This window comes from Marinobacter azerbaijanicus, assembly GCF_030250645.1.
GTDB classification, from domain to species: Bacteria; Pseudomonadota; Gammaproteobacteria; order Pseudomonadales; family Oleiphilaceae; genus Marinobacter; species Marinobacter azerbaijanicus.
Genome location: NZ_JASSVS010000005.1, coordinates 112,267 through 169,937 on the forward strand (window position 1 = coordinate 112,267; position 57,671 = coordinate 169,937).

Genomic DNA, 57,671 nt, shown 5'->3' on the forward strand with positions numbered 1-57,671 from the left:
CAGCTACCCGGCGTGGTACCCGGCGGCTTACCGGATCGGGTTTGATGCCGGCAAAAACGAGTACACCATCGCGCTCCACGCCCTGGAGAGGTACGACTGAGGGCCCGAAAGCGGCGTGTGGAGGGTGACGTTGCAGTCCTGCTTGCACCTTCAGATCGAACGTCGGAGATAACGCCGGTAACGGGGGCGCCAGAAGTTGCGCTCTATGGTCCGGCGGATGGTGTCGTCGTCAGAGCGCAGGACAACGACACCATCCTCCTGCGCCTGCCTGGCCACATCGAAGGCGATGTTGCGACTGATTTGCTGGATATCGCCCAGGGACGGCAAAAGTCGTTCGCCGGTTTGTTGGACGATGGGTGCCTCGTTCGCCAGGGCATTGGCCGCGGCCATCAGCATGGTATCTGTCACTCGTGTGGCGCCGGCGGCGATAACCCCCAGGCCAACGCCCGGGAAAATATAGGCGTTGTTGCATTGAGCTATGGGGTAAGTCTTGCCGTTCAGTTCTACCGGCATGAATGGGCTGCCGGTAGCTACCAGGGCGTCGCCGTTGGTCCAGGCCAGGATGTCGGCGGGTGTGGCCTCCACCCGGGAAGTGGGGTTCGACAGCGGCATCACCAGTGGCTGCGCGCAGCCGGAGTGCATTGTTCTGATCACCTCCTCGGTGAACAGGCCACGCTGGCCGGAAACGCCAATCAGCACCGTCGGTTTCGCGTGTTTCACCACATCAATCAGTTCACGGCCCGACCAGTCTTTTATCCGGGCCGGATCCTGTGCCAGCGCCCACTGGAAATCCTGCAGGCCGTCGATGTCCCTGGTGAGCAGCCCCTCGCGGTCGACCAGGTAAACCCGCTGTCGCGCTTCGTGTTCTGACAAACCCTCGTTGGTCATTGCGACGACGATCTGCTCGGCGATGCCGCAGCCGGCGGAGCCGGCGCCCAGGAAAGCGACGGTCTGGTCGCTGACCTTCTCGTTCTTGGTTTTACACGCCGCCAGCAAGGTGGCCAGGCAAACCGAGGCGGTACCCTGAATGTCGTCATTGAAGCAGCAGGCCTGGTCACGATAATGGTTCAGCAGGCGCATGGCGTTGTTCTGCGCAAAGTCCTCGAACTGCACCAGGACATTGGGCCAGCGGCGCTTCACCGCCTCAAGGAATTCCGCAACGAAGGCGTCGTATTCCTTTTGCCCGATACGCTTGTGACGCCACCCCATGTACATCGGATCATCAAGCAGGGCCTGATTGTTGGTGCCGACATCAAGCATTATTGGCAGTGTGTTGGCCGGGCTTATCCCTCCACAGACGGTGTACAGCGACAACTTTCCGATAGGGATACCCATGCCACCGATGCCCTGGTCGCCCAACCCCAGGATACGCTCACCGTCGGTGACGACGATGACTTTCACTTTCTCCTTGGTGGCGCTGCGCAGGAGGTAATCCATGTGTTCCCGGTCCGGATAGGCCACGAACAGGCCGCGATGGTTGCGGTAGATGTTGGAGAATTCCTCACACGCCTCCCCCACGGTCGGGGTGTAGATAATCGGAAGCATTTCTTCCAGGTGATTTTCCAGCAATCGGTAGAACAGGGTTTCGTTGTCGTCCTGGATTGCGCGCAACGTAATGTGCCGGTCCAGGTCGGTCTGACATAACTGGTATTGCTTGTAGGCTCGTTCCGCCTGCTCTTCGATGGTTTCCACGTTCTGCGGCAGAAGGCCTATCAGGTTGAAGTCCAGGCGCTCCCTCTGCGTAAAGGCACTGCCCTTGTTCAACAGCGGCATCTCCAGCAAGCTGGGCCCCGCATAAGGTATGTATAGCGGGCGTTTATCCATAGTGCTCATAGTCACCTCTTAAATCGTGCCATCTACAAAGGATAGCCGCTAATATCGATTTCAACCTGATATAGATCTGGAGCTGCAGCATTGTGAAAAGTTGGATTTTTCTGGGTATTGCGATTGTTGCGGAAGTGGTTGCAACCACAGGCCTGAAAGCCAGTGAAGGATTTACCCGGCTCTGGCCCAGCCTGCTGGTAATTGCAGGTTATACCGTTGCTTTCTACTTTCTGTCACACACTCTGAAAGAGATTCCCGTTGGCCTGGCTTATGCCATCTGGGCGGGGCTGGGCATCGTGCTGGTCGCGTTTATCGGTTGGGCAGTCTATGGGCAGGTACTGGATGCGGCGAGCGTGATTGGTATGGCATTGATCATTTCCGGTGTGGTGGTCATCAATGTGTTTTCCAAGGCAACGCTGCATTAGCGTCAATAAAACCGGAGGTGGTGCGGAACTTCGTCTTTTGAAAAAAATCCTGTTTGTGTCGATTTTCAACGGTGACATCCGACATACCTGTGACGACACTCAATAGTCACAGGAGACCAACAACATGATCAAGCATCCAAAAAACAGGATTTGCCTTTGGTTCGACGGCAGCGCCGAAGAGGCGGCTCACTTTTACGCGGAAACCTTTCCCGACTCCTCTGTGGGTTCGGTACTTCGCGCGCCAGGAGACTACCCGGCCGGTCAGCAGGGGGATGTGTTGACTGTGGAGTTCACTGTGCTGGGCATTCCCTGTCTCGGGCTTAATGGCGGCCCCGAGTTCAAGCACAGCGAAGCCTTTTCGTTTCAGGTTGCCACCCATAACCAGGAGGAAACCGACCGTTACTGGGACGCGATTGTTGGCAACGGCGGCGAAGAAAGCGCGTGCGGGTGGTGCAAAGACAAGTGGGGACTGTCCTGGCAGATTACGCCGGTGGCTTTGACGGAAGCGATCGCCGATCCCGATCCTGCCACGGCCAAGCGTGCGTTCGAGGCCATGATGACGATGAGAAAGATCGACATCGCAGCTATTGAGGCGGCGCGTCGAGGTGCGCCCCCTCACTGACAGGCTTGGCCTCAACTACTGAAGCCATGCCCTGTTTCTCACAGTTCACCACGGTAGAACCGGGACAGAATCTCTACTACCGCTTCCGGCTTTTCTTCCTGAAGGAAGTGTCCGCAGTCGGCAATACAGTGGGTCGTGGCCTGGGGTATCGCAGCCGCGACCCGTTTCATGGTCTTGGCTACCTCAGGCAGAATCCTGTCCTTTTCGGCGTAGATCAGGCAGGTTGGCTGTTGAATGCCTTCAAGGCTGTCTGCAATGGTTTTGAACCCGTCCACGTGAAGTCTGTGGGCGCTGCGTAACAGGGCCTTTCTTGCTCCCGCGTCGTCAGCGGTTCCCGTGTAGGGAGCCTGATAGCCGGCAAGTACCTCCCGGGTCAGCCTTTTTTTGTTTCTGACTCCGAGCCTCATGGCGAACGATATGCCGGAGGGGCTGCTAAACCACGTGCGCACACCAACTGCCATGGTCATCAACACAAACAGCTTAACCGCCCAGGAAAAGTCCGGATAGACGATTGTGTCCAGCAACACGTAACTGGCGATCATCTGCTGGTTCTGCTGTGCCCACCAGAGGGCGATGGGCCCACCCAGATCATGAACCACCAGGTGAACCTTTTGAATCCCAAGCTGGTCGACGAAGGCCTGGAGGATGCTGGCGTGATACCTGAAACTGAACGAGGCATTGGGGTCTTTGTCGGAGCCTCCGAAACCTGGCAGATCGATCGCGATCACCCGGTGGTGGGCAGAGAGTGGAACCATCATGTGGCGATAGAGATAGGACGAAGTAGGCCAGCCATGGACCAGAAGGATGACTTCATCGTCGCCCTGATTGCCAGTACGGGCTTCAAGGTAGTGAAGGTGAAATTCAGGCTTCTGCAGATAAATCCTGTGGGATGTAATGGGTTGATCCATGACGTCTGCTCTCCTGCGGGTTGTGGCAGTTTCCGTTAATTTCAAAGTTAACACCTGTTAACCTAAAGACAAAAAATTTTCTAGGTGTTGGCAATTCCTGCTAGCAACCGATCAATATCACGCCAATACAGTTTTTCCATTTCCTCTTCTGACCGGGGCAGAAGCCCGGACAAATAAAGGGAAAAGAAACCGATATAGGCACCCAGCAACAGTACGGAGATCTCACTGGGGTTATCTTTACGGAGATAACCTTCTTCCATGCACTCGCTGATCCTGGCGGTATAGAAATCGAAAGACACCTTCGACTTGGCTCTCAGGTCATCGCGATAGACGAGCGCGTCCTTGATATCCGACCTTATAAAAATGAGTTCGAAATAGCGGGGATGATCAAGCACGAAGCCCAAGGCGAGTTCCAGGGTCTTCCTGAAACGCAGTTGGGCCGTGGGCTCCTGAAGTGCGGGGGCCAGGTACCAGGTGTATGTATTGAAGCCTTTTTCCACTACCTGATGGAACAGTTCCTCTTTGTTGTTGAAGTGGCGATAGATAGCGGTCGCGCTAATGCCCGCCTTTTGAGCTATTTTGCGCATCGAAAGCCCGCGGTACCCGTCGCTGATGTACTGGTCCCTGGCACAGGCTAGAATCGTATCTTTGGTTATACTCATGTTAACGCACGTTAACCTCGGAGCAAAAAGACGTCAACCCCAATTCTGTACCTGTCCCCGGATTAACCAAAAGACGTCAACCCCAATTCTGTACCTGTCCCCGGATTAACCAGTGTTCACGGCGCCAGCTTCCTCTTCAATGCCTTGGTAACCGACAACGGCAGGCTGGGCAATGCGCGCAGCATCCACGGCAGTATCCGGCGTTTCACGCCGCTCAGTGACTCAGGAATCATCACTTCGATCAGGTGTGGCCCCGGCATGCTCAGGGCGTATTCCATGGCTTTGTTCATATCTTCCGCGGTATCAACCCTCACCGCATGCACCCCCATGCCTTGCGCCATCTCGGCAAAGTTAAGCACCGGGCCACGCAGGTCGAGCTGGGATTTGGCTTTGGCACCGGCCTGTTCCGCTCCAACCCGTTCGAGTTCTATGTTCAGCACCGAGTAGGAGGCATTGTTGAAGATGATGGTGGTCACATTGAGTTGTTCACGGGCCATGGTCCACAGGGCCTGGATGGTGTACATGGCGGTGCCATCACCGATCAGCGCCAGTACAGGCCGGTCCGGGCAGGCAACGGCAGCACCAACGGCGTTCGGCAGGCCCTGGCCTATGGCGCCACCGGTGAGGGTCAGCAGATCATGCCTCGGCGCTCCTGCGGTCATCACTGACAACATCAGGCTGGAGGTAATGCCTTCGTCCACAAGAATGGCGTTATCCGGCATCAGATGGCCCACCGCCTTGCAGACTTTTTCTGCCGTCAGCTTACCCCTCGGCCTGCCCGGGCGCTGGCTGTTCTGAAGCTTCGGTTCAGCCTGACTGGCGCCCAGGGCGTCATTGAGCTTGTTCAGGCTGCCGGTGATGTCCTGATCCGGCGCCACGAGGGTGTGCACCTTGCAGCTATCCGGCACCAGGTAACTCTGCTTGCCCGGATAGGCGAAGAAGGAAACAGGAGCCTTTGCGTCCACCAGGATGAGGTGATCAATATCGGTCAGTTGCACAGTGGCCAGTTCCGCCAGATACGCCAGGCGTTCTACCGGAGGCAGGCCGGCACCCCTTTCCATACGGGTGGGGAAGGTTTCGGCCATCAGAATAACCCCACTGTGAGCGGCAAGTTTCGCCGCCGCCAGCAGGCTGGGTTCCCGTAGCGAATGCCCACCCATCAATAGGGCGGTTTTCTTGCCGGAGCGAATCGCTGAGGCGATTGCGTCAACGGTGGCATCATCCGCCAGTGCCGGTTCCGGTGGCGCAAGGGGTGCACTGGGAACACCGCCCTCTCCCCAGGAAACGTCCGCTGGCAGAATCAGGGTCGCGACCTGACCGGGTGCTGTGCGCGCGGCCGCAATAGCCTCGGCGGCGTCCTGGCAAAGCGTTTCCGTGCTGCTGGCCGTACGGACAAAACCCGGTGAGACGTTGCGTGCCACGGTCTCGATGTCGGACTGCAACTGGGCATCATATTTGACGTGGTAGGTGGCGTGGTCACCAACGATGTTCAGCACCGGAACCTTGCCCTTGCGGGCGTTGTGCAGATTGGCCAGGCCGTTACCCAGGCCGCAACCCAGGTGGAGCAGTGTGGCGGCAGGCTTGTCGGCCATGCGGGCATAACCGTCGGCCGCGCCGGTGGCAACACCTTCAAACAGGGCGAGTACGGCACGCATCCGGGGCTCATCATCCAGGGCAGCCACAAAATGCATTTCGCTGGTGCCGGGATTGCTGAAGCAGACTTCCACGCCCGCATCCACCAGGGTTTTCATCAAAGCTTGTGCGCCGTTTGTCATTGTTGTTCTCCAGCCTTTCGGAATTCAGGGTTATTGGGTCTATCCAGTTGATCTGTGCCGATTTCGGCAATACCTGTAACACCGGTGAGGGTCATGGCCAGCCGCAATTCCTGTTGCCAGCTTGTCAGCAGTCGGGTCAGCCCGGCTTCACCGCCACCGGCCAGTGCCCAGGCCCAGGGGCGACCGATCATCACGCCCCGGGCACCCAGGGCCAGGGCGCGAAACACGTCCGTACCGCTGCGAACACCACCATCCACAAGGATTTCGGTCTGTGAGCCGACGGCTTCGACAATGTCCGGCAGTTTGCCGGCGCCAGAGGCAACGCCGTCCAGCTGGCGGCCGCCATGGTTGGACACCACGATGGCATCTGCACCTACCTGCGCCGCCTGACGGGCATCTTCCACATCCAGGATGCCCTTAAGCAGCAACTTGCCCTGCCAGTGTTTGCGTATCCATTCAATGTCTGCCCAGGTGACGGTGGGATCAAACTGGGTATCAATCCACTCTTTGAACGCGTCGAGGTTGCTTGCATCCGGTACGGCATCACTGAGGTTGCCAAAGCTGAGGGGGCCGCCGCGCACGGCAACATTCCACAACCAGCCCGGGCGCGAGAGCAGTTGCTGGATCTTCAGCAGTTTGGAGCGCGGGCCGGTGCTGGCCAGGCCATTGCGGAAGTCCCGATGCCGCATGCCCGGCAGTGGCAGGTCGACGGTAAACACCAGAGTGCGGCAACCGGCGTCCCAGGCTTTTTTCAGCAATGCTTCGACCCGGGCACGGTCGCGGATCATGTAGAGCTGGAACCAGGCCGCCTCAGTAGCGGCGGCCTGCACTTCCTCCACCGGGCAGATGCCCACGGTGGACAGAGTAAAGGGAATGCCTGCGGCGTTGGCGGCACGCACTGCTTGCACCTCCCCCCGCCTTGCCATCATGCCGGCCAACCCCAATGGCGCCAGTACCACCGGCATGGAACAGGTCTGCCCCACCAGAGTCGCTGTGGTGTCCACCTGGTCGACATTCACCAACACCCGCTGGCGCAGATGTATGTTTTCCCAGTCAGTTTCGTTGGCGCGGAGGGTCTGCTCGCTGGTCGCTCCCCCGTCGAGGTAATCGAACATAAATCCGGGCAGACGGGCGCGGGCCTTTTCACGGTAGTCTTCGGCGGTGACCGGGTAACCAAACTTCGGGGTCATGGGCGTCAGCCTCCTGCAACAATGGATCGCACCGCTGCTCGGGCCGTCATGATGCAGCCGGGCAGGAAGGTGCCTTCAAGGGAACGTTTTCCGTTGGCACCACCGCCGCCAAAGCCGGCAGCTTCTCCCACGCAGTATAGGCCCTCCACGGGAACACCCCCGGCATCAAGCACCCGGCTTTGCAGATCGGTTTGCAGTCCGCCCAGGCTTTTGCGGGTAATCAGCTGCATGCGGATGGCGATGTAGGGGCCTGCGCCGGGTTTTTGCAGGGGTGCCGGTTTGCAGGTGCGCAGGCGGTCGGGCTTCCATTCCCGGGCATGCTGGATCAGGCGGATCTGCGGGTCATTGTGAAGCTGGGTACCGGCTGTGAAATTGGCATCAAAGGCATCCACGGTGGCCTGGAGTGTGGCGGCGTCGATGTCATGGGAACAGGTCAGGGCGTTCATTTTCCCGGCCAGTTCATTCAGGCTATCCGCCACCAGGAAGTCACGGCTTTCACGCTGCATCTGTCTCACAAGCGGGTGATTCCCGAGCAACAACTCTTTCACAAACAGGGGGAATTGCTTGTCCCTGATCCGTGCATTGTGCTCGGCACCGGAAATGGCAAATTCCTTGGCGGCAATGCGCCAGTTGAGCAGGTGCCAGGTCCAGGGCTTTTCCTGCTCTGCAACACGCTGGCATAACCAATGGGTGTCGAACCCGGTCACCAGAGGCTCCGGGCCAATGCGTTCGCCCCGGTGGTTAAGCCACAGGGCGGATTTACAGGGAATGGTGGAAAGGCCATGGCCGGGAAAGTGTGGGTAAGGATGCGGGAAACCGGCGGCGTAATTCCACATCTCCCCGGCGTGGGTGATCTGGCCACCCAGACGGTCGGCAACCCAGTGATGCATCCGCCCATCCGCGTAAGGATGGGCGCCGTTAAGCATGTTGGCAGGAAGGGGGCGGTCGGTGGGCCAATTGGCGCGGCACTCATCATGACTGCCATTGATGCCACCGGTGGCCAGCACCACCGCCGATGCCGTCAGCCGTACCTCCTCGCTGTTTGCCTCGTTGATTGCCAGGGCGCCGCACAATTTGCCGCCTTCGTGGTCCAGTGCGACTATCCGGTGCTGGTGCAGAACAGTCAGCCTGCCGCCGCTGTTTTCACGTTGCAGCGCCGCCAGCAGGCAGCGCACCAGTTCCCGGGCGGTGCCCCACACCACATGATAGCGGGGCACACGGTTACCATCGCCGAAGCGGCCGCGCTCTACCCAATTGACGGCCGGCAGGAATTTGATGCCCTCATTGCGCAGCCAGTCATAAACCTCAGTGCGGGAATGCTCGACATAATAGCGCGCCCACTGCAGGGGCCAGTCGTCATCGGGAGCCAGCTCTCCGAAGGTTAGCCAGTCATGCAGGGCAACCTCGGGCGAATCCGCTATCTTCATGCGTTCCTGCAAGGGCGTACCCACCAGCATCATCCCGCCAAAGGCCCACAGCGCCAGGCCGCCCATTCGTTCAGCCGTATCCCGGTCCGCCAGGGTAACCGTCTTTCCGGCTCGCAGGGCTTCGAGTGCCGTGACGATACCTGCCAGCCCTCCCCCGACCACCAGAACATCTGAAGCAATTACTTTGGCCATGATGTGTATCCGACTTGATAGCAATGAGTTGTCACGTTCAAAGATATACCGGTACCATGGTTTACAAATTGACTTCAGAGGCCAGCAAAATTGACATTAGAGGCCACCGTTTCCATCGGCTGGGTGAATACCGTCATTGCTGCGGCGCAAAGGCTTTCCGTAGACACGGATACCCTGCTGGCGACAGCCGGTATTCCCGCCACTGCCTGTGAGCATGAACGCTGGCCCATTGATGACATTACGCGGCTCTGGCATGCGGCGGAGCGTTGCACCGGCGACTCTGGCTTTGGCCTGAAGGTGGGGGCCGAATTCACGCCGATGAGCATCAGTGGCGTGGGGTTTGCGCTGCAGTCCGCAGCCACCCTGCGGGAGGCTGTGATCATGGTTCAGCGATTCCAGCGTCTGATCTCCGATGGCGGGCGTTTCCAGGTGCTGCCGGGCAATACTGCCACCTGGCTGGTCTACCATCCGCGACAGGGTCAACTGGCATTCAGCCCTCACCAGATCGAAGCCGTACTCGCGGCGGTTGTGGGCTTCGCCAGCTGGGTAACCGGCACCCGGATGCAACCCCAACGGGTTCAGTTCAGCCAGGCCCGGCTTGGGCCGCTACAGGGATACCAGGCTGCATTTCATTGCCCGGTGGAATTCGAGCAGGCCTTCAGCGGTGTGCTGGTGGACAACACGGTACTGGATCAACCTCTGCCCCAGGCCGATGCCCAACTGGCCCAGGTGCACAAGCGCTACACAAAGGCACGCCTGGCCGCCCTTACCATGAGCAGCGCTTCCGTTCCCGAACTTCGGCGCTGGTTGTCTGCCCGATTGGGCCCGGTTCTCCCACGACGTGCCGAAGCTGCGGATGCATTGGGTATCAGCGAGCGCACTCTGGCTAGAAGGCTTATGGAACAGGGGCAGACGTTCGACGGCCTGCTGGATGAGGTGCGCTGTGAAAAGGCGCTTCAGGCGGTGGCTGATAGCGGCGCAGCCCTGCCCGAAATTGCCGAGTCATTGGGTTTTGCGGAGGTGAGTACATTCTATCGTGCTTTCCGTCGATGGACAGGCTTGCCGCCAGTGCGCTGGCGCAAGCAGCAGGGGGCAGACAATCAGGGCACAGTGACTTCCGTGTAATCACTCCGGATAACATCTAGACTGCTTGCAGCGGATCAATCTCATCGAGCAGGACAGGAGAAACGATATGGGGCCAGAGCATTTTGGTTGGGGCGGCTGGTGGCTGTTTCCCGTTGTCATGCCGATCGTAATGGTCGTTGTTCTTGGCATCCTGATTTACTTTGTGTTCGGGCGGGGCGGCCCCAGGCCACCCTGGTCGAATGACTTTGACGGCTCATCAAGCCATCACAAAGATTCTGAATCCGCCATGGAAATACTCAAGAAGCGATACGCCAGGGGAGAGATCACACGGGAGGAGTTTGAAGAGATAAAAAAGGACCTGCAAAGCTAGGCTTCCCCGACTACGACCCACCACACTGATACATAACGGGACCTTACATGTTTGAGAGCCTGGCCCTGGTGCCTGAAAATTTCTCATTGCCGGACTCCATGCTGAGACTGCTGATCAGCACCGGGCTTCTGATTCTGGCCATCATTATCCTGCGCACTCTGACTGCCCGGTTTATACGGCGAAACGTGGTGTCGTCGGAGTTACGGGGCCGGCTGCTGGTCAACTTCCGCAATGGTTTCCTGTTATTGGGAATATTGGGCCTGGCGTTGATCTGGGGTGACCAGATACGCTCCCTGGCACTGTCCATCGTCGCTATCGCTGTTGCCTTTGTGGTCGCTACCAAGGAATTGATCCTCTGTGTTTCCGGTGCCATCCTCAAAAGCGGGGCAGGCTCTTTCAACCTGGGCGATCGTATACAGGTGAAAGACTTCCGCGGTGACGTCATCGACCAGACCCTGCTGGCAACCACCATTCTGGAGGTTGGCCCAGGCAAGACAGGTCACCAACGCACCGGCCGGATGATCGTCGTGCCCAACGCATTGTTCGTTTCTGAACCGGTCATCAACGAAAGTTTTACCGACCACTGGGACTTCCATGTTTTCACCGTACCCTTCAAACGCGAGGACGACTGGCATGCTGCCCAGAAAGCCCTGCTGGAATCCGCTAATCGTCATTGCGAGCCCTATCTTGAAGCGGTCCGCAAACACATGAACAAGGTTGGCGTTTTACGAGGTCTGGAAGTGCCCTCGGTAGACCCGCGGGTGACCATCCAGGCCCCGGTGGCGAGCGAAATCCACCTCACGGTCCGGCTGCCCACCAAATCCGGACAGCGGAGTTACATCGAACAATCCATTCTGTCAGAAGTCTTTGCCGCTACGGATTTCTCCGGCAAAAATAACCGGCCCTCTGATGACGAACAGGAGGAGAGTGGCGGAAAAGACGAGTAGGAAATGCTTGAGTATCCCCGAAAATATTTACCCGCACCTGCAACTTTATGCCCTCACGGCCCGTAGCTGCTTGTAGCCCATCCGGAAAAACCGAAGGGATGGGGTAAACAGACTGCAAGGAGAAGGCAATGAGCAAGCACACAAAGATCACAGCATTTCTGACTGCCACCCTGATTTCTGCCGCTCTGACCTCGGGCGTTGCCCTCGCGGGTGACCATTCCGGAGTTGGTGTATGGGGAGACGACCAATCGGTGTCTGAAGGCACTGTGACCGCCAAAAAAGTGATGACAGAGGAAAACGGCTGGCTGGTGGTCCACCGCACTGATAAAACCATGAAACCCGGCCCGGTGGTTGGCCACGCGCCGCTCAAAAAAGGCAAGAATATGGACGTAGCCGCCATACTCACCGAAGAAGTCGCTTCCGGTGATATGCTGATGCTCATGGTCCACAGTGAAGACGGCGGCATGAAAACCGGCACCTTCGAATACACCCTGGGCGCCAAGGAAGATGGCCCTGTCCGCATGGATGGAAAGCTGGTCATGGCGACAATCACAGCCAAATAACCACACATGAAATTCGTTTGACAACCCTCCCCATCTCGTGATGTTATCACCTGTAACAATGTTACAGGTGATAACTTATGGTCAGAAACCAGACTCCTTCAAAAGTCACCTACCACCACGGTGACCTGCCCCAGCAGGCGCACCAGTTAGCCCTGAAAACCCTGCGGGAACATGGCGATGCGGCCATCAGCCTGAGGGCCCTGGCAAAGCAGATTGGCGTCAGCGCACCGGCGTTATACCGGCACTTTGTTGATCGGGAAAGCCTGCTCGCTGAGCTGGCCGTTAGCGGGTTTGAAACCCTGCAGGAACGCCTGCTGGCCGTGGACCAATCCAGCCCACGGCGGGCATTGATTGATATTGGCCTGGTGTACGTATCTTTTGCACAGGACGAACCCTACCTTTACCGGCTGATGTTTGGCGGGCGCGTATTACCCAAGGGCGATCACCCACGCCTGGATCAGGCGGGCAAGGGCGCGTTTCAGGTTCTGGAAGACACCATTGCCAGGGCCCAGAAGGTCGGTTACGTGAAGCCTGTTCCCCTGCCACTGATGACAGCTGCCGCTTGGTCCCTGGTACACGGGCTTTCGCAACTGACCATCGACGGTCACCTACCAGGACCAGAAGTGGAACCCCATCTGGCAGAGGGTGTTGTCACCCTGCTTCTGGACGGCTCTCTGGCCAATAATGAACAACCTGACAAGGACACCACATCATGAGTAGCCCCAAACCAAGCACCATTCGTGTCGGCCGTCGTTACCGTGCCAATCGCCTTGAAGGCCCCTACGACGCCATTGTGATTGGCTCAGGCATCGGCGGGCTGACCACCGCTGCCTGCATGAGCAAACTGGGCAGGAAAGTGGTGGTGTTCGAGCAGCATTACACCGCCGGCGGCTTCACCCATAGCTACGACCGTAACGGTTACGAATGGGATGTGGGCGTGCATTACATCGGCGACGTGGGTGCGGACCACACCCTGACCAAGCGCCTTTTTGATCACATCACCGACGGCCAGTTGAAGTGGGCGCCCATGGACAGCCACTTTGACCGTATATTCATCGGCGACCGCCATGTGGACCTGGTGGCCGGGCCGGACAACTTCAAAGCCGAACTGAAACAAGCCTTCCCCGGCGAAGAACAGGCCATCGACACCTACCTGGATTACCTCAAGAAAGTCGCCAAAGCCATGCCGGGGCTGGTTATCGGCAAAGTGCTGCCCGACCTGGCAGCCGGCCCCCTGCGCAAACTGGTAAACCGTGCTGCGCCCTCATTCCTGAACCGCCCGACCCGTGAAGTACTGGAAGGCCTGACCAGCAACCAGGAACTGATTGCCGTGCTTACCGGCCAGTGGGGCGACAATGGCCTGCCGCCAGCCGAGTCCAGCTTTATTATTCATGCCCTGATTGCGCGCCACTATCTCTACGGTGGCTACTATCCCGTCGGTGGCGCTTCGGAAATGGCAAAAACCATTATCCCGGTCATACAGCGCAGCGGCGGAGAGGTGTTCACTTACGCCGATGTGAAAGAAATCCTGATCGAGAAAGGCAAGGCGGTTGGCGTGCACATGGCTGACGGCGAGGAAGTCCGCGCTCCGCTGGTGATCAGCAATGCCGGCGTGTTCAATACCTTCGACAGGCTGCTTCCGCAATCCGCACCACACCGGGACTATTACCAGCAGAAACTGAAAACCGTGGAACGCTCCATGGCCAGCAACTGTCTTTATATCGGCCTGAAGGATACGGCCGAAAACCTGAAGCTGCCAAAAACCAACTACTGGATCTACCCGGGCGCCAATTACGAAAAACAGGTGAGCGACTTCATGGCGGCGCCGGATGAGACCGACATTCCGCTGACCTACATTTCTTTCCCCTCCGCCAAGGACCCGAGCTTTGCCGAGCGTTACCCCGGCAGAGCCACCATCGAGATTGTCGCCCCAGGGCCTTATGAGTGGTATGAGGAATGGGCGGATAAAACCTGGGGCAAGCGCGGCGAAGACTACGAAGCAAGAAAGGAAGCCTATGCCCAACGGCTGCTGGCCAAGTTGTACGAGAAGTTTCCGCACCTGGAAGGCAAGGTGGACTACTACGAGCTGTCCACGCCTCTTTCCACCGACTACTTCTGCCGCTACAGCAAGGGCGAGATCTACGGCCTGAACCACACGCCGAGCCGTTTCGAACAGGACTGGCTGAAGCCCAGAACCCGCATTCCCGGCCTCTACCTGACCGGCCAGGATGTGATGACCTGCGGCGTGGCCGGGGCGATGATTGGTGGGTTACTTGCTACGGTGGCGGTTAGTGGCTTCAAGGGGCTGCCGCTGGCCAGGAAAATGTTTGTGGGATAACGAATCGGGAGGCTCCATGCTCTGCTTCTGCTACGGCTCGAACATGTCACAGCGAAGGCTTCAGGCCCGGGTCCCATCGGCCCGGTTCAAGACTGTGGCAGAGCTGCCCAACCATCGATTGCGTTTCCACAAGGCCGCCATGGACGGCTCTGCCAAATGCGATGCGGAAGAGACCGGCAACCCGGAAGACCGGGTTGTTGGTGTGGTTTACGAGATTGCCGATTCACAAAAGCCTGATCTGGACAAGCATGAGGCGTTGGGATTTGGCTACGATGAGAAACAGGTGGAGCTGGCAGCTCCAGAAGGTAACCTTCAGGCCTGGATGTACTTTGCCACCCGCATCGATGACTCCCTTAAACCTTTCCACTGGTACAAGGACCACGTGCTTACCGGCGCCCGGGAAAACGGCCTTCCGGCGGATTACATTGCCCGGATTGAAGCCGTGGAATCCATCGACGACCCCAGCCCCGAACGGCACGGACGGGAGTTGGCGATTTACAGAAGCACATAAGTTGCCTGTCTACTCACACCCCCAACCGGTCCCGCAATCCGTAATACCAGGCCCCCAGCGCCGTCAGCGGCACCCTGAACGCTCTCCCGCCCGGAAATGGATAATGGGGCAGGCTGGCGAAGGCGTCGAAGCGGTCCGCCTGGCCCTGGATGGCCAGCGCCAGGGCTTTGCCCGCCACGTGGGTGAAGGTAACACCGTGGCCGGAGCAGCCCTGTGAGTAGAACACGTTATCCTGTAGCCGGCCCATTTGCGGCAGGCGGGACAGGGTAAGCAGGAAGTTGCCGGTCCAGGCATAGTCGATTTTCACGCCGGCCAGTTCCGGGAAGGTTTTCAGCATATTGGGGCGGATGAGCCGTTCAATGTTGGCCGGGTCGCGGGCACCGTAGACCACGCCCCCACCATAGATCAGGCGTTTGTCACCGGACAGGCGAAAGTAGTCCAGCAGGTAGTTGCAGTCTTCCACGCAATTGTCCTGAGGCAGCAGCCGTTCTGCGGTGGCTTCATCCAGCGGCTCGGTGGTGATTATCTGTGAGCCGCAGGGCATGGACTTGGCGCCCAGTTCCGGCACCAGGCCGCCCAGGTAGGCGTTGCCCGCCAGCACCACAAACTGTGCCCGGACCTCTCCGTCGCGGGTTTTTACGGTGGCCGGCTGGCCAGGGATAATCTGCGTGACCTCGGCGTGCTCATGGATCACCCCACCCCGGGATTCCAGCGCCGCGGCTTCGCCGAGTGCGAGGTTCAGGGGATGGACATGGCCGCCAGTATGGTCGATGGCGCCGCCAACGTAACGATCGGTGCCAACGCGTGCGCGGATGCCATCCCGATCCAGCAGTTCCAGTTTGTCATAGCCGAACTTTAGCCACAGCGCCTGTTGGGCTTCCAGATGTTTGAGCTGGCGCGGGTTCAGCGCCGCGAAGATGCCACCCTCCTTCAGATCGCAGCAGATGCGGTAATCCCGCACTCGCTGACGAATGATCTGGCTGCCCTCAAAGGCCATGTCTGCCAGCAGGCGCAGATGATCCGGTGTGGTCTGGCGCTCGATATTGTCCAGATCCCTGCTGAAGCTGTTAACGATCTGGCCACCATTGCGACCAGAGGCACCCCAGCCGACCGTTGCCGCTTCGAGCACCACCACCCGGAAACCCGCCTCAGCAAGGAACAGCGCGGTGGACAACCCCGTATACCCGGCCCCCACAACGCACACATCCGCCTGAATTTGCCCCTGCAGCGCGGGGCGTCGTGGCGCCTCATTGGCCGTGGCCGCATAGTAGGAGGGAACCGGGGGGTACTGGGTCATAATAGTGCGCCATCCAGAGTGACGGGTTGATCCGGAAGCGACTGATGACACGGCCGCCGAGGCAAGTCTATGCCAGGACCACCGATTCGTGAAGACACGTTCTTCTACCTATATCAGAAGCCGCGATTGCCCGCGAAAGTGCTGCTATGATTGGCCAATTCCCTTGCCTGAGAGGCAACCATGACTCATCCCGAACGCGCCACCACTCCCACCAATCAGGCCGGATGGCAGGCCCTGGCAGGCCAGCTCACCCATGAGGGCCGCGCCTATGTGAATGGTGCCTACCAATGGGCCAGCAATGGTGAGACCTTCGCCAGTATCAGCCCTTTGGACGGGCGCACGCTGACCAACGTGGCAAGCTGCGACTCCATTGATGCGGACCTTGCGGTTGCTGCCGCCAGAGACGCCTTCAACAGCGGTATCTGGAGCCAACTGGCGCCCGCCGGACGTAAGGCCGTTCTGATTCGTTTCGCTGAGCTGATCGAGGCCCATGGCGACGAACTGGCCCTTCTGGAAACCCTGGACATGGGCAAACCCATCAGTCACGCCCGCGCCGTGGATGTGCCGGCAAGCGCCCGCGCCATTCGATGGACTGCCGAGGCCATCGACAAGGTGTACGGCGAACTGGCCGCCACACCCCACAACCAGATCGGCATGATTTCCCGCGAGCCCATGGGCGTGATCGCCGCGATTGTGCCCTGGAACTTCCCGATGATCATGGCCGCCTGGAAGATTGCCCCGGCCCTGGCCACCGGCAACTCGGTGATTCTCAAACCATCGGAGAAATCCCCGCTCACCGCTATTCGCCTGGCCGCACTGGCGGAGGAAGCCGGCATCCCCTCCGGGGTGTTCAACGTGCTGCCCGGCTATGGACACATCGTGGGCAGGGCCCTGGCCCTGCATATGGATGTGGACTGCCTGGTGTTCACCGGCTCCACCAACGTGGCCAAGCAGCTGATGATCTATGCTGGTCAGTCCAACATGAAACGGGTGTGGCTGGAAGCCGGTGGCAAGAGCCCCAACATCGTCTTTGCAGATGCCCCGGACCTGAAAAAAGCCGCCGCCGAAGCCGCCAGCGCCATCGCCTTTAATCAGGGCGAAGTGTGCACTGCCGGCAGCCGATTGCTGGTAGAAGAAAGCATCCGTGCCGAATTCATCGAGCTGATCCGTGAGGCCCTGAAAACCTGGCGCCCGGGCCATCCGCTGGACCCGGCAACCACCTGTGGCGCAATCGTTGACCAGGCACAGCTGGATCGCATCATTGAGTACATCGGCATCGGCCAGTCTGAAGGGGCAACTCTGGTGGAAGGTGGTCAGCGAGTGATGGAAGACACCGGCGGCCTGTTCGTCCAGCCCACGGTGTTTGATGGGGTGAATAACAACATGCGCATCGCCTCGGAGGAAATCTTCGGGCCTGTGCTGTCGGTCATTGGTTTCAGGACTGCCGAGGAAGCCATCACCATTGCCAACGATTCCATCTACGGCCTCGCAGCCGCGGTATGGACATCAAACCTCAATACCGCTCACCGGGTCGCCAAGGCGCTTCGAGCCGGCAGCGTTTGGATCAACCACTACGACGGTGGTGACATGACTGCGCCCTTCGGCGGTTTCAAGCAGTCTGGCAACGGCCGGGACAAGTCCCTGCATGCCTTCGACAAGTACACCGAACTCAAGGCCACCTGGCTGGTGATTGAATAGTGGTTGTTTAAACGGTGTGCAGGTACCACAGGTATTCCAGGTCCGAAATCGTCATCTCGAACTCATTCAGTTCGTGCTCTTTACAGGCCACGAACACATCCAGGAACTGGCTGCCCAGGTACTCCGCCATCACCGCTGACTGGCCGAGCTCCCGCAGCGCATCCCGCAGGTTGTTCACCAGAGTCGCTTCATGCTGTTCATGGGCATTACCGACGGTGACAGGAGGCGGTTCAATCCGGTTGGAAATGCCGTAGTGAATGCCCGCCAGAACTGCCGACATCAGAAGATACGGGTTGGCGTCGGCCCCGGCGACGCGATGCTCGATGCGCAGGGCATCCGGATCTCCGCCCGGCAGGCGCAGTGAAGCGGTGCGGTTGTCCACGCCCCAGGTGGCCGCACTGGGCACGTAATACTCCGGACTGAACCGGCGGTAGGAATTGATGTTGGGGCAGAACAGCGCCATGGCATCGTTCATGGTGGCCACCAGCCCGCCGATTGCCCATCGCAGAATATCGTTTGGCTGCTCTGCATCGCCGGCAAACACGTTGCGCCCTTCTCCATCCACCAGGCTTACATGCAGGTGCATGCCGCTGCCAGCCTGGTTGTGGTAGGGCTTGGCCATGAAGGTGGTGTCCATTTCGTGGTCGTAGGCCATGTTCTTGATCAGGCGCTTCAAAAGCGTGGCGTGGTCACAGGCGCGCACAGCATCAGCCACGTAATGCAGGTTGACCTCGAACTGCCCCGGGGCAGATTCCGCCACCAGTGCATCCGCCGGCAGTTCCTGCTCATGGGCCGCATCCAGCACATCCGCCAGGAATTCCGCGTATTCATCCAGATCATCAATGGAGTAAGCCTGGGTGCCCGCCGGGCGCTTGCCGGAAATCGGCGACTTGGGGGGCTGGGGACGGCCAGCCAGGTTCTCCTGGTCAATCAGGTAGAACTCCAGTTCATAGGCGGCAACCGGGGTCAGCCCCAGCTCCCCGAAACGCTTGACGATGTTCTGCAGCACCACGCGTGGATCTGCGAAAAACGGCGTTTCCCGATCCAGCTCATACATGGTCAAAAGTAGCTGCGCAGTCGGCCGCTTCTGCCAGGGTTCCATGGTCAGGGTGGCGTCGATGGGCAGGCACACCCGGTCCGCCTCGCCAATGTCCAGGCCCAGGCCCGTTTCTTCCACGGTCGTGCCCTGGATGTTCAGGGCAAAGATGGAAGCCGGCATGGCCACGCCCCGCTCAAACACCTTCGCAAGCGACGACGGGTCCACCCGTTTGCCGCGAACAATGCCATTCATATCCGGAATCAGCAGGTCAACAAACTGCAGCTCGGGATGCGCCTGAAGAAACGCGTTGGCGCTCGCAAAACCAGAACCCATAAGGTAAGCCTTCCAGAACTCAAACAGGCCCGTGGCGACGGGCCGGCACAGGGAGTTTCAAGGCTCCTTTATCCTGCTTTCCGCGGCATTTTGCAAGATAGGGATAAACCACGCTCCAGATTGCCCACCTACGAAACATCCTCATAAGCACAACCCCCGATCCCCACCAATAAAATTTTCGTAGCGCAGCTCGTATTCTCGTGTTACATATCGCGCGAATACCCGCACAAGAACGCGTGCGTCCTGCACGTTTTGTATCCATCCCTTTTCAGTGAGGGACACCACCGATGTTGAAGTTGTGTAAGCCTGCGGCGCTGGCCGCCGCTATTGCTGTGTCATTGGGTGCGCCTTCTGCCTTTGCAGCGGAAGAAGTGCGTGTTTACAACTGGTCTGATTACATTGCCGAGGACACGCTGGAGAAGTTCACCGCGGAAACCGGCATCAAGGTGATCTACGACGTTTACGACAGCAACGAGATCCTGGAAGCGGCGCTGCTCTCCGGCCGTTCCGGTTACGATCTGGTGGTGCCTTCCAACCACTACGTGGCCAAGCAGATTTCCGCCGGGGCCTTCGAGCCACTGGACCACGCCAGGTTGCCGAACATGGCCAACCTGAACCCGGACCTGATGGACGACCTGGAAGAGGTCGACCCGGGCAGCCAGTTCTCCCTGCCTTACCTCTGGGGCACCAACGGTTATGGCTACAACGAGGGCCGTATTAAGGAAATCCTCGGTGACGACGCCCCGACCGACTCCTGGGCCCTGGTGTTTGATCCGGAAGTCACCGGCAAGCTCGCCGCCGGCGGCTGTGGCATTGCCATGCTGGATTCCGGTGAGGAGATGGTACGCGCGGCCATGGCCTACATCGGTCTGGACCCGAACAGCATCAACGCCGAGGACATCAAGAAAGGCGGCGAGGTGATCAAGGCCATCCGCCCGAACGTGACCTATTTCCACTCATCCCGTTACATTGCCGACCTGGCCAATGGTGACCTGTGCGTGGCTGCCGGCTACTCCGGCGACATCCTGCAGGCCGCTGCCCGCGCCGAGGAAGCCGGCAACGGCAATGTGATCCGCTACACCATCCCCAAGGAGGGCGCGGTGCTGTGGTTCGACATGATGACCATCCCGGCCGGTGCGCCGAACGTGGAAAACGCCCACAAGCTGATGGACTTCCTGATGCGCCCGGAGATCATTGCGGACGTGACCAACTACGTGTGGTACGCCAACCCCAACAAGCCGGCCAACGAATTCGTTGATCCGGAGATTCTTAGCGACACCAGCATCTACCCCACCGACGAGGTGATGAAGAAGCTGTACATCATGGAAGGTCGGCCCCAGGACGCACAGCGCCTGATGACCCGCACCTGGACCAACGTGAAGTCTGGTCGTTAAGGGGTGGAAAACGGCAACAACGCCTCCGCGCAAGCGGAGGTGTTACTCAGCATTCAGGGCATCTCCAAGAGCTTCGACAGCACGCTGGCCGTGGATAACGTGAGCCTGGACATCCACAAGGGCGAGATTTTCGCCCTGCTGGGTGGCTCCGGCTCCGGCAAGTCCACGTTGCTGCGCATGCTGGCAGGCTTTGAAACGCCCAACGCCGGTCGCGTTGTACTGGATGGCCAGGACATTACCGCCCTGCCTCCATACCTGCGACCCACCAACATGATGTTCCAGTCCTACGCACTGTTTCCCCATATGACGGTGGAGCAGAACATTGCCATGGGGCTGAAACAGGACAAACTCCCGAAAAGCGAGATTCGCGACCGGGTTGAGGCCATGCTGAAACTGGTCAAGATGGAGAGCTTTGCCAAACGCAAACCGCAGCAGCTTTCCGGCGGCCAACAGCAGCGTGTGGCCCTGGCCCGCTCGTTGGCCAAGCGGCCGAAACTGCTGTTGCTGGACGAGCCCATGGGCGCGCTGGACAAGAAACTGCGCACGGAAATGCAGCTGGAACTGGTGGACATCCTGGAAAAGGTGGGCGCCACCTGCCTGATGGTCACCCACGACCAGGAAGAAGCCATGACCATGGCCAGTCGCATCGCCATCATGGCCCAGGGCCGCATTGCCCAGGTGGGTTCGCCCATCGATATCTACGAGAGCCCGAACAGCCGCATGACCGCGGAGTTCATCGGTTCGGTGAATATCTTCGAGGCCAATATCCTGGAAGACGAATCCGACAGCATTACGCTTAACAGTAATGCTCTGGACGCACCGGTGTTTATCGATCGGGGCGTAACCACCCCGGCAGAGAGTACCGCGACACTCGTGGCCCTGCGCCCGGAGAAGATCTACCTCACCAGCGACAAGCCAGAAGGTGATACCAACTGGAGCTGTGGCACCGTGGACAACATCGCATACCTGGGAGACATCACGTCCTATTACGTGAAGCTGGCCAGCGGCAAGCGCGTTCAGGCCACTATGGCCAACGTGGAACGCCGCGGTGAGCGACCGACCTGGGGCGATACGGTGTTTGTGTCCTGGGAAGCTTCCAGCCCCATCCTGTTGTGGAACTGATGCCATGGCCAACAAACTGATGCCCGCCCCGCTGATGGAGCGGGTACGCTCCGTGGTGTTTCACCGCCGGGTGGTGTTCGGTATCCCGTTCCTGTGGTTGCTGCTGTTCTTCCTGTTGCCGTTCGCGCTGGTGCTGAAAATCAGCTTTTCATCGGCGGTGATGGCTATCCCGCCTTACGAGCCAGTGTTCTCCTTCGTGGACAACACCTTCTCGGTGGTGGTGAATTTCAGCAACTACCTGTTCCTGCTGTCCGACAGCCTGTATATCGCCGCCTACTGGGGTTCGGTCAAGATCGCCTTCATTGCCACGCTGGTGTGCCTGCTGATCGGCTATCCCATGGCCTATGCCATGGCCCGGGCTTCGGCGCGGGTGCAACTGGTGCTGCTGTTGATGGTGATGCTGCCATCCTGGACCTCGTTCCTGATCCGCGTATACGCGTGGATGGGTATCCTCGGCAACCAGGGCCTGATGAACAACCTGTTGATGTGGCTGGGTGTGATCAACGCACCGCTGAAAATGTTGAACACCAACTTTGCGGTGGTGCTGGGCATCGCTTACGCCTATTTGCCGTTCATGGTATTGCCGATCTACACCAACCTGGTAAAGCTGGACGTGCGCCTGCTGGAGGCTGCGTCAGACCTGGGCTGTCGCAGTCTGACCACCTTCTGGGCCATCACGCTGCCGCTGTCGAAAGCGGGCATTATTGCCGGTTCCATGCTGGTGTTCATTCCCGCCGTGGGTGAATTTGTGATTCCGGAACTGCTGGGCGGGCCGGATACGCTGATGATCGGCAAGGTGTTGTGGGAAGAATTTTTCAATAACCGTGACTGGCCGGTGGCGTCGTCCCTCGCCATGGTGATGCTGGCGCTGTTACTGATCCCCATCGTGTTGTTCCACCGCTTCCAGGCCAGGGAGATGGAAAAGGATGGTTAAGTCGCGGCCGTTCAGTTTCTCAAAGGTCATGCTGGTACTGGGCCTGCTGTTTCTCTATCTGCCGATGTTCGTGTTGATCGTCTACTCGTTCAACGCCTCCCGACTGGTATCGGTGTGGGCGGGCTTTTCCACCCACTGGTACGGCGAGCTGTTCCGCGACCAGCAGATTCTGTCTGCCGTGTGGATGAGCCTGAAGATTGCCTTCTACTCCGCCAGCATGGCGGTGTGCCTGGGTACACTTTGTGCCTTCGTGATGACCCGCTTCAAACGCATTCGCGGGCGCACCCTGCTGTCCAGCATGATCAGTGCGCCACTGGTGATGCCGGAAGTCATCACCGGCCTGTCGCTGTTGCTGTTGTTTGTGCAGATGGCACAGACGATCGGCTGGCCGGTGGACCGGGGCATGGCGACGATCTGGATAGCCCACACCACCTTCTGCAGCGCCTACGTAGCGGTGGTGGTCAGCGCCCGCCTGCGGGAAGTGGACCGTTCCATGGAGGAAGCGGCCATGGATCTGGGTTGCACACCGTTCAAGACATTTTTTGTGATCACCCTGCCGGTCATCATGCCGGCACTGGTGTCCGGCTGGCTGCTGGCCTTTACCCTGTCGCTGGATGACCTGGTGATTGCCAGCTTTGTTTCCGGCCCCGGGGCCACAACCCTGCCCATGGTGGTGTTCTCATCGGTCCGAATGGGTGTGTCTCCCAAGATCAATGCGCTGGCCGCGCTGATCATTCTGGCGGTGTCGCTGATTGCGTTTATTGCCTGGTATCTGATGTGGCGGGCCGAGAAGAGGCGTCGAGGGGAAGCATAACACCCCCGCCAGGAGCCCGGCTTTCACCGGGCTCCTGTACCCTTTGCCTTTGCTACGCGTTCTCGGGATTTCGGGCGGTAATACACCAGGAGCTGGACGGCATGACAATCTGCCCGGCGTTGTCCTGATAGGGCGTCAGCGCCTGTCGCAGGGCTTCCTCGATTTCCGGGCGCTGCTGTTCAGCCAGTTCCCCCGCCTCCCGGAAAACCTCGCCGGCCGGCCCGATGGCAAGCTGGAAGTTGATAGCGTCCTGTACCGAATCCCCCACGGTTACCGGGCCGTCGACCTGCTCGAAGTTCACATCCTGGAATCCTGCAATTTCAAGCTGCTGCGACACCACCTCGGTGTTGGCCATGGAGAAGGGCCCCGGGCCACAGGAACGGGCACCCTCGCCCGGCTCCGGCAGAAAACGCAGCACCACCTCCTTCGCCATACCCAGCCAGGGGTTATACTCGCTGCTGCGCCAGACAATAAACATCAACTCACCCCCTGGGCGCAGGGCCCGGCGGATGTTCTTCATGGCCCGCACCGGATTTTCAAAGAACATCATTCCAAAGCGTGAAAAACACAGGTCGAAACGGCCATCAAAGGGATAGCGCTCCACGTCTTCGGTAATAAAACGGATGTTCTCCAGGCCAGCCTTGCGGGCTTCATCCCGCGCCCTGGTCAGGAACTGTTCCACGCAGTCAACGCCCAGCACAAAACCCTCGGGGCCGGTCTTGTGCGCCAGCTGGATTGCGGTGTCGCCCCAGCCACAGCCAACATCCAGGATGCGGCTGCCAGGAGCGACGGTCAGTTTCTCCAGTGGTATACGGCTGTGGTAGCTCAGACCTTCCATCAGGATGTGGTGGAAGCGATCAAATTTGTCCGCCAGGGTATCGTTCCAGAACTGAACATATTCGGTAGGCTCAGTCAGTGTGGCTGCTATCTCGTTCATGGTGTCCTCCTTTGCGCTTTCCAGTCAGTAACCCAAGGACGCATGAAGCCGACATCTTGTTCCCCGGATATTTCGTTTCTTGCTCCGGTGCAACTACACTGGCAATGGCGGTACGCCCCTCTGTCCTGATGGGTGCGAAATAATACAAAGGAGCTGACACTTGGATATTGCCCAGGCCTCAATGCAATTTGATGTCGCCCTGGCAGAGTTCGCCCGTGCCAGGAGTTCATCACCACAGGCCTCCAGCCTCAGCCTGCTCGAGCGGGCTCGAATGCTGATGACGCTGCCAGGTGGCTTCGACGTGATCTATCGCCGGGTTCGGGCGCTGGAGTCGGCGGGCATATTCGGCACCAGTGACTGGTCCAAACCAGCCATCCTGCAGCCTGCCCTGGCCAAACATTCGCTGCGTGAAGCGGGCGCTGTCACCACGGTGGTGGAGGCGATCAGCGAAATCCGCCTGTTGGCTGTCGTCCGTGGTGACTATTTCCACCCCGGCATCTCCTCTGAACAGGCACGGCACTTCCTCACCCAGGTAATGGCTCTTAACCTGGACCTGCTATCCGGCACGCTGACTGAAGCGGACCGCGAGCGACCAAAACAACTCGGAACCATTGTCGAGGGACTTTACCAGTATCTGATTTCCCATCTCGGCTACGAGAGCCTGCTGGACAGTCTGGTGGCGGAAGTCTGGCGACTGCTGGAACAGGGCCCGGTACAGGTCGATAGCATCTGCGACATGATTGGCCAGATCGCCAAGTGCCTGTATGACCCGGAGCTGCAGACCACCGGTACCGCCGATGCCAGCCGCCTGGTGCGTGCCCTGTTCGCACCCACCCCTGGCAGCCGGGAAGACCCGGGCCTGGATGTTTACCAGCTGCGCCTGACCAGAATGGACGATCTCGCACTGTCAGCAGAGGCCACGGAATTTGCCCGCAACATGCACGACACCGGACTGGCATCCCCCTACCATGCGGTATTTCTCCGGTTCCTTCGCACCAGCAACGAAGACGAACTGATCCCCACCGCCCTCGGGCTGACCATGACAGGGCTGGATGATTTCTATTGCTACAACCAGTTGGTCCATACCCTGATTGACGAAGCCATTTACCCGGAAACCTGCCAGGCAGTCTATGGCCTCACCATGATGCTGGAACGGGGGTCGCTGTTTACCCCTGCCGTTGCCCAGGCCCTGTGGAGACAGATCAAGCTCAGGCTCTCCGTGGAAACCGAACAGGCCCTCAAAGAGGCCTTTGGTGAAGCCGTTCCCCCGCGGGTGTTCCTGCTAGCCGGTGTACTCAACCTGCTGGGCCAGCCGCTGGGCGTGGGCCAGGGTAACAATCCCAGTTGCCAGTCCGCCATCGGGTTGTCGATGTGGGCAGCCAACGAGGCGGACTACCTGCTTCAGGTACTTGCCTGGGCAGCCCGGGATAACGAAGTGCTGGGACGATTTGAAGGTTGGGAGGTGTCGTCCAGAAACCTGGAGCCGGGGCTGATCAAGGACACGCCGGTGGATGTGGATCCGGTTTCGCTGATCCTGATTCCCCACCTGGATCGCATCTACGGTGAAATGTGGCGCCGCTGCGAAGATCGCGACGACGATGCCCACCGCTGGATCAACCCGGAATTCTATGGCTGGTGGGTCAGCCATGGCTTCAAGGTGGTAGCAGACATCCACACAGGAGAAGTAAAGGACTATGACGGCTTCATCCGCCACTTCTATGCCAGTTACCATCCCTATTACAACGGCAATATACCGGTGATTCACCACCAACCCGCCGGCATTGCCGTCACTGACAGCGCTGCCCGCTTTGTCGGCCGCCACGCCATAACCATCCAGCGGGTAGCCCTGAGCCCCAGCAACGAAATGCGGGTGTATTTCTTCAACCCCAACAACGACAGCGGTCAGGACTGGGGCCAGGGCATTACCTGCTCAACAAGAGGACACGGCGAAATCCGCGGTGAGGCCTCTCTCCCCATCGCGGAATTCACCTCACGCCTTTATGCCTTTCATTACGACACCCTGGAGTTGGGTGATCTCAGTGCCGTACCGGAGGCTGAGGTCGCCAGGGTTATGGAACTGGGATATGGCAGTTGGGCGGCCAGTGATTAACTCATATTCTTGCGCATAAAGTTCTGGATTTCCCCCACAATCCCCGAGCGGAAGGCCATTACCGTCAGCACGAAGATAGCACCGAGAATGGGATCAACCCAGTCGCCCAGCGGGCCTTGCGAGAGCTGGTACTCCAGGGTCACCACGAAGCCGGCGCCCACCACCGGTCCCAGGAGGGTTCCAGTGCCGCCCAGCAGGGTCATGAGGATGACTTCACCAGACATGTGCCAGTGGGCGTCATTAAGGGATGCCAGCTGGAACACCACGGTTTTCACCGAGCCGGCCAGGCCAGCAAGGCCGGCTGAGAGCACGAAAGCCAGCAGTTTGTAGCGGTCCACATTGTAGCCCAGAGATACCGCCCTTGGTTCATTCTGCTTGATTGCCTTGAGCACCTGGCCGAATGGTGAACCAACGATTCGCTGCACCAGCAGGTAACCGCCCAGGAACACCGCCAGCACAAAGTAATACATGGCATTGTTGTCACTCAGGTCTATCAGGCCGAACAGGTGACCCCGGGGCACCCCGTGCATGCCGTCTTCGCCACCGGTGAAGGGGGCCTGCACGAAGAAGAAATAGACCAGTTGCGCCAGTGCCAGGGTGATCATCGCAAAGTAGATGCCCTGGCGACGTATGGCGACAAGGCCAAAACCAAGGCCCAGCAGCAGCGATGTTGCTGTGCCGACGATGATGCCCATTTCCGTGGTCAGCCCGGGGAAACTTGATAGCAGGTAGCCGGTTGTGTAGGAACCTGCTGCCAGGAACGCGGCATGTCCGAAAGACAGCAGGCCGGTGTAGCCCAGCAGAAGATTCAACGCCACTGCGAACAGGGCGAAACAGAGGATCTTCATCAGGAACACCGGGTACAGGACTGCCGGTGCAAGCAGAAGCAGTGCCAGCAACACCAGGTTCAGTATCTGTTTCTTGCGCTGTTCAGACTTCTGTTGCCTGACGATACTTTGCTGGATATCTGTCTGGGTCGTTGTGGTCGCCATGGTTACGCCTCCTTACCGAACAGGCCCGATGGCCGAATCAACAAAACAACCACCATCACCAGGAAGATCACGGCTGCCGACCCTTCCGGGTAGAATACTTTGGTAAAACCTTCCACAACCCCCATCATCAGGCCGGTAATCACGGCGCCAGCGATGGAACCCATGCCGCCGATTACTACCACGGCGAATACCACGATGAGGATGTTGGAGCCCATCACCGGGGAAACCGAGTAAATGGGCGCTGCAAGGGCGCCGGCAAAGGCAGCCAGCATGACGCCAAAGCCGTAGGTCAGGCTGATCAGCAGCGGCACGTTGATGCCGAACCCCTGCATCAGTTGGGAATCTTCCGTTCCTGCCCGCAGGTAGGAGCCAAGCCGGGTTTTCTCGATCATGAACCAGGTACCGAAACACACCAGCAGGGCAGCCACGATAACCCAGGCACGATAGTAGGGGAGGAACATGAAGCCAAGGTTCATACCGCCCCTGAACACTTCCGGCATTGAGTAGCGCAGGCCGGAAACGCCGTAAATATTGGTCAGTACACCCTGGAGAATAAGGGCGATACCGAAAGTCAGGAGCAGGCTGTAGATATGGTCCTGGCCGGCAATACGCCGCAACAGGAAATACTCCAGCACGATACCAAAGCAACCAACTATCACCGGCGCCAGAAACAGGGCAACCCAGTAGTTGACCCCGAAGGCATCAAACAGGAGTACTGTGCCCATGGCACCGAGCATGTACATGGCACCGTGAGCAAAGTTGATGATTTTGAGCAGGCCGAAGATGACCGCCAGCCCCAGACTCAACAGGGCGTAGAAGGCACCATTGATTACCCCGAGCATTAACTGGCCAGACAGCACGGCCACGGGGACTCCCAGAATCTCGGTCATGTTACAAACTCCAAAAGCAGCGCAACGTTCAACTTACTGAGGCGAAGTGCGATTCTGCAGGTCAGTGGCCGCCCCGCCGGGAATGCGGGACGGCCTGGTCGGTCAGAACATCAGTTTTGGGTTACGAGCTTGCACTTGCTCTCGGACAGCGGACGATAGGCTTCATCCCCTGGAATGGTCCGCACGATATCGTACAGGTCCCATTCGTTCTTGGATTCCTCAGGTGTCTTCACTTCCGCCAGGTACATGTCGTGTACCATGCGGCCGTCCTCACGAATGATGCCGTTCTTGGCAAACATGTCGTTGATGGGTGTATCCATCATCTGCTTGCGTACGGTCTGGGAATCGTCGGAGCCGGTGGCCTTGACGGCGTTCAGATACTGGATGGTGCTGGAGTAGATACCTGCATGGACCATGGTGGGACGAACGCCGGTCTCTTCCATGAAACGGTCTGACCACTCACGGGTTTCATCGTTCATATCCCAGTACCAGCCGGTAGTCAGCTGGATGCCCTGTGCACTCTGTGCGCCCAGCGCATGTACGTCTGTCAGGAACAGCAATAGAGCTGCAAGAGTCTGCCCGGACTGTGTCAGACCGAATTCACCGGCTGTGGTGATGGCGTTGGTGGTGTCGGCACCGGCATTGGCCAGGGCAACCACGTCAGCGCCGGACGACTGCGCCTGCAGGATGAAAGACGAGAAATCGGATGTCGGGAACGGATGACGAACAGTCTGGATGACTTCGCCGCCGTTCTCTTCCACCACACGGGTCACGTCACCTTCCAGGGCGTGGCCGAAAGCGTAATCAGCGGTCAGGATAAACCAGGTCTTGCCACCCTCCTTTACCACAGCGCTGGCTGTACCATTGGCGAGTGGGTAGGTGTCGTAAACATAGTGGATGTGGTTGGGAGTACAGTGCTCGTTAGTGATGCTGGAAGCAGCGGAGCCAGATACGATGCCCAGTTTGTTACTCTCTTCCAGGATGTTGCTCACAGCGATGGTGACTGATGAAGCAACCAGGCCTGCCACCAGGTCCACGTCTTCGTTCTCAACCCAGCGACGGACCGTGCTTGAGGACGAGTCGGGGCTGTTGCGATCGTCAGCGCTGACAATCTCAATCTTGGCACCATTGACCTTGCCGCCAAAATCGGCAACGGCCATTTCCAGAGCTGTGAGGCCATTGGGGCCGGCAAGGTCACGATAGGTGCCTGACATGTCCGCCAGGTAACCGATCTTGACCGTGTTATCGGATATCTCAGCCTGGGCACCGCCCACAAGCAAGGCTGAGGCAACCGCTGAGGTCAGAAGCTTTTTGGTAATTGTCATTGTTGTTTCTCCGCTACTGTCTTTGCGTTGGTTTTCGGGATTCTTTCTTGTTGCTTTTGTTGCACTCTCGAACCCGGACATTAAACGCCCAGGTATCTATCCAGCATCGACTGCTTGCTCTCAAGCTCGTCGGCGCTGATCTCCTCCACAATCTGGCCGTGTTCCATCACGTAATGACGGTCCGCCAGGGGTGCGGCGAAATGAAAATTCTGTTCTACCAGGACAATCGTCAGCCCCTTCTCCTTGAGATGAATCAGCACCTCGCCCAACTTCTCGACGATGACCGGGGCCAGGCCCTCGGTAATCTCATCAAGCAGCAGCATGTTGGCGCCGGTTCTCAGTATCCGGGCCATCGCCAGCATCTGCTGCTCTCCACCAGAGAGTTTGGAACCCTGGCTGGTGCGACGCTCGTAGAGGTTCGGGAACATCGAGAAGATTTCTTCCAGCCCCATACCGCCGCTTCTGACTACGGGAGGGAGCGTCAGGTTTTCCATGACATTGAGTCCGGAAAAAATGCCCCGGTGTTCGGGGCAATACCCGACTCCCAACCTTGCTATGTGGTGAGGAGCACAGGACATGGTCTCCTCACCGTTGATCATGATGGATCCGGTACGCCTGCCCACCATATTCATGATGGCTTTAAGGGTTGTGCTGCGACCGGCGCCGTTGCGGCCCAACAGGGTAACCAGCTCACCGCGCTGGACCTCCATGTCAATGCCATGGAGGATGTGGGACTCGCCGTAAAAGGCGTGAAGCCCGGCAATGCGCAACTGCTCGTATTCTTTGTGGGAGGCCTGGCTCATTCCGCTGTCTCCTGCTGCCTGGTTGCGGTGCCACCCATGTATACCTCTCGCACCCGGGGATCGTCGGAAACTTCCTGGTAGTCGCCTTCGGTCAGCACAGAGCCCTGGGCCAGCACGGTCACCCGGTCACAGAGTTTGCTGACCACGCCCAGGTTGTGCTCAACCATCAGTACTGTGCGGCCCTGGGCTGCCTTACGCACCAGTTCCACGACCTGCTCCACGTCTTCGCTGCCCATGCCCTGGGTGGGCTCATCCAGCAGCATCAGTTCGGGCTCCATGGCCAGGGTTGTTGCCAGCTCCAGAGCGCGCTTACGGCCATAAGCCAGTTCTACGGTAGTCGTATTGGCGAAATCGGCGAGGCCCACGCTGTCGAGCAGCTCCATGCAGCGCTCATTGAGGTTGTTCAGCGAATCACCGGATTTCCAGAAGCGGAAGGAATTGCCTTCAAAGCTCTGCAGAGCCACGCGGATATTCTCCAGCGCAGTCATGTGGGGAAACACCGCGGAAATCTGGAAGGACCGAACCACACCCTTGCGGGCAATGGCGGCCGATTTCATGGAGGTGATGTCCTCACCATTGAACAGGATCTTGCCCCGGGTCGGAATCAGGAACTTGGTGAGCAGGTTGAATACCGTGGTCTTGCCCGCGCCATTAGGGCCGATCAGGGCATGGATATGGCCGCGCTGCACCTTCAGGTTGACGTCGTCGACCGCCACAAACCCTTTGAACTCTTTAACGAGGTTTTGGGTCTCCAGAACGAACGGGTCACTCATGAGCCATCCTACCTTTTGTTATTTTTGTACGTTTAGTCTTCTCACAGAGTAGATTGACGTCTACGTAAACGTCAATCAAAAATCGCACTTTTTTGAGCAATCTCTATTCGCAAAAAGTCGTATACCAGCGACAGCACCCGGTCGGGCTGCTGCAAATGGGGCGAGTGGCCGGTGCCTGGCATAAAAACCGGTGTCGCATGGTGTCCAATGCCCTCCACAATCCGGGTTACCTGCTCAGGAACACCGTATTCGTCGTCGTCCCCCTGAATGATCATAGCCGGGCATTGGATGGCGTCCAGCCAGGGCGCAAAATCCAGCGACTGCTGAAAGCCCTCATCCAGCCATACATCCTGCCAGGCATGGAACAGCGTGTCGGTACGCGCACCATGGTGGCGCAGCAACTTTTCACGAATTCCTTCCTCTGTGTAGCGGCGTCGCATGTCGCGAATGCCTGCCAGGGTCAGGTGATCGGCCCAGGTGTGGGCGGCCATGGTGATCAGCCCTTTCACTCGCTGCCCGAGTGCTGCCGCTGCGATGAGGGCGATGGAGCCACCATCGCTATGACCTACCAGTATCACCTCGTCGATTCCCAGCTCGTCCAGCAGCCGTGGAAGCCACAGTGTGCCCTCCTGCTCCAGGTAGTCATAGGGGCGCGGCAAAGGTTCATCACTGGAGGCACCGTAGCCCCGGCGTTCGTAGACCAGGGCATCCAGGCCAGTCGTTTCGGCCAACCGTCGCGGAAAGTTTTTCCACAGGGCAATATTGCCGAGGGATTCGTGCAGGAAAACCAGCGTGGGCCCACTGTCATTCACGTGGGTCAGGCGCTGAGCCTGGACCCTGACACCAGCCCCGAGTGGAACGGCGATGTTGCTGACATCCATAGCGTCACCGCTTCGCCGGAATGCTGTAGGTGATGGTGGCGTGGGCCACCGGCTCACCCAGGCCATCAGAGTAGACGAAAACCTCGCCCACACCGCTGGCCCTGCCGATTCTCAGCATTTTGGCCCGCGCACGAATCGGGCTGTGGGCCACCGGCTTGCGCAGGAAATTGATGTTCAGGTTGCTGGTGACTGCCAGCGGTACCAGGCCAATCTTGCCCAACAGCGCGGCATACAAGGCAACATCCGCCAGCCCCATCATCGCAGGGCCGGCAACCGTACCACCCGGACGAAGGTGCTCGTCGTCCACATCCAGTTTCATTTCCGCCCAGCCATCGCCCAACTTCTCCAGGGTGCCGTAGCGGGCGCCCTGGGGAAACTGTTCGGCGAGGAAGGCCTGAAGTTCCTCGAAGGTGACTATCATCCCTGCTTCTCTTCCTTGGCCTGATTGCGAAGGACGAAACGCTGGATCTTGCCACTGGGGGTCTTTGGCAACTCATCAACAAACTCGATTTCCCGCGGGTAGGCGTGTGCAGAAAGCCGGTGGCGCACCAGTTCCTGCAGCTCGTCCTTCAGCGCGTCTTCGCTTTCCGGCTCCTGGTCGCCCTTGATCACCACATAGGCCTTGATGATGGAGCCGCGCTTTTCGTCGGGCTTGGCCACCACACCGGATTCGGCAACCGCCTTGTGTTCCAGCAGTGTGCTTTCCACATCGGCGGGGCCTACCCGGTAACCGGCGGTGGTGATGATATCGTCATCGCGGCCACTGAATGAGAAGCAACCATCGCCGTGACTCAACACCATGTCGCCGGTGAGGTAATAGCCATTGACGAACGGGTCTTTCTCACCCCAGGTATAGCCGTCGAAATGGAACAGGGGCGACGCCTTAACGTCCACGGCGAGCTGGCCGATTTCGCCCTCCCCCACTTCTTCGTTTTTCTCGTTCAGGGCGACCACCTTGTGGCCAGGCGAGGAATAGCCCATGGAGCCCGGACGCACCGGGTGCTCAAGGCCGTGGAAGTTGCAGCAGGTCATACCGGTTTCAGTCTGGCCGTAGTGGTCCTTGACCGGGCAGAAATGACGATTCTCGATCCAGTTCACCACTTCCGGGTTCAGCGGCTCGCCGGCACTGCTTGCCACCCGTAAACCCAGGTTTTCTCCCTCTGGCAGCACGTGGTCATTGGCTTTCAGCAGCCGATAGGCCGTGGGCGCCGCCGCCAGGTTGGTGATCCTGTATTTACGGATCATGTCGTAGGTGCTTTCAGGAGTGAATGCGCCCGGGTTGAAGTGGGTCGCATGGCCCATCAGAAGCGGGCCAACCACGGCGTAGTAGAGGCCATAGGCCCAGCCCGGGTCGGCCACGTTCCAGAACACGTCGTCGTCCCGCAGGTCGATGGCGTATTTCATGTATACATAGAACGCCAGCAACGCCTTGGCAGGCACGGCAACCCCTTTGGACTTGCCCACGGTGCCGGAAGTAAACATCTGCAGGAAGGGGTCACTGCCCTTGATAAGCACCGGTTCGAACTGGTCCGACTGTTCTGCCAGGGTTTTGTCAAAGTCGGGAATATCACCACTGACTTCCACCGCGTTCACACACACCACCGGCGCACAATCTTTCACTTCGGTGAGCTTGGGATAGTTGGTGGGGTCTGTGACCACCAGTCTGGTGTTGGCACGCTCGAAGCGATACTCAATAGCGCCGGGGCCGAAGGCCGTAAAAAGTGGCTGATAGACCGCACCGGCCCGCAGAGCGCCGGCGATCACAATAAGCAGCTCCGGACTGCGAGGCAGCAGGGCGGCAACGCGGTCGCCCTTGCCGATGCCACGGGAGCTCAGGTAGTTCGCAAAGCGGGCGGACTTTTCCTTCAGCTCGGCAAAGGTGAGCTTGCCGGAGCCGCCGTCGGCTTTCTCGTAATACAGGGCGACCCGTTGGGGGTCGTCCGCCCACTTGTCGCAGATTTCCGTGCAGACGTTCAGGCCCGCGTCCAGGCTCCCCTCCAGGATCTCGGCTTCGAGGCTGGCGGGATCGAAATTGTCATAGACCGTTTGGTAATCCGGGAGGCTCATGGTCCGTTCCTTTTATTGTTGTGGACGAATTCTGTTCTCAATGTTTAGCACAGGCTTTAGTTTACGTAAAGGTAAACTTTAAGCTAAAAATAAACGCCTTCAGAACCCTTCAGCAGGGGCGAACCTACTGCCCGAATGGTTCGGAAGGCGCCGGGTGCTCAACTCTGCCCGCGGTAATAGAATCTCTGGATGCTGGAGAAGTCCAGCTCTCCGTTGCCCTCGTTGGCGTGCAGAGCAAACAGGTTACGGGCCAGCGATCCCATGGGAATCGGCGCCTGATTCTTGACCGCATTGTCAAAGGCCAGACCGAGGTCCTTGGCCATCAGGTTGACCAGGAAGCCGCCTTCATAATCACGTGACGCCGGCACACCCTCCATTACACCCGGCCAGGGGTTATAGACGTTCAGCGCCCAGTTGCCGCCGGAGCTCTGCTTCATGATTTCCGACAGCACCGCTGGGTCCAGCCCGTTTTTCACGCCCAGAGCCAGGGCCTCGCTGGTCCCCGTCATCAGAATGGCCAGCAGCATGTTGTTGCAGATCTTGGCAATCTGCCCGGCACCGTGGGGACCGGCATGGAAGATGTTCTTGCCCATGCTTTCAAGGATGGGTTTGGCGCGCTCGAAGGCGTCTGCCTCGCCGCCGCAGATAAAGGTCAGCGTGCCTGCTTTGGCACCACCCACACCGCCGGACACAGGTGCGTCCATGAAGGTAATGCCGGCAGCAACGGCCGCCTCAGCGACACCTTTTGCCGTCTCTGGCGCGATAGTGGACGAGTCGATCACCAGTGTGGTGGAGGGCAGCTGATTCAGCAGTCCATTCTCACCCAGATACACCGATTCCACGTGCTGGCCCGCAGGCAGCATGGAAATCACCACCTCTGCACCCTCGACCGCCTCCTGGATTGTTGCTGCGGATTTCGCGCCTTCGCTGGTGAGTGCCTTGACCGCCTCGGAAGACAGATCAAACACCGTCAGATCGTGGCCTGCCTTGACCAGGTTTGTGGCCATGGGGCCGCCCATGTTGCCAAGACCGATAAACGTGATAGTCGCCATGTTATTGTTCTCCGTTGTTTGATCAGGTTTGGTCTGCTCGGTTTAATCAGGATTCAATAAAGAACCGCTCGATCCACTTCGGATCCACGCTCTCCAGTGTGGGGAAATGCCAGCGTGGCTTGAGATCCTTGTCGATCAGCAGCGCCCGCACACCCTCTGCAAACTCGCCCATTTTCAGGCTGCGCTTTGATATCCGAAGCTCCTTGTCGAATACCTCGGACAGGCTGTCATGCAATGTGTCGTGATAGTGTTGCCAGGTCAGGGCCAGGGAAGCCGGTGATGCCGCCGCAACAGTCTTGACCGCCTTGATCAGCCAGGGGTCTTCGCCAGCGTACTGTCCCAGGTTATCCACCACTTCCACCAGGGAATCGCCGTCGGTGAGTGCCTGGATTACGTCAAAGTGCTCGCGCACCACAGACTGGGGCATTGCCTCGCGGGAACCCGCCTCGAACCGGCGCAACACACGGCTTACGGCAGCGTATGCTTCATCGCCAAAGCCGGTCTGTTGCAGGGCCTGTTTGACCTCTTCCCGCATGTCGTGGCGAATGAACCTGTCCGCCAGCCCGGTAAAGATGGCATCGGTACCGTTCATGCGTGCACCGGTCAGGCCAAGGAACAGACCGGTCCGCCCCGGCATCCTGTTGAGAAACCAGCCGGCGCCAACATCCGGATAGAGGCCGATGGTCGTTTCCGGCATCGCCAGACGCGAGTGCTCGGTGACCACCCGGTGGGATCCACCCGCCATCAGGCCCAGACCGCCGCCCATCACAATTCCGTTGCCCCAGACGACAAAAGGCTTGGGATAGGTGTGGATCTGGTAGTCCAGCTCGTACTCGTCAGTGAAGAAGGTCTCCCCTTCGCTGGCACGGTTGTCCGAACGGGGCTCGGTCATGTCCCGGTACAGCGCCACAATATCGCCACCGGCACACAGGGCCTTGTCGCCCTCACCTTCGAGCCACACCGCTGCAATGGCGTCATCAGCTGCCCACTGATCCAGCCTTGCCTTGAGCATGTGGATCATCTCCAGCGACAGGGCATTCATGGCGCGTGGTACATTCAGCCGTGCCACACCAATACGGCGGCCATCGGCGGCTTCCAGTTCTTCAAAAATGACTGCTTGATTGCTCATAATGTTGACTCGGCGCTCCGGCCCGGCTTATCGGTTCTTCCACTCAGGGGTGCGTTTCTCGAGGAACGCATTCACCCCTTCGCGCTGGTCTTCGGTGCGGAACAGATCCACAAACAGCTCCCGCTCCATGCGCCAGCCGTCATCATGACTGCGGCCATCCCGGGCACTCATGACCAGGGTCTTGCAGCGTGCCACGGAGGAGGGACTCTGCTTGCCGGCCATTTGCGCCAACTCCAGGGCCTTGTCCAGAGCGCCACCGGAAGGCACGACCTCTTCCACAAGGCCAATGCTCAGCGCCTTATCGGCCTTGATGCGTTCACCACACAGGATCATGCGCTTGGCCCAGCCCTCACCCACCAGCCAGGGCAGGTTCTGGGTGCCACCGGCACAGGGCAGCAGACCCACGGAAGCCTCTGGCAGGGCCATCTGGGCATGTTCCTCGGCGATGCGGATATCGCAGGCCATGGCGCATTCCAGGCCCCCGCCCATGGCGTAACCGTTGACCGCCGCGATGGACACACCACGGAACCGGCTCAGTGCACTGAATGCCCGGCCGAAGGCCTTACCCATCAGATCGGCGTTGGCGATATCGCCGTCCGCAAAGCTCTTGAGATCGGCACCGGCAGAGAAAAACTTCTCGCCCTGGCCGGTTACCACCAGCGCAAAGATATTGAGATCCTCATTCAGCGCTTCGATGGTGTCTTCCAGCGCTTGCAGGGAGGCCAGCGTCCAGGTATTCGCCGGTGGATTATTGATGGTAATGATCGCGGTGTGATCGCGTTTTTCCAGCTGAATCAAATCGCTCATGTGATTTTCCTTGTTATTGAATGGCCTCGGCGACGCCTGGCTCCAGAAGCCGGCGTGCCACGATCAACCTCATGATTTCGTTGGTGCCTTCCAGGATCTGATGCACACGCAGGTCGCGCACGTAGCGCTCCAGCGGGTATTCGCGGATATAGCCGTAACCGCCGTGAAGCTGAAGGGCGTCGTTGCACACATCAAAGCAGGCATCGGTGGCAAAACGTTTGGCCATGGCGCAATGGAGGGTGGCTTCGGTGTCGCCCTGGTCCAGTCGGTAAGCGGCCAGACGCACCATCTGCCTGGCAGCGACCAGGTTGGTGGCCATGTCCGCCAGCTTGAACTGGAGTGCCTGGAATCCCGCCAGTGGCTGGCCGAACTGCTCGCGCTCATGCATGTAGTTGCGGGCCCTGAGCAGCGCTGCGTGGGCGCCACCAATGGAGCAGGTGGCGATATTCAGGCGGCCGCCGTCCAGGCCTTTCATGGCAATCATGAAGCCCTGACCTTCCTCGCCCAGCCGGTTGTTGGCCGGCACGCGAACGTTCTCAAACGTAATCTGGCGGGTAGGCTGACTGTTCCAACCCATTTTTTCCTCGGCCTTGCCGTAGTGGATGCCGTCGCTGTCGGCAGGCACCACGAAGGCGCTGATGCCCTTAGGACCACTGTCCGGCGCACCGGTACGGGCCATGACCACCAGCATCTGGGTAGCGCCGGCCCCGGAAATAAACACCTTGCTGCCGTTGATCACGTAGCTGTCGCCGTCCGGGGTTGCCTTGGTGCGCAGGTTGCCGGCATCGGAGCCGGCACCGGGTTCGGTCAGGCAGTACGAGCCCAGCCATTCACCACTGGCCATTCGTGGGGCGATCTGCTTCTGGATGTCGGCATTACCGAACTGCGCCACCATCCAGGTGGCCATGTTATGGATGGTGATATAGGCGGCTGTGGAAGGGCAGGCGGCTGCCAGCTCTTCCACGATCACGCTGGTATCCAGCCGTGACAGCCCCATGCCGCCCTGGGCTTCCGGGGTGTAGATGCCACAGAAGCCCATTTCTCCCGCTTCGCGGATCACCTCCACCGGAAACAGATGGTCTGCATCCCATTTCGCTGCGTGGGGCGCCATGGCCTTTTCCGCGAAGGCTTTGGCAGCCTCGCGGAAGGCCAGTTGATCTTCCGTCAGATCAAAGTTCATGGGTTCTCCTTACCGCATGCGGATGGAGAAGTTGGTTTCAGCAACCGCATCGCTGCTGAACCAGCGCGCAGTGATGGTCTTGGTTTCGGTGTAGAACTTCACCGCCTGCTTGCCGTAGGCGTGCTGGTCACCGTAGAAGGAGCCCTTCCAGCCGGTGAACGAGAAGAACGGCAGGGGTACCGGAATAGGCACGTTGATGCCCACCTGACCCACTTCGATTTCATGCTGGTAACGGCGCGCCGCACCACCTGAGCTGGTAAAGATGGAGGTGCCGTTACCGTACAGATTGTCGTTTACCAGAGCGATGGCGTCCGCCAGGGTATCGACTTCCATGCATGAAAGAACAGGGCCGAAGATTTCTTCCTTGTAGATATCCATGTCCGGCTTGACGCCAGAGAACAGGGTCGGGCCAACCCAGTTGCCATCCGGCAGGCCGTCAACGGTACAGTTGCGACCGTCCAGCAGCAGGTTGGCGCCTTCCTGTTCACCGCGGGTTATCAGCGACTCCACCCGCTCTTTCGCTTTCTGGCTGATGATCGGTCCGTAGCTGGCCGACTTGTCGTTCCAGGCGCCCGGCTTGACGGCAGCAAGGGCTTCCTTCACTTCCGGAATCCACTGCTGGGCCTCGCCTACGAAGACGGCGACGGAAATGGCCATACAACGCTGGCCAGCCGCACCTACCGAGGCACCTACCAGGGCTTTGACAACCTGGTCTTTACTGGCATCGGGCAGGATCACCATGTGGTTCTTGGCACCGGCGAAGCTCTGTACACGCTTCATGTTGCGGGTACCGGTTTCGTAGATGTAACGGCCTACCGGCACGGAGCCCACGAAAGACACCGCCTTGATCGCCGGATCGGTCAGCAATACATCCACCTGTTCCTTGCCGCCGTGGACCACCTGCAGCACACCCTTGGGAGCGCCTGCTTCTTCAAACAGTTCGGCAAGGCGCATCGGGGTCAGCGGGTCCTGCTCGGACGGCTTGAGAATAAAGGTGTTACCGCAGGCGATGGCCATGGGGAACATCCACAGCGGAATCATGGCCGGGAAGTTGAACGGGGTGATACCTGCGCAGACACCCAGGGGCTGGGTGTAGGAGTAGGTATCCACTTCACGGGCCACGTTCTCAACGGTCTCGCCCATCATCAGTGAGGGGACGTTGGCCGCGTGCTCCACAACCTCGATGCCGCGCCATACGTCGCCCTTGGCATCTTCGAAGGTTTTGCCGGTTTCACTGGAGAGAATCTCGGCAATTTCATCGTGGTGTTCTTTCAGCAGGGCCTGGTAACGCATCATCACCCGGGCACGCTCGGAAACCGGGGTTTCTTTCCAGGACTTGAACACTTCACCAGCATTGTCGATGGCACGACGCATTTCCGCATCTGTGGTACAGGGGGCGCGGGCAATCACTTCGTTGGTGGCGGGATCGGTAACGTCAATCCACTGGTCGGTCTGGCTATCGACAAACTCACCAGCGATATAAAGGGGTACGTTTTTCATAGCGATGTTCCATGTCATTGTTGTAGGTATTGGGGTCTATGCCCTCAGCTTGTGATCAAGCCTAGCACAGCAATCTGGTGGTTCATGATTGACTAAGTTTCGACCATGATGGACTATATTTCGGAAATGGAACAAAGCAGCCAACCACCATGACCAAAACATCACAGTGGCCCGTACCGCCGGACAGTATTCGCTATGTCATCCCTGACCCGGTAATCCGTACCCTGTCACGACACCCTCTGACCCGCGACCTGTACCCGCTGGCGTTCGGTCACTACCGCCGCGCAGCGGGTCACCACATGCACCGGGAACACCACAATGACGATCTTTTGATCCATTGCACGGAAGGGGAAGCCTACCTGAGTATCGAGGACGAGCCCTGCGTGGTCCGGGCCGGTGACCTGGTCCTGCTACCTGCCGGAGCTGCCCACCGCTACACCGCCGCACCGGAGAACCCATGGACAATCCATTGGGTGCATTACGCTGGCCCACTGGCGGAACCTTTTCGCGAACACATGGGATTTACCGAGGGTGTGCGCATTCAGCACATCGGGCGACAGCCCAGGCTGCTGGTGGACTTCAACGGCCTGCTGTCGGTAAGACAGACCGGCTTCCGCACTCCCGGCCTGGTCCACGTGGCCAACCGTTTGCGGCAGTTGCTGGCGGCGGTTCCTCTGAGCGTAGGCGAAGCCGGCCATGCCCATCAGCCGGACCTGGACTTAATCCACAATTTCATGCGGGAACATCTGGACGAGCGCATTACCCTGAGCCAGCTGGCGGACCTCACCGGCCTGTCGCCCGCCCATTTCGCCACCCGCTACCGGGCCCTGACAGGAGTTTCTCCCATTCAGCATTTTTTGCACCTGAAAGTGGAACAGGCCTGCCAGCTGCTGGACACCACGGACCATTCCTTTACCCAGATCAGCAGCATGCTGGGGTATGACGACAACTACTATTTCTCGCGACTGTTCAAGAAAGTCATGGGCCAGTCCCCCACCGACTACCGGCACACCCACCGCCATTGATAATGGCCTGCCTGCCATCCTTGTTGCCGCTGTAAAGCAAAGTGCATACTGGGCAATCGTCATCTGGTGCCACAAAAATAAACTCAGGAGAGCCCTGTGTCTCACCCACCCGTCTACACTGAAAGCCATGGCGCTGTTCTTACCATCGTCATTAACCGCCCCGAGAAACGGAATGCCGTTGATCGCCAGACCGCCAACGCCCTTCGTCAGGCCTTTACCGAGTTTGAAGAAAATGAGGCATTGAAGGTGGCCGTACTCTGGGGTGCGGGTGGCAACTTCTGCGCCGGGGCGGATCTGGAGGCCATCGGTGATCCCGAGAGGCGTAACGACATTGAAGGAACCGGAACAGCGCCAGGCCCCATGGGGCCGTCCCGCATGGCGCTCTCCAAACCCGTCATTGCAGCAGTGTCCGGATACGCGGTAGCCGGTGGTCTGGAACTGGCGCTGATGTGCGATTTGCGGGTGGCGGAAAAATCCGCTACTTTCGGCGTTTTCTGTCGCCGCTGGGGCGTCCCCCTGATTGACGGCGGGACTGTACGCCTGCCGCGAATCGTCGGCCACGGCAACGCCATGGACATGATCCTGACCGGGCGGCCCGTCGACGCCGAAGAAGCAAAAACCATGGGGCTGGCAAACAGGGTTGTTGCAGATGGGGAGGCTCGCCCGGCTGCAGAAGCCCTGGCAGCAGACATTGCCGGCTTCCCTCAGAAATGCCTGCGGGCCGATCGACTTTCAGCTATTCACCAGTGGGACATGAAACTGTCAGAAGCGTTGGCTGCAGAGGGCGCCGGCGGCTACCCTGTAGTATTCGAAGAAGCCATTGAGGGCGCTGGCCGGTTCGCCAGCGGAGCCGGACGCCACGGGGCGTTCAACAATCCCGACAACCCCAGCGAGCTTTCATGAGACTGGTCTGCATATCGGACACACACAGCATGCACCGCCAGGTTCCGGTGCCGGATGGCGACATCCTGATCCACGCCGGCGACTGCCTCGGCGTGGGCACCCTTGAGGAACTGGAAGACCTGGACAACTGGTTTTCCGAACAGCCGCACCGTCACAAGATTCTCATCGCGGGCAACCACGACTGGTGCCTTCAGGATGAGCCGGAAGAGGCCGAAGCACTGGTCCGCAATGCGATTTACCTGCGGGACAGTGGCACTGAAATTGAGGGCCTGAAATTCTGGGGGAGTCCATGGACTCCGGTATTTTTTGACTGGGCGTTCAACCTCGCGCGCGGCGAGGCCATTGCCGAACGCTGGGCACAGATTCCGGCCGACACCGACGTACTCATCACCCATGGGCCTCCGGCAGGCATTCTCGATGAAGTAATAATGGCGACGCAGTCCCAGCAGATGATCTCAGCCAAACCATCCGAGTCTGTCGGCTGTGAAGACCTGGCCCGGGAGCTGGAGCGGCTGAAACTGAAGATGCACATCTTCGGGCATATTCATGAGAGCCACGGCCAGGAAACCAGAAATGACTGCCTGTTTGTTAATGCCAGCACCTGCACAGCCAACTACAAGCCGCTGAATCCGCCCATCGTGGTGGACTTGTAGTACGGGGAACCATGAAGTCCGAACCAGCCCCGCACTCATCCGTTCCCGGCACCGCCGACCTGGACAATCCGCTGTATTACCTCGAAAACTTCGAGACGGTCGTGCGCTGGGTCCGGCAACACCACAGCGATCTGCTGACTGATGAAGAAACCGGGCTCATTGACAACCTGCTGGCACTGGGCCAGCCGGCACGGGCACTGCTGGCTCGAATGGTCATGCGCACCGGCGAATTGTTCCGGATTGAAAAACTCAACTACCCGGAACTGGGCCAGCCGGTGGCAGACGCAGCGAAAACGCTTTCTGGTGCTGGCTGGATTGAAGGTAACCCGAAAATCCCTCTGGCGGAGGTCTTTCGCCTGTTCACCCTGGCGGAACTGCGCCCTGCCCTCGCGGAGCGGATCTCCGCCGCCGGATTGCCCGCCAGAGCCGCCAAGGGGGTATTGAAAGACACGCTGATTCCACAGCACCCCACCCCCGCTCCCGTGGAACACTGGCTGCCGGAGACCCCGACACAGGTGATCCGACTGAACCACATGGACCTGTTTGATCGCCTTCGGCTGATGTTCTTTGGCAACCTGCGCCAGAACTGGTCTGACTTCGTGCTGGTGGAACTGGGTCACCAGCAATACGAACAGGTGCCGCTCTCCGCCGAATCCCGGGCATTCGATGAGCGTGCAGATGTGGACTGCTACCTGGTCATGCACCACTGCCGCGAGCGCCTGGACCAGGGCGACGCACCGGAAACGGTCTGGCAGGACGTGCCGCCAGCCTCCGACAACCCCTGGCTGGAAAGCCGGCGTGGCCGCCTGCTGTTCGAACTGGGCAAGCTGGCAGAACGTGGTGGCAACACGGATCTGGCGCTGACCGCCTACGGGCAAAGCGGCCACCGTGAAGCGCGACTACGGCAACTGCGCCTTCTGGAAAGGCTTAAGCGATACCGCGAAGCCTGGGATTTGGCCAGAGCCGCCGGAGACAATCCCAGGTTCAGCTCGGAAGAACAGGGGCTTGAGCGCATCCGGTCACGATTGGCCAGAAAACTGGGAGAAACTGCCCCCCAAGCGCCCCAACGACCGGCGCTTGCCACCTTTACCCTGGAATTGGACAACCCCGAGGGACATTCGGTGGAGTGGGTAGCCCTGGAGCATCTGTCAGAACCCGGGGCCCCGGTTGCCTATGTGGAAAACACCCTGATCAACGGCCTGTTCGGCCTTTTGTGCTGGCGCGCTCTGTTTGCCCCGATCCCCGGTGCTTTCTTTCATCCGTTCCAAACCGGGCCAGTGGACCTGTACCGGGAGGATTTCGTCGATCGCCGGCAAGCGCTGTTCGATGAAGCCCTCGGGCATCTGACCAGCGGTCACTACAAATCCGGGATCCGCGACACCTGGCAACAGAAACAGGGCATTGCCTCGCCCTTCGTGCTCTGGCCGGTGCTCTCGGAGGAAATCCTGGAACTCGCTCTGGAATGCATTCCCGCCCGCCACCTGGAACTGGTGTTCCGGCGCCTGCTGGACAATCTTCGGGAACACCGTAGTGGCTTTCCCGATCTGATCCGTTTTCAACCTGGCCACCCGGACCCGAACCGGCGCTACGAGATGATCGAAGTCAAAGGCCCCGGCGACCGCCTGCAGGATCACCAGACCCGCTGGCTGGAGTTCTTTGTCAGCCACGATATTCCGGTATCCGTCTGTTATGTGCGCTGGGCTGGGGCCGCGGAATGAGTGAACTCAAGGTCGCGGCACGAACCCTCTGTGAATTCGCGGCCCGCAAGGGTGACCTGGATTTGCGCTACACGCCCGCTCCCACATCGGAAGAGGGCATAGCCGGTCATGGCGCGGTACAGGCCCGGCGCGGCCCGAGGTACCAGAGCGAGCTTGCCCTGGCCGCCCAGTGCGGCAACCTGATGGTCAGCGGTCGGGCCGATGGTTACGATCCGATTGCCGGGCGCCTGGAAGAAATCAAGACCCACCGGGGCGACCTGTCCCGGGTACGTGAAGCCCAGCGTAACCTTCACCGTGCACAGTTGCGGGTTTACGGTGCGATGCTGTGCCGACAGGAAAAGCTCAAACAGATCGACCTGGCCCTGATCTATTACGACGTGGGCAAGGACAGGGAAACACCTGTCACCGAAACTGCCAGCGCCGACGAGCTCTGGCAGGAACTGGAACAGCTCTGTGCCATCTACAGCAGTTGGGCGCAACAGGAGGCCGCTCACAGAAAGACAAGAGACCAGGCCCTGTCGCGGCTCACGTTCCCTTTTGCTGATTTCCGACCACAGCAACGGCCTCTGGCCGAAACCGTATACCGGAACAGTCTTCGCAATCGCAAGCTGCTTCTGGAAGCCCCCACCGGCCTGGGCAAGACCCTGGGCACCCTGTTTCCGGCGCTGATGGCCATGCCGGCAGCCGGCCAGGACCGGCTGTTCTATCTCACCAGCCGCAACACCGCCCGCCACCTGGCGGTGGATGCTGTCCACCTGCTGCGGGAGAAACAGCCCGGTGCACTGCCATTGCGAACCCTCGAGCTGGTGGCGAAGGATCATGCCTGCGAACACCCGGACAAGGCGTGTCACGGGGACGCCTGCCCCCTGGCCAAAGGCTTCTTCGACCGGCTGCCTGCTGCCCGGGCCGACGCGGCCAGTCACACCGGCGCCCTGACACAGCAAGTACTGGCAGACATCGCCAGCCACCATGGTATCTGCCCCTATTTCCTGGCCCAGGAAATGGCCCGCTGGTGCGATGTGGTGGTGGCGGATGTAAACCGTATGTTCGACCAGTCCGCCCTGCTTCATGCCCTGGTCCGGCAGAATGACTGGAAAGCCAGTCTACTGATTGACGAAGCCCACAATCTGGTGGACCGGGCCCGGGGCATGTATTCGGTGGAATTGAGCCAGGCGCGCCTGCTGCGGATCCGGCGCCAGGCACCCAAAGCCCTGAAATCCCAGCTGGACGGAGTATCCCGCGCCTGGCAATCGGTGATCCGCGACCATGCCCCGGACATCACCCGTGATCCGGTGATACTGGATAACCTGCCCGGCTCACTCACCGGCGCACTGAACCGACTGGTATCCGCGATTACCGACTATCTGGCCGACCACCCACCGGATCTGGCACTGCAGGAACTGATGTTCGAAAGCCTGGCCTTTACCAGACTGGCAGAGGTGTTCGGCGATCACTCCCTGTGCGAGCTGGTCAGGCCCGGCAGAGGCAAGGCACAACTGGCCATCCGCAACCTGATTCCGGCGGATTTTCTCAGCCCCCGGTTCGAGTCGGCCGACAGCACCCTGCTGTTCTCCGCTACCCTGTCGCCCGGAATCTACTACCGTGACCTGCTGGGCATGCCTGAAGACACCTGTTTCCAGTCCTTGCCAGGCCCTTTTTCCGCTGACCAGCTGGAGGTGCACTTCACGCCCCACATCAGTACCCGTCAGGCGGACAGAGAGCGTTCCCTTGTGCCCATTGCCGAACTCATCGCCGGGCAGTACCGGCAGCGGCCTGGCAACTATCTTGCCTTCTTCAGCAGCTTTGCCTACCTCAACCGCGTGCGGGACACCCTGGCTGACCTTGCCCCGGACATTCCTCTGCGGGCCCAGCAGCCAGGCATGTCCGGTGAGGAGCGCACCGCATTTCTGGACGGTTTCCGGGACACCAACTCCGGCGTTGCCTTTGCGGTACTCGGTGGGGTTTTCAGCGAAGGCATCGACCTGCCCGGCGACCGCCTGATCGGCGCCTTCGTGGCAACCCTGGGTCTGCCACCGTTCGACGCGTGGCACGAGATACTGCGTCAGCGACTGGAACAGAGATTCGGTGCCGGCCAGGCTTACACCTACCTGATTCCCGGCCTTCAGAAAGTCGCCCAGGCCGCCGGAAGGGTCATCCGCACCCCGGAAGACCGGGGCGTGATCTGGCTGATTGACGATCGGTTCCTGCAGCCCGACATCCGCCAGTTGCTTCCGGGCTGGTGGATCACGGACAGCAATACCGACCACTCCCTATAAGGGCATGCCCGCCGGTTTTTGTTATGCTGCGGGATAGTTCAGAATCGGAGCATTCAATGTCGCAGTCTTCTAACGTCCAGTTTCCCGCCTACTCCCTTCTGGAGCTGGCCTCGGTTCGCGAAGGTGACTCTGTCGGCCAGACCCTCGCCAACAGTGTGGCCTATGCCAGACATGCAGAAAGCCTCGGTTTCAGGCGCTTCTGGCTGGCCGAACATCACAACATGGAGGGTATCAGCAGCTCGGCAACCGCAGTTCTGGTCGGTCATATAGCGGGTGCGACGGAGACGCTGCGAGTGGGCTCCGGCGGAATCATGCTGCCCAATCACCCGCCGCTGGTGATTGCCGAACAGTTCGGCACCCTGGAAAGCCTCTACCCGGGGCGGATCGACCTGGGCCTGGGCCGGGCGCCAGGCACCGACCCCATTACCAGCCGGGCTCTGCGCCGGGACGGCCTGGGGGCCGAGCAGTTCCCCGAAGACGTGGCCCGACTGCAGACCCTGCTGGGCCCACTTCAACCCGGCCAACAGGTAAAAGCCATTCCCGGCGCCGGTACCAATGTGCCCATCTGGCTGCTGGGCTCCAGCCTCTACAGCGCCCAGCTTGCCGCAATGCGGGGCCTGCCCTACGCCTTTGCCGGTCACTTTGCGCCGCGACTCTACCGGGAGGCGATCCAGACCTACAGGGATAACTTCCAGCCTTCGGATCAGTTGGACCGGCCCTATGTGATACTGGCTGTGCCGGCGATTCCAGCGGATACCGACGAAGAGGCGCAGTTCCTGGCCACCACCAGTTACCAGCGCATACTGTCCCTGTTCCGTGGTCAGCCCCTGTGGATGCGACCGCCAGTGAAGTCCATGGACGGTTTGTGGAACAGTGCCGAGAAGGCCGGCGTGAAAGACTTCCTGTCGCTGCAATTGCTGGGCGGCGAGGACAGCATGCGCGAGCAGTTGCAGCAATTGCTGCAGACCGTGGAAGTGGACGAGCTGATGTTTACGGTCGACCTGTACGACCCGGAAAAACGGCGGCACGCGCTGGACATTCTCGCGGCAACCCGACACTGAACCCGCTCACCAGAGGTGATCATGGCGACATCTGGCATTCACGTATTCCTGTCCCACGGGCTGGAGAGCGGCCCCGGCGGCACCAAAGTACAGGCCCTGAAAGCGGAAGCGGAGACCTTCCCGGGAGTAACCGCAATCGCCCTGGACCATCGCAGCACAAAAGTCCCGGCAGAACGCCTGCAACAAATGAAAGAGGCAATGGCGGATGCCGGAGCCGCGCCTGAACGCACCATCCTGGCTGGTTCCAGCATGGGTGGCTGGGTCTGCGCCCGCACCAGTGCACAAACCCCGGTACTGGGGTGTTTCCTGCTGGCACCGGCATTGGCGATGTCCGCCTATCCCCAGTCCAGCCCGCAGATCCAGGCCCGGCATACCCAGATCATTCACGGCTGGGACGACGATGTGGTGGCACCCATGCCGGTTATTGAACTGGCACGGGAACAGAGACTACCGATACTGATGCTGCCGGACGGCCACCGGCTGGAGAACAGCCTGGAGCGGCTGGTAGGTGAGTTCAGGGACTTCATGGCCACCTGCCTGGCCACCCACTGATCGCTATTTCATCCGCGTGGCTTCGAAAACCGCCAGTTGCTGCCCATCCTCGCCCAGCAACCGCAGTTCGATACCGTCCAGATTGACCCCCACGGTCTTGGCGAATGCGGCAAACAGCAACTTTTCTGTCAGCTTGTCGGGGCAGGCCATACGGGTGCTGCTCATGGAATCGAACAGCAGGTTTTCGCCCCGCACCCGGTAGTTGCCCATGTACTGGTTACAACCACTGAAACCGCTTACCCGGCCATCGTCCAGGAACAGTATGTGGGGCTTCTTCTGATTGTCGGTTTCCGACACCGACTTGCCGGCTACGCTGACCAGTTGCCAGTAGGTGTTCGTCAACGGCATCGCGACAACCTCTCCGCCCGGCCCATCTGTAGCGGGCGAGCTTGTGCAACCGGTCAGCAACAACATAGCCAGCAGGGTTGCCAGATACCACGGGGCCCTCATTATTCCTTTCATACCCTTCCTCCCATGTCATTTCTTTCCTGTCAGAGCAGCAGCCTGGCCAACCCTGACGCCCGGATCACCCCACGTCCCACGGCCTCCTTCAGGACACTCTCCTGACTCACCACCAGGCTCAGCCAGTGGCGGGCACGGGTGATGCCGGTATACACCAGTTCGCGGGTCAGTACCGGGGTCAGGCGGTCCGGGATCACCAGGCAGGCGTGGGTAAACTCCGACCCCTGGGACTTGTGTACCGTCATGGCGTAGACGGTTTCCAGTGACTGCAGGCGGCTGGGGGATATCCATCGGATCGCTCCACTACCATCACTGGACGGAAACGCCACCCGCAGGGTGTCGACCGGCTCGCCGGCCTCATTGCGATCCCAGGGCACGCACAGGGTAACGCCGATATCGCCATTCATCAGGCCCAGATTATAGTCGTTCCCGGTAATCAGTACCGGGCGGCCCGCATACCAGCCTTCGGTGCGATCAATCAGACCGGCGCTGCGCAACCGCTCGGCAACTTCCCGGTTCAGTCCCTCGACCCCGAACGGGCCCTGGCGAAGCGCGCACAGAACCTTGAAGTGATTGAAGCCTCTCAGCACTTCGGTTGCCCAGGCATCCCACTGCTCCCGCGCCTCTGTTTCACCACCGGCGGAGGGCTTGTGGTCCCGGATGATACGCAGGTAGTACCCATAGCCCACCGGCGGGGCGACCGGCTCATGATTGACGACACGCCCCTGACCATTGTTCCGGAACCGTTCAGGGCTTCCGGTGAGGGCATGATCCGCCAGCATCGCCACGCCTGGCTCATTGAGCCACACCACATCCTCGAAACCCTGCCCCCGGCACTGGCGGATCAATGGTCGGTCCAGATTGCCGGCATTGGTGGCCGAGGCCAGAACGCCGATACCGCTGTGTTCGTTAAAGCGATAGCTCTTGCGAAGCATGGCGACCGCCTGATCCAGGGGCAGACCACCGGCGTCGGTCAATTCCGGGGGCAATGGGCATCCCGTCACCGATGCCAGCCATTGGGCCGTTTCCGGCAGGTAATGGGCTTTTTCGGCGCGCTGACAGAGCTCCCCCAATACGGCGCCGGCATCCACTGACGCCAGCTGGTCCTTGTCCCCCAGCATGATCAGCCGTGCCCTGTCCGGTAGCGCTGCAAACACAGACGCCATCAGGTCGACATCCACCATGGAAGCTTCGTCAATGACCAGAATATCCAGTGGCAGCGGGTTGTCCTCATTGTGACGGAAGCTCCGCGAGCCCGGCCGGCTACCCAGTAACCGGTGCAGGGTGGTGACCCGGGTGGGAATGGCCGATTTGTCGGGCCGACCCGGCAGGTTTTCCAGGGGCAGACGGTCAACCGCACCACCAATCGACTCGCTCAGCCTTGCGGCGGCCTTGCCGGTGGGGGCCGACAGACGGATACGCAGGTACGGGGTCGGGCCATCACCATCAGCCGATTCACAGGCCACCGACTGCAGGGCCGCCAGCAGGTTCACAACCGTCGTGGTCTTACCGGTGCCCGGGCCACCGGTGATCACGCTGAAACGGCTACGCGCTGCCAGTGCACAGGCGATTTTCTGGTAATCAGGTTCGGGCCCTGTTCCGAACAGGCCATCAAGCGCCTGAGCAAGCAGACCCACGTCTGCCGGCACGGCGTGCTGATCCAGACGGCCCCGGATGCCGGCAGCAATTAGCTGCTCGTAGCGCCAGAACCGGCGCAGGTACAGCCGCGAGCCGTCCAGCACCAGGGGTGTCGCCTGCTCACCGTCACCGACTGCGGAACTCCGGCTCAGAGTGGCAACCAGTTCCTCCGGGCTGATACCTGCAAACAGATCCGATGGCCGCAGGCTGTCTGCCGGGAGTGATCCCGCGCCTTCTGGCGGCAGCACCAGCGTTGGCTCGGTGGCCTGACAGAGGTGACGTACGTCGAGACAGACGTGCCCCCGCCCCACCTGATGGGAGACCATGGCCGCCAGCAGGGCCAACATGGCCGAGGGCTGTTCGCCGTGTTCGCGAACGATGGTGCAGATAAAGTCCGCAAACGCATGATCCAGGGCGCGGACCCACTCCCGCTCTACCCAGTCGTCCAGCAGCGCCAGTGCTTCCGCGGCGGTTCTCGGTGTCGGCGCTGGTGCAACGTCAAACAGGTCGGCGATGTATCCGCTTTCTCCGGTCATGCTGCCTTCTCCCCCTCACCGCTGAACAGCCGGTCCAGTGCCTCAATCAGGGCCCGTTCCGGGCGCTCGGTAAAGGCTCCCGCACCCGGCGCGTCACATCCCCGCAGGAACAGGTAAACAGCACCCCCAACGTGGGTGTCGTAGTCATAGCCGGGCAGGCGGGACTTGAGCAGCCTGTGCAATGCCAGCAGGTAGATGACGTACTGCAGGTCATAGCGATTCTCGAGGATTTTTTCTTTCATGGCATCGGTCACGTAAGCCTGATCGTCCTCGCCGAGAACATTCGACTTGTAATCCAGCACGTAATAGCGGCCATTATGCTCGAACACCAGGTCAATAAACCCTTTGAGCATACCGTTGAAAGTGGTTTCGTGTGCTTCCGGCCGGTTCTCACCGTTCAGCGTGTGCTTGCGAACCAGTGCGTCCATGACGCGGGTGTTCACCTGGTGGCTTTCAAACCAGAATTCCAGTTCCGGGCGGAAGGTGTTCAGGCCTGCAAGCGAGCAGGCTTCCCCGTTGTCCGGCAGCGGGATGTCCATGGTGACAAGCGTGTGAACCCAGGCTTTCAGCGTGTCCGCCCAGTCGCTCCAGTTGCGCAGCTTGCACCGGCGTTCCAGCAGTTCGTGGAGCTCTTCAGGTGCGTCCGACACGTTACGGAATCCCCGGGCAGCACACCATTCCAGAATATCGTGCAGGAATGTGCCGGGGCCGGCGCCCCTGGGAAAACTGTGCTGGCTAAAGGGCTGCGGGGCTGCCGCATGCGTGCCGGCGGCAGCCATGGTATCAGCCCCTTCCGTCTCATCTTCCTCTCGCAGGTTCTCCTGTTCCGCGTCTTCACTGGCAGCCGTAAAATCGTCACCAAAACCACTGCGGGCGCCATAGGTAATGGCGGAATAGCTGGCAATCCACCAGTTCTCACGGGCTTCCCGCACCGGCTCCAGAGCCCTGCCGAGCTCCGGTTCCGGTTCACCTGCGTAGACCTCATCCCCCGGCTCTGGCACCGGCGCCACCTCAATGGCTGGTTCGCCGGAGGCCATGGCCGCAAGAAACGGGGTCAGGTCCGTGTCCTCCTCACTGGCAGCCCGGCCCACCAGATGCCCAAGCCCACTCTGGCGCCAGCCCCTGATGCCGGCGGCACCGACCCAGGTGGCGTGGCGGGAACGGGTCAGGGCAACGTAGAGCTTGCGTATATCCTCACCCAGCCGCTCGCGATCCGCCCGGGCCAGGGTGTCTTCATCCGGTTCCAGGGAAATCTGCAGTCTGCCGCTGTCATCGTGATACTTGATGAAGGCCTGGTTGGGTTTTTCCTCCCGGAACTCGGTGGCGAAAGGCAGGAAAACCAGCGGGTATTCCAGTCCTTTGGACTTGTGCACGGTGACCACCTTGACCAGTCCGGCGTCACTTTCCAGGCGCATGGTCCGGTGCTCATCCTCGTCGTCGGACTCCCGCAGCATTTCCGTGTAGTGATGAATCAGGGCGTGTTCGCCGTCCAGTTGCTGGCTGTCCTGCTGCAGCAGCTCGGCGATGTGCAGAATATCCGTCAGCCCACGCTCGCCATCCGGCCCGGCCAGTAGCTTGGCGGGCACTTCATAGTCCATCAGCAGGCGCCGCAGCATGGGCAGTACGCCCTGCTGTTGCCAGAGTTCCCGGTAGCCCTGGAAACGGTTGATCTCCCGGTCCAGGGCATTCTCGTCGCTGAGCAGCCGGTCCAGCTCCTGGTAGGCCAGGCCCATGGTGGGTGTTGCCAGGGCGGCGCGAATCAGCGACAGCTGACCGGGCTCGGCACAGGCCTGCAACCACTGAAGCAACTCCAGTGCCTGCGCCGACTGCAGCACGGAATTGCGGTCCGACAGGTACACACTGCGAATACCCCGCGCACTCAGCGCCTGCCTGACAGCATCCGCCTCATCGCGTTTGTTCACCAGAATGGCGATGTGTTCGGGTCGCAGGGGGTCGATGGGCTCGCCCTCGGCAGAGAAGCCGGCTTCACCGGCCTGGCCCAGATTCAACAGGCGGGCAATCTCAGCCGAGCAGACGTCTGCCATGGCTTCCCTGCCTGCCTCCTTGGCGATATGCCGGTCATCCGCCAGGGTCCAGAAAGTCAGTGGCGTTTGCGGCCTGCCCTGCACGCACCACTGCCGATCTGTGCCCCTGGCATTCACGGGATTGAACGGCAACGGGTTATCTTCTCCGGAACGGAACAGGAAAGCCCCTTCCGGAATTGTCTGGTCGGCCTGGGCAAACACACGATTAACGCCATCCACCATGGCAACGGCGGAACGGAAGTTGGTGCCCAGTGTGTAAGTGCGGCTGGCGACTGCCCGGCGGGCGTCCAGATAGGTGTAGATGTCCGCACCGCGAAAACCGTAAATGGCCTGCTTGGGGTCGCCAATCATCAGCAGGCTGGTTTCCTGGTCGTTGCTGGCCACCCGGTAGACGCGGTCAAAAATGCGGTACTGGACCGGATCGGTATCCTGGAATTCGTCAATCATCGCCACCGGGAACTGACGGCGAATGGTTTCTGCCAGTCGCCCACCCTGAGGGCCGCCAAGAGCCTCATCCAGCCGGGTAAGCAGGTCATCAAATCCCATGCTTGCGAGGCGCTGTTTTTCACTATCCAGGCGCTGGGTAATCCAACAGGCGGCATGGTTAAGGATGTCCGGTTTGGCCACCGGCATGGCTTTCAGGGCCGGTTTGAGCTCGGCGATGGCATCCATGGCAGGATGGTGGGGCGGGTCTTCATCGCCGGTCCATTTTTCTGAAAAAGCATCGGCTTCCAGGGAATCAAAGCCCTTGGTGCGCTTGCTGGTGAGAAACTCATGGGGTTCGGCGGCATCAGTGGTGGCCCATTCCCGCAGGTAATCCACCGCCTTCTGGATGGAGTTTTTGGTCGTGCCGTGCAGAGGCTTTGGTTTGCGCTTTGCAGTTTCCGCCAGTAACTCATCCAGCTCATCACACCAGGCGGGCCAGGGTGCTTTCAGTTCCCGGAGTCTGTCCTCACGCTGGGTTTTCGCGTTTTCTGCGGCTGCCACCGGGTCACGCTCCGGCACAGGCAGCGCGTCAACATGGGGCAGCAGGTTACGGACTGACTGGCGCAGACTTTCCGGTGTTTTCCAGTTATCCAGCACTTCACCCATCAGCTCTGGCGACAAAGGGTAGATAAAGGTGCGCCAGTAATCCCGTACCACGTTGTCCAGCAGATCGGTCTGGCTGGTTTCCAGAGTCTGGCGGAACAGGCTACCGCTGTCGAAGGCGTGCTCGCTGAGCATGCGATTACACCAGCCGTGGATGGTGGAAACGGCTGCTTCGTCCATCCACTCCGCCGCCAGCAGCAGTTTCCGGCGACAGGCCGGCCAGTCTGCCTTTGGACAGGCATTGCGCAGGTTAACCAGCGGGTCTTTCGCGATTTCGCTGGTATCAACAGCATCCGGGTCCATTGCAAACAGGGCTGCGGCTTCGGTCAGTCGGGCACGGATGCGGTCCCGGAGTTCCTTGGTGGCGGCCTCGGTGAAGGTGACCACCAGCAGATTCGGCGGCATGATGCCCTCTTCCAGCGGCTCATCGGTCGTGCGATGCCCCAGTACCAGCCGCACGTAGAGCAGTGCCAGGGTAAAGGTCTTGCCGGTGCCGGCGCTGGCTTCGATCAGCTGGCTGCCACGCAGTGGCAGTGTTAGAGGGTCGAGTCTACGAACGCTGCCGGTCATTTCGCGTTCTCCCGTCTACCGCAACCAGACTTCGCCCGGCCTGCCTGCTCTGCGTGCCAGAGCGGCTCATACAATGCGGACACCAGTTGCGGGAACTGCTCACTGGCAAGTAACTGCCCGAATTCAGGGTAAGCCCTGTGCAGGTAGCCGCTGTCCCGGGCCAGAGCCTTGTTGAAGGCTTCCTCTGCTTTCTGTAGCGCCTTGTCTTCATTGCCCTCACCCCGGGCAGGATACAGGCCCCGCAGATAGGCGAACGCAGCCCCGGACTCAACCGGTAATGGTCTGGTCTGGCCCTGCATCCAGTAATCCAGAAGCGTCGCCAGACTTTCACCGGCGGTGGCACTGTCCATGGGCAACAGATTGACCACCCGTTGTTCCTCCTTGGCGATAATCAGAGTATGGAAAGACGCAAAGCGAAGATTGCCCGCCAGGTGTGCTACCCAGTGATCCAGCAGAGCCGGGAATCGCAGCTGGCGGGAGCTCCCGGCGCCTTCCAGAAGGTTGCTGCTGGCAATGACTACTCTGCAGACGCCGCCATCCGGGCGGGTGCGCAGGTTGCCCAGGCGGTCGCTGATGGTCAGGGGCTCCTCGCCATGCTCATGGCAATATTCGAACCCGATCACCTCTTCAATGGCCTCGGGCCAGAGAGCCAGGGCCTCCTGGTAGCGCTTGTACAGGTCCGGCATTCGACTTTCCAGCTGCCGGGTCAGGGCGTACTCCGTCAGCCCCATACCCAACTCGCCCCGGCGGGCCATGCTGGCCAGGGCCGCTTCGATGCGTTGCTGCAGCTCCTCACCGGTGTCGGCTTTCATCACTGCCTGACGGATCAGTTCGTCCTCCAACCGCCAGTGTTGCAGGCCGTCCATGGCGAACGCTTCGTTGTCGGTATCCAGGCTCTCAACATCGGTAAACCGTACCTGCAGACGACGCTGGTAAAAGACTTCCACCGGCCGTTTGAGAAACGCGCCAAGTTCGGCCAGGGTCAGCGGGTCTGCGGGAGACAGATATGGCAGTTCGGACTGCTCCGCTTCCTTGTTCCGGGACTGGTGCGCACTGAGCCATTCACTGTCGTAGGTGAACAGCCGGCGGGCCGACAATACGTCGCTGACATCCACAGAGCCGCTCTCCCCGGCGCCCTTATTGCCTGCAGGAAAGTACTCACGGCTGAAAGGCTGCAGCGGGTGCTCAATGGTCAACGCTGCGGCAGAAGTCTGATCCGGTGCCGGCACCTGCCAGACGGCATCCAGGTGGTCCCGCAACTGGCTCACCAGAACCGATGGCGGCCGCTCCGAATCGTCGCGGATACTGCGCCCCACCCAGCTGATATAGAGTTGTTCCCGGGCCGACAACAGGGCCTCCAGGAACAGGTAGCGGTCGTCTTCCCGGCGGGATCGGTCTCCGGGGCGGTAATCCAGGGCCATCAGATCAAAATCCACTGGTGGACGTGAACGCGGGTAGTCGCCGTCGTTCATGCCCAGCAGGCAGACATGCCGAAAGGGAATGGCACGCATCGGCATAAGGGTGGCGAAATTGACCTTGCCAGCCAGGAATCTCTGGTTGAGGCCGCCTTCCTCCAGGCCTTCCAGCAGGATTTCGCGAACGATATTAAGGGGCAGCTCGACCTGCTCCATGCCGGCACTGTCGCAATCCTGGAGCCACTGCTCTGCCTGCCGGCGCAGGCGATTGACCAACAGCAGCTCGTCTTCCGACAGATCGTCGAAGAAGCGCTCCAGTATCGACTGCAGCAGGTCAAGCCACCCCGCCGGTGTGGCGGTGGCCCGGAGTTCGTGCCAGAGGTCTTCCAGCCGGTCGATAAAGCGGCAGAGGCTGCCCGCCACACTGGCCTGCAGGCCGCCGATTTCCTCGAAGGGTTCGATATCCTGCCAGGGAGCATCGCGGCCGGTGCCATAACCCAGAAGCATCCGCCGCAAGCCGGCCTGCCAGGTGTTGCGTTCCAGGCCATCAGGCAGATCGAGACTACTGCGGTGATCGCCGTGAAGCCCCCAGCGAATATTGGCGCCTTCCACCCATTGGCGCACCAGAGGCAGGTCACCCTCGGCGATGCCAAACCGGCTCCTTACTGACGGCACTTCCAGCAGGCTGATGATTTCGCTGACACCAAACCGGCTTTCCGGCAGGGCCATCAGGGTATCCAGGGCAATCAGAACCGGCTGGCGGTGACGCTGGCCCTGGTCGGAAATGGTGAACGGAATATAGCGACGGGAGGATGATGGGTAGCGCCCAAACACCGCCTGGATATGGGGCGCATAGGTATCCACATCCGGCACCATGACAATCACATCCCGGGGGCGCAGGTCCGGATTGCTGTTGAATGCCGCCAGTAACTGGTCATGGAGAATCTCCACTTCGCGCTGGGGGCTGTGGGCGTTGTGGAACACCACCGAATTGTCTGTGAATGGATCCAGAATACGATCCTGACCCAACATTTCCTGTTGCGAGGTGAGTGTGCGAATGTCGTTCTGGATCTGATGCAGCAGCAGGGGCTGTTGCGGGTCGCCATGGGGCGTAAAGATATCGATGCGACCATCCGGCGTGGCAATGCGGCCCTGGTAGCTCTCCGGGTTATCAAACTCATCCAGCAGACGGATGTAATCCCGCCCCTGCTTGCCCCACGCGGCCAGCAGAGGGTTGGCATGCTGGTGCAGATCATCAGGGTTGGTCAGCGCGGCCAGTTTCGGATGAGCCTGCCCCCGCTTACGATCGGCGTTGAGAAGGTCACGATCGCTGATGATATCGGCCCAGTAGAATTCACTGGGATTATGCACGCAAAGCACCACCTGGCTGACCCGGCTGAGAATCGACAGAGCCTCCAGTGCCTGCTTTGGCAGCGAGGAAACACCAAACACCACAATACGTTGGGGTAGATCAGGCGGTCGGTCTGCTGCCGTCAGCGTCTGCCCCTCATCCATGAATCGGGTGTGTATGCGGGAACGGCTGGTGCCGGCGAATTCACCCACATCGTCCACCAGTTTGCGCCACAGAACCGGTTGCCAGCGCAGCTCTTCGCCCAGTTCCCTGTGTTCGCCCCGGGCCATTTGCAGGCGGTCGTATCCAGCCTCCCAATCCCCCAGCCAGTCAGCGCGAAAGACCTGGTACTGGTCGAACAGATCGGCAATCTTGCCGGCCAGCTGATAACGGCGGGTTTCTGTATCGGCCCCGGCCATGAACCTTTGCAGCGGAGCAAAGACGTCATCTTCCTCGATCA

General features: G+C 59.8%; 49 protein-coding genes (2 of these 49 only partly in view). 23 read left to right on the top strand and 26 right to left on the bottom strand.

What is annotated here, in order from left to right:
- Positions 1–100: the 3' portion of a hypothetical protein gene (locus QPM17_RS11520; RefSeq protein WP_285390887.1), read on the top strand. It extends 83 nt beyond the left edge of the window; the window shows 100 of its 183 coding nt (coding positions 84–183); its start codon lies off the left edge, out of view; it ends in the stop codon at positions 98–100.
- A gap of 50 nt (positions 101–150) precedes the next feature.
- Here the strand turns inward: QPM17_RS11520 and QPM17_RS11525 are convergent, their stop codons facing one another.
- A complete protein-coding gene (locus QPM17_RS11525; RefSeq protein WP_285390888.1) occupies positions 151–1,833 on the bottom strand; it encodes an NAD-dependent malic enzyme in 1,683 nt (560 codons plus the stop codon).
- Between the two features lie 83 nt (positions 1,834–1,916).
- On the opposite strand from QPM17_RS11525, the gene QPM17_RS11530 reads away from it, so the two are divergent.
- A complete protein-coding gene (locus tag QPM17_RS11530) occupies positions 1,917–2,249 on the top strand; it encodes an SMR family transporter (RefSeq protein ID WP_285390889.1) in 333 nt (110 codons plus the stop codon).
- 124 nt (positions 2,250–2,373) lie between these two features.
- Entirely contained in the window at positions 2,374–2,871 is a 498-nt protein-coding gene (locus QPM17_RS11535; RefSeq protein WP_285390890.1) for a VOC family protein, read from the top strand.
- A 38-nt stretch (positions 2,872–2,909) separates the two neighbouring features.
- Here QPM17_RS11535 and QPM17_RS11540 read toward each other — a convergent pair whose 3' ends face one another.
- From QPM17_RS11540 to QPM17_RS11560, 5 genes are all read right to left on the bottom strand, one after another.
- The gene (locus tag QPM17_RS11540; RefSeq protein WP_285390891.1) at positions 2,910–3,779 is read right to left on the bottom strand and encodes an alpha/beta fold hydrolase; all 870 of its coding nucleotides are present in this window, start codon (positions 3,777–3,779) and stop codon (positions 2,910–2,912) included.
- A gap of 80 nt (positions 3,780–3,859) precedes the next feature.
- A complete protein-coding gene (locus tag QPM17_RS11545; RefSeq protein WP_285390892.1) occupies positions 3,860–4,441 on the bottom strand; it encodes a TetR/AcrR family transcriptional regulator in 582 nt (193 codons plus the stop codon).
- A 116-nt stretch (positions 4,442–4,557) separates the two neighbouring features.
- Positions 4,558–6,216, bottom strand: a complete 1,659-nt coding sequence (locus QPM17_RS11550; protein WP_285390893.1) for an acetolactate synthase large subunit — start codon at positions 6,214–6,216, stop codon at positions 4,558–4,560.
- On the bottom strand, positions 6,213–7,406 hold the full coding sequence (locus QPM17_RS11555; RefSeq protein WP_285390894.1) for an L-lactate dehydrogenase: 1,194 nt from the start codon (positions 7,404–7,406) through the stop codon (positions 6,213–6,215). Before QPM17_RS11555 ends, QPM17_RS11550 begins: the two co-directional genes overlap by 4 nt.
- A gap of 5 nt (positions 7,407–7,411) precedes the next feature.
- On the bottom strand, positions 7,412–9,025 hold the full coding sequence (locus QPM17_RS11560) for an FAD-dependent oxidoreductase (RefSeq protein ID WP_285390896.1): 1,614 nt from the start codon (positions 9,023–9,025) through the stop codon (positions 7,412–7,414).
- 90 nt (positions 9,026–9,115) lie between these two features.
- Here QPM17_RS11560 and QPM17_RS11565 point away from each other — a divergent pair, with 90 nt between their 5' ends.
- The 7 genes from QPM17_RS11565 to QPM17_RS11595 all read left to right on the top strand — a co-directional run bounded on the left by QPM17_RS11565 (position 9,116) and on the right by QPM17_RS11595 (position 14,840).
- Complete coding sequence (locus tag QPM17_RS11565) at positions 9,116–10,150, top strand: AraC family transcriptional regulator (RefSeq protein ID WP_285390897.1); 1,035 nt, start codon at positions 9,116–9,118, stop codon at positions 10,148–10,150.
- 67 nt (positions 10,151–10,217) lie between these two features.
- A complete protein-coding gene (locus tag QPM17_RS11570; protein WP_285390898.1) occupies positions 10,218–10,481 on the top strand; it encodes an SHOCT domain-containing protein in 264 nt (87 codons plus the stop codon).
- Between the two features lie 47 nt (positions 10,482–10,528).
- The gene (locus QPM17_RS11575) at positions 10,529–11,428 is read left to right on the top strand and encodes a mechanosensitive ion channel domain-containing protein (RefSeq protein WP_285390899.1); all 900 of its coding nucleotides are present in this window, start codon (positions 10,529–10,531) and stop codon (positions 11,426–11,428) included.
- Positions 11,429–11,556: 128 nt separating this feature from the next.
- A complete protein-coding gene (locus tag QPM17_RS11580) occupies positions 11,557–11,991 on the top strand; it encodes a DUF7282 domain-containing protein (RefSeq protein ID WP_285390901.1) in 435 nt (144 codons plus the stop codon).
- Between the two features lie 77 nt (positions 11,992–12,068).
- On the top strand, positions 12,069–12,707 hold the full coding sequence (locus tag QPM17_RS11585) for a TetR/AcrR family transcriptional regulator (protein ID WP_285390902.1): 639 nt from the start codon (positions 12,069–12,071) through the stop codon (positions 12,705–12,707).
- On the top strand, positions 12,704–14,329 hold the full coding sequence (locus tag QPM17_RS11590) for a phytoene desaturase family protein (protein WP_285390903.1): 1,626 nt from the start codon (positions 12,704–12,706) through the stop codon (positions 14,327–14,329). The genes QPM17_RS11585 and QPM17_RS11590 overlap by 4 nt, the downstream gene beginning before the upstream one ends.
- Entirely contained in the window at positions 14,319–14,840 is a 522-nt protein-coding gene (locus QPM17_RS11595) for a gamma-glutamylcyclotransferase family protein (RefSeq protein ID WP_285390904.1), read from the top strand. The genes QPM17_RS11590 and QPM17_RS11595 overlap by 11 nt, the downstream gene beginning before the upstream one ends.
- Positions 14,841–14,853: 13 nt before the next feature.
- On the opposite strand, the gene QPM17_RS11600 is transcribed toward QPM17_RS11595, so the two are convergent.
- Positions 14,854–16,137: an NAD(P)/FAD-dependent oxidoreductase gene (locus QPM17_RS11600; protein ID WP_285390905.1), complete on the bottom strand. Its 1,284-nt coding sequence runs from the start codon at positions 16,135–16,137 to the stop codon at positions 14,854–14,856.
- Positions 16,138–16,317: 180 nt separating this feature from the next.
- Here QPM17_RS11600 and QPM17_RS11605 point away from each other — a divergent pair, with 180 nt between their 5' ends.
- The gene (locus QPM17_RS11605; protein WP_285390906.1) at positions 16,318–17,835 is read left to right on the top strand and encodes an aldehyde dehydrogenase; all 1,518 of its coding nucleotides are present in this window, start codon (positions 16,318–16,320) and stop codon (positions 17,833–17,835) included.
- Positions 17,836–17,842: 7 nt separating this feature from the next.
- On the opposite strand, the gene QPM17_RS11610 is transcribed toward QPM17_RS11605, so the two are convergent.
- Positions 17,843–19,207, bottom strand: a complete 1,365-nt coding sequence (locus tag QPM17_RS11610; protein WP_285390907.1) for a glutamine synthetase family protein — start codon at positions 19,205–19,207, stop codon at positions 17,843–17,845.
- Between the two features lie 287 nt (positions 19,208–19,494).
- Between QPM17_RS11610 and QPM17_RS11615 the strand changes: the two genes are divergently transcribed.
- From QPM17_RS11615 to QPM17_RS11630, 4 genes are read left to right on the top strand one after another with little or no spacing between them, the layout of a single operon-like run.
- Complete coding sequence (locus tag QPM17_RS11615; protein ID WP_285390908.1) at positions 19,495–20,601, top strand: polyamine ABC transporter substrate-binding protein; 1,107 nt, start codon at positions 19,495–19,497, stop codon at positions 20,599–20,601.
- A 3-nt stretch (positions 20,602–20,604) separates the two neighbouring features.
- The gene (gene potA / locus QPM17_RS11620; protein ID WP_285390910.1) at positions 20,605–21,723 is read left to right on the top strand and encodes a polyamine ABC transporter ATP-binding protein; all 1,119 of its coding nucleotides are present in this window, start codon (positions 20,605–20,607) and stop codon (positions 21,721–21,723) included.
- A gap of 34 nt (positions 21,724–21,757) precedes the next feature.
- Positions 21,758–22,657 carry an ABC transporter permease subunit gene (locus tag QPM17_RS11625; protein ID WP_285391122.1) on the top strand — a complete coding sequence of 300 codons (900 nt, stop codon included), beginning with the start codon at positions 21,758–21,760 and terminating at the stop codon, positions 22,655–22,657.
- On the top strand, positions 22,650–23,471 hold the full coding sequence (locus QPM17_RS11630) for an ABC transporter permease subunit (RefSeq protein ID WP_285390911.1): 822 nt from the start codon (positions 22,650–22,652) through the stop codon (positions 23,469–23,471). Before QPM17_RS11625 ends, QPM17_RS11630 begins: the two co-directional genes overlap by 8 nt.
- Before the next feature lie 52 nt (positions 23,472–23,523).
- Here QPM17_RS11630 and QPM17_RS11635 read toward each other — a convergent pair whose 3' ends face one another.
- Positions 23,524–24,408, bottom strand: coding sequence for a class I SAM-dependent methyltransferase (locus QPM17_RS11635; protein WP_285390912.1), 885 nt, complete (start codon positions 24,406–24,408; stop codon positions 23,524–23,526).
- A 181-nt stretch (positions 24,409–24,589) separates the two neighbouring features.
- Between QPM17_RS11635 and QPM17_RS11640 the strand changes: the two genes are divergently transcribed.
- The gene (locus tag QPM17_RS11640) at positions 24,590–26,518 is read left to right on the top strand and encodes a hypothetical protein (protein ID WP_422732763.1); all 1,929 of its coding nucleotides are present in this window, start codon (positions 24,590–24,592) and stop codon (positions 26,516–26,518) included.
- Here the strand turns inward: QPM17_RS11640 and QPM17_RS11645 are convergent.
- From QPM17_RS11645 to QPM17_RS11705, 13 genes are all read right to left on the bottom strand, one after another.
- Positions 26,515–27,510 carry a branched-chain amino acid ABC transporter permease gene (locus tag QPM17_RS11645; RefSeq protein ID WP_285390914.1) on the bottom strand — a complete coding sequence of 332 codons (996 nt, stop codon included), beginning with the start codon at positions 27,508–27,510 and terminating at the stop codon, positions 26,515–26,517. The two genes, QPM17_RS11640 and QPM17_RS11645, sit on opposite strands and share 4 nt — an antisense overlap.
- 2 nt (positions 27,511–27,512) lie before the next feature.
- On the bottom strand, positions 27,513–28,400 hold the full coding sequence (locus QPM17_RS11650; RefSeq protein ID WP_285390915.1) for a branched-chain amino acid ABC transporter permease: 888 nt from the start codon (positions 28,398–28,400) through the stop codon (positions 27,513–27,515).
- Between the two features lie 110 nt (positions 28,401–28,510).
- Positions 28,511–29,725: an ABC transporter substrate-binding protein gene (locus tag QPM17_RS11655; RefSeq protein ID WP_285390916.1), complete on the bottom strand. Its 1,215-nt coding sequence runs from the start codon at positions 29,723–29,725 to the stop codon at positions 28,511–28,513.
- An 80-nt stretch (positions 29,726–29,805) separates the two neighbouring features.
- Positions 29,806–30,528, bottom strand: coding sequence for an ABC transporter ATP-binding protein (locus QPM17_RS11660; RefSeq protein WP_285390917.1), 723 nt, complete (start codon positions 30,526–30,528; stop codon positions 29,806–29,808).
- Entirely contained in the window at positions 30,525–31,301 is a 777-nt protein-coding gene (locus tag QPM17_RS11665) for an ABC transporter ATP-binding protein (protein WP_285390918.1), read from the bottom strand. The genes QPM17_RS11660 and QPM17_RS11665 overlap by 4 nt, the downstream gene beginning before the upstream one ends.
- 71 nt (positions 31,302–31,372) lie before the next feature.
- The gene (locus tag QPM17_RS11670; protein ID WP_285390919.1) at positions 31,373–32,182 is read right to left on the bottom strand and encodes an alpha/beta fold hydrolase; all 810 of its coding nucleotides are present in this window, start codon (positions 32,180–32,182) and stop codon (positions 31,373–31,375) included.
- Positions 32,183–32,186: 4 nt separating this feature from the next.
- A complete protein-coding gene (locus QPM17_RS11675) occupies positions 32,187–32,603 on the bottom strand; it encodes a PaaI family thioesterase (protein ID WP_285390920.1) in 417 nt (138 codons plus the stop codon).
- Positions 32,600–34,249 (bottom strand): AMP-binding protein, encoded by a 1,650-nt coding sequence (locus QPM17_RS11680; RefSeq protein ID WP_285390921.1) that lies wholly within the window; start codon positions 34,247–34,249, stop codon positions 32,600–32,602. The genes QPM17_RS11675 and QPM17_RS11680 overlap by 4 nt, the downstream gene beginning before the upstream one ends.
- A 158-nt stretch (positions 34,250–34,407) precedes the next feature.
- Positions 34,408–35,301: a 3-hydroxyisobutyrate dehydrogenase gene (mmsB, locus tag QPM17_RS11685; RefSeq protein WP_285390922.1), complete on the bottom strand. Its 894-nt coding sequence runs from the start codon at positions 35,299–35,301 to the stop codon at positions 34,408–34,410.
- Between the two features lie 46 nt (positions 35,302–35,347).
- Entirely contained in the window at positions 35,348–36,430 is a 1,083-nt protein-coding gene (locus QPM17_RS11690) for an enoyl-CoA hydratase/isomerase family protein (RefSeq protein ID WP_285390923.1), read from the bottom strand.
- A 27-nt stretch (positions 36,431–36,457) separates the two neighbouring features.
- Positions 36,458–37,237: an enoyl-CoA hydratase gene (locus tag QPM17_RS11695; RefSeq protein ID WP_285390924.1), complete on the bottom strand. Its 780-nt coding sequence runs from the start codon at positions 37,235–37,237 to the stop codon at positions 36,458–36,460.
- 13 nt (positions 37,238–37,250) lie between these two features.
- Positions 37,251–38,417 carry an acyl-CoA dehydrogenase family protein gene (locus QPM17_RS11700; RefSeq protein ID WP_285390925.1) on the bottom strand — a complete coding sequence of 389 codons (1,167 nt, stop codon included), beginning with the start codon at positions 38,415–38,417 and terminating at the stop codon, positions 37,251–37,253.
- A gap of 9 nt (positions 38,418–38,426) precedes the next feature.
- Positions 38,427–39,917, bottom strand: coding sequence for a CoA-acylating methylmalonate-semialdehyde dehydrogenase (locus QPM17_RS11705; RefSeq protein WP_285390926.1), 1,491 nt, complete (start codon positions 39,915–39,917; stop codon positions 38,427–38,429).
- A gap of 149 nt (positions 39,918–40,066) precedes the next feature.
- Between QPM17_RS11705 and QPM17_RS11710 the strand changes: the two genes are divergently transcribed.
- From QPM17_RS11710 to QPM17_RS11740, 7 genes are all read left to right on the top strand, one after another.
- Positions 40,067–40,942: an AraC family transcriptional regulator gene (locus tag QPM17_RS11710; protein ID WP_285390927.1), complete on the top strand. Its 876-nt coding sequence runs from the start codon at positions 40,067–40,069 to the stop codon at positions 40,940–40,942.
- Between the two features lie 96 nt (positions 40,943–41,038).
- Positions 41,039–41,845 carry a crotonase/enoyl-CoA hydratase family protein gene (locus QPM17_RS11715; RefSeq protein WP_285390928.1) on the top strand — a complete coding sequence of 269 codons (807 nt, stop codon included), beginning with the start codon at positions 41,039–41,041 and terminating at the stop codon, positions 41,843–41,845.
- The gene (locus QPM17_RS11720) at positions 41,842–42,498 is read left to right on the top strand and encodes a metallophosphatase domain-containing protein (RefSeq protein ID WP_285390929.1); all 657 of its coding nucleotides are present in this window, start codon (positions 41,842–41,844) and stop codon (positions 42,496–42,498) included. The genes QPM17_RS11715 and QPM17_RS11720 overlap by 4 nt, the downstream gene beginning before the upstream one ends.
- A gap of 11 nt (positions 42,499–42,509) precedes the next feature.
- Positions 42,510–44,216, top strand: coding sequence for a VRR-NUC domain-containing protein (locus QPM17_RS11725; protein WP_285390930.1), 1,707 nt, complete (start codon positions 42,510–42,512; stop codon positions 44,214–44,216).
- On the top strand, positions 44,213–46,492 hold the full coding sequence (locus tag QPM17_RS11730) for an ATP-dependent DNA helicase (RefSeq protein WP_285390931.1): 2,280 nt from the start codon (positions 44,213–44,215) through the stop codon (positions 46,490–46,492). Before QPM17_RS11725 ends, QPM17_RS11730 begins: the two co-directional genes overlap by 4 nt.
- A gap of 56 nt (positions 46,493–46,548) precedes the next feature.
- Entirely contained in the window at positions 46,549–47,553 is a 1,005-nt protein-coding gene (locus QPM17_RS11735) for an LLM class flavin-dependent oxidoreductase (protein ID WP_285390932.1), read from the top strand.
- A gap of 21 nt (positions 47,554–47,574) precedes the next feature.
- Positions 47,575–48,105, top strand: a complete 531-nt coding sequence (locus QPM17_RS11740; protein ID WP_285390933.1) for a YqiA/YcfP family alpha/beta fold hydrolase — start codon at positions 47,575–47,577, stop codon at positions 48,103–48,105.
- 3 nt (positions 48,106–48,108) lie between these two features.
- Here the strand turns inward: QPM17_RS11740 and QPM17_RS11745 are convergent, their stop codons facing one another.
- The 4 genes in view from QPM17_RS11745 to recC are tightly spaced (at most 29 nt apart) and all read right to left on the bottom strand, a layout consistent with a single transcriptional unit that may run on beyond the window.
- Entirely contained in the window at positions 48,109–48,567 is a 459-nt protein-coding gene (locus tag QPM17_RS11745; protein WP_285390934.1) for an META domain-containing protein, read from the bottom strand.
- A gap of 29 nt (positions 48,568–48,596) precedes the next feature.
- Positions 48,597–50,741, bottom strand: coding sequence for an exodeoxyribonuclease V subunit alpha (recD, locus tag QPM17_RS11750; protein WP_285390935.1), 2,145 nt, complete (start codon positions 50,739–50,741; stop codon positions 48,597–48,599).
- The gene (recB, locus tag QPM17_RS11755; protein ID WP_285390936.1) at positions 50,738–54,445 is read right to left on the bottom strand and encodes an exodeoxyribonuclease V subunit beta; all 3,708 of its coding nucleotides are present in this window, start codon (positions 54,443–54,445) and stop codon (positions 50,738–50,740) included. The genes recD and recB overlap by 4 nt, the downstream gene beginning before the upstream one ends.
- On the bottom strand, positions 54,442–57,671 hold the 3' portion of the coding sequence (gene recC, locus QPM17_RS11760; protein WP_285390937.1) for an exodeoxyribonuclease V subunit gamma. 358 nt of this gene lie beyond the right edge of the window; only the last 3,230 of its 3,588 coding nucleotides appear in the window; the start codon falls outside the window, past its right edge; its stop codon occupies positions 54,442–54,444. The genes recB and recC overlap by 4 nt, the downstream gene beginning before the upstream one ends.

Bases quoted from the DNA above. Each gene is read 5' to 3' on its own strand.
- QPM17_RS11535 (WP_285390890.1), top strand. From the start codon at position 2,374: ATGATCAAGCATCCAAAAAACAGGATTTGCCTTTGGTTCGACGGCAGC.
- QPM17_RS11610 (WP_285390907.1), bottom strand. From the start codon at position 19,207: ATGGGTTCTGGTTTTGCGAGCGCCAACGCGTTTCTTCAGGCGCATCCC.
- QPM17_RS11570 (WP_285390898.1), top strand. From the start codon at position 10,218: ATGGGGCCAGAGCATTTTGGTTGGGGCGGCTGGTGGCTGTTTCCCGTT.
- QPM17_RS11640 (WP_422732763.1), top strand. From the start codon at position 24,590: ATGCAATTTGATGTCGCCCTGGCAGAGTTCGCCCGTGCCAGGAGTTCA.
- QPM17_RS11650 (WP_285390915.1), bottom strand. From the start codon at position 28,400: ATGACCGAGATTCTGGGAGTCCCCGTGGCCGTGCTGTCTGGCCAGTTA.
- QPM17_RS11665 (WP_285390918.1), bottom strand. From the start codon at position 31,301: ATGAGTGACCCGTTCGTTCTGGAGACCCAAAACCTCGTTAAAGAGTTC.
- QPM17_RS11660 (WP_285390917.1), bottom strand. From the start codon at position 30,528: ATGAGCCAGGCCTCCCACAAAGAATACGAGCAGTTGCGCATTGCCGGG.
- QPM17_RS11600 (WP_285390905.1), bottom strand. From the start codon at position 16,137: ATGACCCAGTACCCCCCGGTTCCCTCCTACTATGCGGCCACGGCCAAT.
- QPM17_RS11625 (WP_285391122.1), top strand. From the start codon at position 21,758: ATGGAGCGGGTACGCTCCGTGGTGTTTCACCGCCGGGTGGTGTTCGGT.
- QPM17_RS11550 (WP_285390893.1), bottom strand. From the start codon at position 6,216: ATGACAAACGGCGCACAAGCTTTGATGAAAACCCTGGTGGATGCGGGC.
- recD (WP_285390935.1), bottom strand. From the start codon at position 50,741: ATGACCGGAGAAAGCGGATACATCGCCGACCTGTTTGACGTTGCACCA.
- recB (WP_285390936.1), bottom strand. From the start codon at position 54,445: ATGACCGGCAGCGTTCGTAGACTCGACCCTCTAACACTGCCACTGCGT.
- QPM17_RS11555 (WP_285390894.1), bottom strand. From the start codon at position 7,406: ATGACCCCGAAGTTTGGTTACCCGGTCACCGCCGAAGACTACCGTGAA.
- QPM17_RS11575 (WP_285390899.1), top strand. From the start codon at position 10,529: ATGTTTGAGAGCCTGGCCCTGGTGCCTGAAAATTTCTCATTGCCGGAC.
- QPM17_RS11560 (WP_285390896.1), bottom strand. From the start codon at position 9,025: ATGGCCAAAGTAATTGCTTCAGATGTTCTGGTGGTCGGGGGAGGGCTG.
- QPM17_RS11630 (WP_285390911.1), top strand. From the start codon at position 22,650: ATGGTTAAGTCGCGGCCGTTCAGTTTCTCAAAGGTCATGCTGGTACTG.
- QPM17_RS11675 (WP_285390920.1), bottom strand. From the start codon at position 32,603: ATGATAGTCACCTTCGAGGAACTTCAGGCCTTCCTCGCCGAACAGTTT.
- QPM17_RS11655 (WP_285390916.1), bottom strand. From the start codon at position 29,725: ATGACAATTACCAAAAAGCTTCTGACCTCAGCGGTTGCCTCAGCCTTG.
- QPM17_RS11745 (WP_285390934.1), bottom strand. From the start codon at position 48,567: ATGAAAGGAATAATGAGGGCCCCGTGGTATCTGGCAACCCTGCTGGCT.
- mmsB (WP_285390922.1), bottom strand. From the start codon at position 35,301: ATGGCGACTATCACGTTTATCGGTCTTGGCAACATGGGCGGCCCCATG.
- QPM17_RS11540 (WP_285390891.1), bottom strand. From the start codon at position 3,779: ATGGATCAACCCATTACATCCCACAGGATTTATCTGCAGAAGCCTGAA.
- QPM17_RS11545 (WP_285390892.1), bottom strand. From the start codon at position 4,441: ATGAGTATAACCAAAGATACGATTCTAGCCTGTGCCAGGGACCAGTAC.
- QPM17_RS11730 (WP_285390931.1), top strand. From the start codon at position 44,213: ATGAGTGAACTCAAGGTCGCGGCACGAACCCTCTGTGAATTCGCGGCC.
- QPM17_RS11585 (WP_285390902.1), top strand. From the start codon at position 12,069: ATGGTCAGAAACCAGACTCCTTCAAAAGTCACCTACCACCACGGTGAC.
- QPM17_RS11680 (WP_285390921.1), bottom strand. From the start codon at position 34,249: ATGAGCCTCCCGGATTACCAAACGGTCTATGACAATTTCGATCCCGCC.
- QPM17_RS11725 (WP_285390930.1), top strand. From the start codon at position 42,510: ATGAAGTCCGAACCAGCCCCGCACTCATCCGTTCCCGGCACCGCCGAC.
- QPM17_RS11710 (WP_285390927.1), top strand. From the start codon at position 40,067: ATGACCAAAACATCACAGTGGCCCGTACCGCCGGACAGTATTCGCTAT.
- QPM17_RS11645 (WP_285390914.1), bottom strand. From the start codon at position 27,510: ATGGCGACCACAACGACCCAGACAGATATCCAGCAAAGTATCGTCAGG.
- QPM17_RS11635 (WP_285390912.1), bottom strand. From the start codon at position 24,408: ATGAACGAGATAGCAGCCACACTGACTGAGCCTACCGAATATGTTCAG.
- QPM17_RS11580 (WP_285390901.1), top strand. From the start codon at position 11,557: ATGAGCAAGCACACAAAGATCACAGCATTTCTGACTGCCACCCTGATT.
- QPM17_RS11590 (WP_285390903.1), top strand. From the start codon at position 12,704: ATGAGTAGCCCCAAACCAAGCACCATTCGTGTCGGCCGTCGTTACCGT.
- QPM17_RS11700 (WP_285390925.1), bottom strand. From the start codon at position 38,417: ATGAACTTTGATCTGACGGAAGATCAACTGGCCTTCCGCGAGGCTGCC.
- QPM17_RS11695 (WP_285390924.1), bottom strand. From the start codon at position 37,237: ATGAGCGATTTGATTCAGCTGGAAAAACGCGATCACACCGCGATCATT.
- QPM17_RS11705 (WP_285390926.1), bottom strand. From the start codon at position 39,917: ATGAAAAACGTACCCCTTTATATCGCTGGTGAGTTTGTCGATAGCCAG.
- QPM17_RS11605 (WP_285390906.1), top strand. From the start codon at position 16,318: ATGACTCATCCCGAACGCGCCACCACTCCCACCAATCAGGCCGGATGG.
- QPM17_RS11740 (WP_285390933.1), top strand. From the start codon at position 47,575: ATGGCGACATCTGGCATTCACGTATTCCTGTCCCACGGGCTGGAGAGC.
- QPM17_RS11615 (WP_285390908.1), top strand. From the start codon at position 19,495: ATGTTGAAGTTGTGTAAGCCTGCGGCGCTGGCCGCCGCTATTGCTGTG.
- QPM17_RS11670 (WP_285390919.1), bottom strand. From the start codon at position 32,182: ATGGATGTCAGCAACATCGCCGTTCCACTCGGGGCTGGTGTCAGGGTC.
- QPM17_RS11690 (WP_285390923.1), bottom strand. From the start codon at position 36,430: ATGAGCAATCAAGCAGTCATTTTTGAAGAACTGGAAGCCGCCGATGGC.
- QPM17_RS11525 (WP_285390888.1), bottom strand. From the start codon at position 1,833: ATGAGCACTATGGATAAACGCCCGCTATACATACCTTATGCGGGGCCC.
- QPM17_RS11735 (WP_285390932.1), top strand. From the start codon at position 46,549: ATGTCGCAGTCTTCTAACGTCCAGTTTCCCGCCTACTCCCTTCTGGAG.
- QPM17_RS11720 (WP_285390929.1), top strand. From the start codon at position 41,842: ATGAGACTGGTCTGCATATCGGACACACACAGCATGCACCGCCAGGTT.